This window comes from Acinetobacter sp. NS-4 (genome assembly GCF_037402435.1).
Taxonomy (GTDB): domain Bacteria; phylum Pseudomonadota; class Gammaproteobacteria; order Pseudomonadales; family Moraxellaceae; genus Acinetobacter.
Map to the genome: position 1 here is coordinate 1 of NZ_JBBEUE010000003.1, position 57,671 is coordinate 57,671.

Annotated in this window: 57 protein-coding genes (1 of these 57 running past the window's edge); 25 read left to right on the plus strand and 32 right to left on the minus strand. The window is 43.4% G+C overall.

Translation table 11 applies throughout. From position 1 onward, the window contains the following. Positions 1-198 precede the first annotated feature (198 nt). Positions 199-522: an ankyrin repeat domain-containing protein gene (locus tag WAE57_RS02860; protein ID WP_337708056.1), complete on the plus strand. Its 324-nt coding sequence runs from the start codon at positions 199-201 to the stop codon at positions 520-522. A 335-nt stretch (positions 523-857) separates the two neighbouring features. Next, positions 858-2,045 carry a PQQ-dependent sugar dehydrogenase gene (locus WAE57_RS02865; RefSeq protein WP_337708058.1) on the plus strand — a complete coding sequence of 396 codons (1,188 nt, stop codon included), beginning with the start codon at positions 858-860 and terminating at the stop codon, positions 2,043-2,045. A gap of 447 nt (positions 2,046-2,492) precedes the next feature. On the opposite strand, the gene WAE57_RS02870 is transcribed toward WAE57_RS02865, so the two are convergent. The 5 genes from WAE57_RS02870 to ribF form a co-directional block, all read right to left on the minus strand. After that, on the minus strand, positions 2,493-3,035 hold the full coding sequence (locus tag WAE57_RS02870; RefSeq protein WP_337708060.1) for an NAD(P)H-dependent oxidoreductase: 543 nt from the start codon (positions 3,033-3,035) through the stop codon (positions 2,493-2,495). A gap of 150 nt (positions 3,036-3,185) precedes the next feature. Further along, a complete protein-coding gene (locus WAE57_RS02875) occupies positions 3,186-3,668 on the minus strand; it encodes a peptidylprolyl isomerase (RefSeq protein WP_337708062.1) in 483 nt (160 codons plus the stop codon). Beyond that, positions 3,661-4,203, minus strand: a complete 543-nt coding sequence (gene lspA, locus WAE57_RS02880; RefSeq protein WP_237786995.1) for a signal peptidase II — start codon at positions 4,201-4,203, stop codon at positions 3,661-3,663. Before lspA ends, WAE57_RS02875 begins: the two co-directional genes overlap by 8 nt. Further along, the gene (gene ileS / locus WAE57_RS02885) at positions 4,196-7,042 is read right to left on the minus strand and encodes an isoleucine--tRNA ligase (RefSeq protein ID WP_337708065.1); all 2,847 of its coding nucleotides are present in this window, start codon (positions 7,040-7,042) and stop codon (positions 4,196-4,198) included. Before ileS ends, lspA begins: the two co-directional genes overlap by 8 nt. A 65-nt stretch (positions 7,043-7,107) precedes the next feature. Further along, complete coding sequence (gene ribF / locus WAE57_RS02890) at positions 7,108-8,109, minus strand: bifunctional riboflavin kinase/FAD synthetase (protein ID WP_237786993.1); 1,002 nt, start codon at positions 8,107-8,109, stop codon at positions 7,108-7,110. Positions 8,110-8,413: 304 nt separating this feature from the next. Here ribF and WAE57_RS02895 point away from each other — a divergent pair, with 304 nt between their 5' ends. Beyond that, the gene (locus tag WAE57_RS02895) at positions 8,414-8,977 is read left to right on the plus strand and encodes a 5'-nucleosidase (RefSeq protein ID WP_237786992.1); all 564 of its coding nucleotides are present in this window, start codon (positions 8,414-8,416) and stop codon (positions 8,975-8,977) included. Positions 8,978-9,056: 79 nt separating this feature from the next. Here WAE57_RS02895 and WAE57_RS02900 read toward each other — a convergent pair whose 3' ends face one another. The 13 genes from WAE57_RS02900 to ubiG all read right to left on the minus strand — a co-directional run bounded on the left by WAE57_RS02900 (position 9,057) and on the right by ubiG (position 20,519). Next, positions 9,057-9,671: a TetR/AcrR family transcriptional regulator gene (locus WAE57_RS02900; RefSeq protein ID WP_086176453.1), complete on the minus strand. Its 615-nt coding sequence runs from the start codon at positions 9,669-9,671 to the stop codon at positions 9,057-9,059. Positions 9,672-10,016: 345 nt separating this feature from the next. Continuing rightward, the gene (locus WAE57_RS02905) at positions 10,017-10,826 is read right to left on the minus strand and encodes an ABC transporter ATP-binding protein (protein WP_180043995.1); all 810 of its coding nucleotides are present in this window, start codon (positions 10,824-10,826) and stop codon (positions 10,017-10,019) included. A gap of 10 nt (positions 10,827-10,836) precedes the next feature. Further along, entirely contained in the window at positions 10,837-11,652 is an 816-nt protein-coding gene (gene ssuC / locus WAE57_RS02910) for an aliphatic sulfonate ABC transporter permease SsuC (protein ID WP_180043997.1), read from the minus strand. Continuing rightward, positions 11,652-12,827 (minus strand): FMNH2-dependent alkanesulfonate monooxygenase, encoded by a 1,176-nt coding sequence (gene ssuD, locus WAE57_RS02915; RefSeq protein WP_180043999.1) that lies wholly within the window; start codon positions 12,825-12,827, stop codon positions 11,652-11,654. The genes ssuC and ssuD overlap by 1 nt, the downstream gene beginning before the upstream one ends. Before the next feature lie 16 nt (positions 12,828-12,843). After that, positions 12,844-13,776, minus strand: a complete 933-nt coding sequence (locus tag WAE57_RS02920) for a sulfonate ABC transporter substrate-binding protein (protein WP_228146617.1) — start codon at positions 13,774-13,776, stop codon at positions 12,844-12,846. A 90-nt stretch (positions 13,777-13,866) separates the two neighbouring features. Then, a complete protein-coding gene (locus WAE57_RS02925) occupies positions 13,867-14,829 on the minus strand; it encodes a sulfonate ABC transporter substrate-binding protein (protein ID WP_337708074.1) in 963 nt (320 codons plus the stop codon). 329 nt (positions 14,830-15,158) lie between these two features. After that, entirely contained in the window at positions 15,159-16,511 is a 1,353-nt protein-coding gene (gene argA, locus WAE57_RS02930; protein WP_337708077.1) for an amino-acid N-acetyltransferase, read from the minus strand. 129 nt (positions 16,512-16,640) lie between these two features. After that, positions 16,641-17,024 (minus strand): RcnB family protein, encoded by a 384-nt coding sequence (locus WAE57_RS02935; RefSeq protein ID WP_337708079.1) that lies wholly within the window; start codon positions 17,022-17,024, stop codon positions 16,641-16,643. Positions 17,025-17,255: 231 nt separating this feature from the next. After that, entirely contained in the window at positions 17,256-17,660 is a 405-nt protein-coding gene (locus WAE57_RS02940; protein ID WP_086176431.1) for an RcnB family protein, read from the minus strand. A 304-nt stretch (positions 17,661-17,964) separates the two neighbouring features. Next, positions 17,965-18,120: a hypothetical protein gene (locus tag WAE57_RS02945; RefSeq protein WP_337708081.1), complete on the minus strand. Its 156-nt coding sequence runs from the start codon at positions 18,118-18,120 to the stop codon at positions 17,965-17,967. Between the two features lie 206 nt (positions 18,121-18,326). Next, a complete protein-coding gene (locus tag WAE57_RS02950; RefSeq protein ID WP_337708083.1) occupies positions 18,327-19,073 on the minus strand; it encodes a YciK family oxidoreductase in 747 nt (248 codons plus the stop codon). Positions 19,074-19,107: 34 nt separating this feature from the next. Continuing rightward, on the minus strand, positions 19,108-19,806 hold the full coding sequence (locus tag WAE57_RS02955) for an HAD-IA family hydrolase (RefSeq protein WP_337708085.1): 699 nt from the start codon (positions 19,804-19,806) through the stop codon (positions 19,108-19,110). After that, complete coding sequence (ubiG, locus tag WAE57_RS02960; protein ID WP_337708087.1) at positions 19,803-20,519, minus strand: bifunctional 2-polyprenyl-6-hydroxyphenol methylase/3-demethylubiquinol 3-O-methyltransferase UbiG; 717 nt, start codon at positions 20,517-20,519, stop codon at positions 19,803-19,805. The genes WAE57_RS02955 and ubiG overlap by 4 nt, the downstream gene beginning before the upstream one ends. A 180-nt stretch (positions 20,520-20,699) precedes the next feature. Here ubiG and WAE57_RS02965 point away from each other — a divergent pair, with 180 nt between their 5' ends. Continuing rightward, a complete protein-coding gene (locus tag WAE57_RS02965) occupies positions 20,700-21,317 on the plus strand; it encodes a thiol:disulfide interchange protein DsbA/DsbL (RefSeq protein ID WP_337708089.1) in 618 nt (205 codons plus the stop codon). 82 nt (positions 21,318-21,399) lie between these two features. On the opposite strand, the gene WAE57_RS02970 is transcribed toward WAE57_RS02965, so the two are convergent. Continuing rightward, positions 21,400-22,047: a TetR family transcriptional regulator gene (locus WAE57_RS02970; RefSeq protein ID WP_237786980.1), complete on the minus strand. Its 648-nt coding sequence runs from the start codon at positions 22,045-22,047 to the stop codon at positions 21,400-21,402. Between the two features lie 173 nt (positions 22,048-22,220). Here WAE57_RS02970 and WAE57_RS02975 point away from each other — a divergent pair, with 173 nt between their 5' ends. From WAE57_RS02975 to rph, 3 genes are all read left to right on the plus strand, one after another. Then, complete coding sequence (locus WAE57_RS02975; protein WP_337708092.1) at positions 22,221-23,243, plus strand: ferredoxin reductase; 1,023 nt, start codon at positions 22,221-22,223, stop codon at positions 23,241-23,243. An 88-nt stretch (positions 23,244-23,331) separates the two neighbouring features. Beyond that, complete coding sequence (locus WAE57_RS02980; RefSeq protein ID WP_337708480.1) at positions 23,332-24,471, plus strand: acyl-CoA desaturase; 1,140 nt, start codon at positions 23,332-23,334, stop codon at positions 24,469-24,471. Between the two features lie 162 nt (positions 24,472-24,633). Continuing rightward, positions 24,634-25,350, plus strand: a complete 717-nt coding sequence (gene rph, locus WAE57_RS02985; RefSeq protein ID WP_237786978.1) for a ribonuclease PH — start codon at positions 24,634-24,636, stop codon at positions 25,348-25,350. A 90-nt stretch (positions 25,351-25,440) separates the two neighbouring features. Here rph and nadC read toward each other — a convergent pair whose 3' ends face one another. Further along, positions 25,441-26,286: a carboxylating nicotinate-nucleotide diphosphorylase gene (nadC, locus tag WAE57_RS02990; RefSeq protein ID WP_337708094.1), complete on the minus strand. Its 846-nt coding sequence runs from the start codon at positions 26,284-26,286 to the stop codon at positions 25,441-25,443. Between the two features lie 175 nt (positions 26,287-26,461). Between nadC and ampD the strand changes: the two genes are divergently transcribed. Together ampD and murJ are read left to right on the plus strand one after the other, a co-directional pair. Continuing rightward, positions 26,462-27,037, plus strand: a complete 576-nt coding sequence (gene ampD, locus WAE57_RS02995; RefSeq protein ID WP_337708096.1) for a 1,6-anhydro-N-acetylmuramyl-L-alanine amidase AmpD — start codon at positions 26,462-26,464, stop codon at positions 27,035-27,037. Between the two features lie 74 nt (positions 27,038-27,111). Continuing rightward, positions 27,112-28,662, plus strand: a complete 1,551-nt coding sequence (gene murJ, locus WAE57_RS03000) for a murein biosynthesis integral membrane protein MurJ (protein WP_337708098.1) — start codon at positions 27,112-27,114, stop codon at positions 28,660-28,662. Positions 28,663-28,810: 148 nt separating this feature from the next. On the opposite strand, the gene WAE57_RS03005 is transcribed toward murJ, so the two are convergent. Next, complete coding sequence (locus WAE57_RS03005) at positions 28,811-28,969, minus strand: DUF1328 domain-containing protein (protein ID WP_086176419.1); 159 nt, start codon at positions 28,967-28,969, stop codon at positions 28,811-28,813. A 193-nt stretch (positions 28,970-29,162) separates the two neighbouring features. Here WAE57_RS03005 and WAE57_RS03010 point away from each other — a divergent pair, with 193 nt between their 5' ends. Then, complete coding sequence (locus tag WAE57_RS03010; protein WP_337708101.1) at positions 29,163-29,615, plus strand: YcgN family cysteine cluster protein; 453 nt, start codon at positions 29,163-29,165, stop codon at positions 29,613-29,615. Positions 29,616-29,776: 161 nt separating this feature from the next. Beyond that, positions 29,777-31,051: a replication-associated recombination protein A gene (locus WAE57_RS03015; RefSeq protein WP_337708103.1), complete on the plus strand. Its 1,275-nt coding sequence runs from the start codon at positions 29,777-29,779 to the stop codon at positions 31,049-31,051. Positions 31,052-31,328: 277 nt separating this feature from the next. Here WAE57_RS03015 and purC read toward each other — a convergent pair whose 3' ends face one another. The 3 genes from purC to dapA are packed head-to-tail and all read right to left on the minus strand — an operon-like array spanning position 31,329 to position 33,604. Next, positions 31,329-32,048 carry a phosphoribosylaminoimidazolesuccinocarboxamide synthase gene (purC, locus tag WAE57_RS03020; protein WP_086176415.1) on the minus strand — a complete coding sequence of 240 codons (720 nt, stop codon included), beginning with the start codon at positions 32,046-32,048 and terminating at the stop codon, positions 31,329-31,331. A gap of 37 nt (positions 32,049-32,085) precedes the next feature. Continuing rightward, a complete protein-coding gene (locus tag WAE57_RS03025; protein ID WP_337708106.1) occupies positions 32,086-32,691 on the minus strand; it encodes a lipoprotein-34 precursor (NlpB) in 606 nt (201 codons plus the stop codon). A 13-nt stretch (positions 32,692-32,704) separates the two neighbouring features. Continuing rightward, positions 32,705-33,604 (minus strand): 4-hydroxy-tetrahydrodipicolinate synthase, encoded by a 900-nt coding sequence (gene dapA / locus WAE57_RS03030; protein ID WP_237786970.1) that lies wholly within the window; start codon positions 33,602-33,604, stop codon positions 32,705-32,707. 726 nt (positions 33,605-34,330) lie between these two features. Between dapA and mhpT the strand changes: the two genes are divergently transcribed. The 3 genes from mhpT to WAE57_RS03045 all read left to right on the plus strand — a co-directional run bounded on the left by mhpT (position 34,331) and on the right by WAE57_RS03045 (position 37,504). Further along, positions 34,331-35,536 carry a 3-(3-hydroxy-phenyl)propionate transporter MhpT gene (gene mhpT / locus WAE57_RS03035; protein WP_086176412.1) on the plus strand — a complete coding sequence of 402 codons (1,206 nt, stop codon included), beginning with the start codon at positions 34,331-34,333 and terminating at the stop codon, positions 35,534-35,536. Positions 35,537-35,825: 289 nt separating this feature from the next. Continuing rightward, positions 35,826-36,461, plus strand: coding sequence for a bifunctional nicotinamidase/pyrazinamidase (gene pncA, locus WAE57_RS03040; RefSeq protein ID WP_337708109.1), 636 nt, complete (start codon positions 35,826-35,828; stop codon positions 36,459-36,461). Between the two features lie 101 nt (positions 36,462-36,562). Continuing rightward, on the plus strand, positions 36,563-37,504 hold the full coding sequence (locus tag WAE57_RS03045; RefSeq protein ID WP_337708111.1) for a bile acid:sodium symporter family protein: 942 nt from the start codon (positions 36,563-36,565) through the stop codon (positions 37,502-37,504). Positions 37,505-37,603: 99 nt separating this feature from the next. Here the strand turns inward: WAE57_RS03045 and WAE57_RS03050 are convergent, their stop codons facing one another. Beyond that, positions 37,604-38,857 carry a hypothetical protein gene (locus tag WAE57_RS03050; protein ID WP_337708482.1) on the minus strand — a complete coding sequence of 418 codons (1,254 nt, stop codon included), beginning with the start codon at positions 38,855-38,857 and terminating at the stop codon, positions 37,604-37,606. Between the two features lie 77 nt (positions 38,858-38,934). Here WAE57_RS03050 and serB point away from each other — a divergent pair, with 77 nt between their 5' ends. The 3 genes from serB to WAE57_RS03065 all read left to right on the plus strand — a co-directional run bounded on the left by serB (position 38,935) and on the right by WAE57_RS03065 (position 41,537). Further along, positions 38,935-40,155, plus strand: coding sequence for a phosphoserine phosphatase SerB (gene serB, locus WAE57_RS03055; protein WP_237786966.1), 1,221 nt, complete (start codon positions 38,935-38,937; stop codon positions 40,153-40,155). 409 nt (positions 40,156-40,564) lie between these two features. After that, positions 40,565-40,900 (plus strand): ciprofloxacin tolerance protein AciT, encoded by a 336-nt coding sequence (aciT, locus tag WAE57_RS03060; RefSeq protein WP_237786965.1) that lies wholly within the window; start codon positions 40,565-40,567, stop codon positions 40,898-40,900. A 157-nt stretch (positions 40,901-41,057) separates the two neighbouring features. Continuing rightward, a complete protein-coding gene (locus WAE57_RS03065; RefSeq protein ID WP_237786964.1) occupies positions 41,058-41,537 on the plus strand; it encodes an SCP-2 sterol transfer family protein in 480 nt (159 codons plus the stop codon). Positions 41,538-41,609: 72 nt separating this feature from the next. Here the strand turns inward: WAE57_RS03065 and dtd are convergent, their stop codons facing one another. Then, positions 41,610-42,050, minus strand: coding sequence for a D-aminoacyl-tRNA deacylase (gene dtd, locus WAE57_RS03070; protein ID WP_131288431.1), 441 nt, complete (start codon positions 42,048-42,050; stop codon positions 41,610-41,612). A 343-nt stretch (positions 42,051-42,393) separates the two neighbouring features. Here dtd and pncB point away from each other — a divergent pair, with 343 nt between their 5' ends. From pncB to asd, 3 genes are all read left to right on the plus strand, one after another. Then, positions 42,394-43,599 (plus strand): nicotinate phosphoribosyltransferase, encoded by a 1,206-nt coding sequence (pncB, locus tag WAE57_RS03075; protein WP_337708116.1) that lies wholly within the window; start codon positions 42,394-42,396, stop codon positions 43,597-43,599. A 112-nt stretch (positions 43,600-43,711) separates the two neighbouring features. Next, the gene (locus WAE57_RS03080) at positions 43,712-44,560 is read left to right on the plus strand and encodes a rhodanese-like domain-containing protein (protein ID WP_337708118.1); all 849 of its coding nucleotides are present in this window, start codon (positions 43,712-43,714) and stop codon (positions 44,558-44,560) included. After that, complete coding sequence (gene asd / locus WAE57_RS03085; protein WP_337708120.1) at positions 44,557-45,408, plus strand: archaetidylserine decarboxylase; 852 nt, start codon at positions 44,557-44,559, stop codon at positions 45,406-45,408. Before WAE57_RS03080 ends, asd begins: the two co-directional genes overlap by 4 nt. Before the next feature lie 141 nt (positions 45,409-45,549). Here the strand turns inward: asd and WAE57_RS03090 are convergent, their stop codons facing one another. From WAE57_RS03090 to WAE57_RS03110, 5 genes are all read right to left on the minus strand, one after another. After that, a complete protein-coding gene (locus tag WAE57_RS03090; protein ID WP_337708122.1) occupies positions 45,550-46,161 on the minus strand; it encodes an SPOR domain-containing protein in 612 nt (203 codons plus the stop codon). Positions 46,162-46,388: 227 nt separating this feature from the next. Further along, positions 46,389-48,179: an arginine--tRNA ligase gene (argS, locus tag WAE57_RS03095; protein ID WP_337708124.1), complete on the minus strand. Its 1,791-nt coding sequence runs from the start codon at positions 48,177-48,179 to the stop codon at positions 46,389-46,391. A 212-nt stretch (positions 48,180-48,391) separates the two neighbouring features. Continuing rightward, complete coding sequence (locus WAE57_RS03100; protein WP_337708127.1) at positions 48,392-49,699, minus strand: DUF445 domain-containing protein; 1,308 nt, start codon at positions 49,697-49,699, stop codon at positions 48,392-48,394. A gap of 30 nt (positions 49,700-49,729) precedes the next feature. Continuing rightward, positions 49,730-50,284 (minus strand): hypothetical protein, encoded by a 555-nt coding sequence (locus WAE57_RS03105; RefSeq protein ID WP_337708129.1) that lies wholly within the window; start codon positions 50,282-50,284, stop codon positions 49,730-49,732. Positions 50,285-50,334: 50 nt separating this feature from the next. After that, positions 50,335-50,874: a DUF924 family protein gene (locus WAE57_RS03110; RefSeq protein WP_237786956.1), complete on the minus strand. Its 540-nt coding sequence runs from the start codon at positions 50,872-50,874 to the stop codon at positions 50,335-50,337. Between the two features lie 212 nt (positions 50,875-51,086). Here WAE57_RS03110 and gshA point away from each other — a divergent pair, with 212 nt between their 5' ends. Next, positions 51,087-52,664, plus strand: coding sequence for a glutamate--cysteine ligase (gene gshA, locus WAE57_RS03115; protein ID WP_337708134.1), 1,578 nt, complete (start codon positions 51,087-51,089; stop codon positions 52,662-52,664). A 17-nt stretch (positions 52,665-52,681) separates the two neighbouring features. Then, positions 52,682-53,206, plus strand: coding sequence for a disulfide bond formation protein B (locus WAE57_RS03120; RefSeq protein WP_337708136.1), 525 nt, complete (start codon positions 52,682-52,684; stop codon positions 53,204-53,206). 61 nt (positions 53,207-53,267) lie between these two features. Here WAE57_RS03120 and WAE57_RS03125 read toward each other — a convergent pair whose 3' ends face one another. Further along, the gene (locus WAE57_RS03125; RefSeq protein WP_337708138.1) at positions 53,268-54,599 is read right to left on the minus strand and encodes a hypothetical protein; all 1,332 of its coding nucleotides are present in this window, start codon (positions 54,597-54,599) and stop codon (positions 53,268-53,270) included. A 248-nt stretch (positions 54,600-54,847) separates the two neighbouring features. Here WAE57_RS03125 and WAE57_RS03130 point away from each other — a divergent pair, with 248 nt between their 5' ends. The 3 genes from WAE57_RS03130 to WAE57_RS03140 all read left to right on the plus strand — a co-directional run. Continuing rightward, positions 54,848-55,432 carry a YqiA/YcfP family alpha/beta fold hydrolase gene (locus WAE57_RS03130; RefSeq protein ID WP_337708140.1) on the plus strand — a complete coding sequence of 195 codons (585 nt, stop codon included), beginning with the start codon at positions 54,848-54,850 and terminating at the stop codon, positions 55,430-55,432. Positions 55,433-55,446: 14 nt separating this feature from the next. Beyond that, entirely contained in the window at positions 55,447-57,327 is a 1,881-nt protein-coding gene (gene parE, locus WAE57_RS03135; RefSeq protein WP_337708142.1) for a DNA topoisomerase IV subunit B, read from the plus strand. A 96-nt stretch (positions 57,328-57,423) separates the two neighbouring features. Further along, positions 57,424-57,671, plus strand: the 5' end (the start) of a protein-coding gene (locus WAE57_RS03140) for an IS5 family transposase (RefSeq protein ID WP_337708144.1). 499 nt of this gene lie beyond the right edge of the window; 248 of the gene's 747 nt are visible here — the first part of the coding sequence; its start codon is at positions 57,424-57,426; the stop codon falls past the right edge of the window.

Below are 57,671 nucleotides of genomic sequence, written 5' to 3' on the forward strand. Positions count from 1 at the left end.
CTATTATCTAAACATTTTGAGTGTCAACATAACTGGCTTTTATCAGAATTTATTAAATGTTCAGTTTCCCAGTTCATTGATGAAATTTCTTCAGAAATAACAGGATATGAATTTATGTTACCTAAAAGAAATTGATTAAAAGACTGATTTGTTTTTTAGTTTAGCTATATATTATTGAAAGGATTTTAGTAAATAACTATGAATATCAACTCATTCTCCCCAATCCCTGAAGATGATGAAGAACTGCATCTTCCTGAACTGGTTTATTGGGCCTCTTTAGGCGACATCGACCAAGTCGAGCAGGCCTTACAGGAAGGTCTAGACGTCAATTCTGCCGATGAAGAAGGCTATAGCGCTTTACACGCGGCGGCTGAAAATGATCATTTAGAAGTCGTGAAACTATTGATCAGTAAAGGTGCAGATATTAATCATCGCAGTACCTATACGGCATTAGAACTTGCTGAAATGGCAGGAAATAAAGACGTTGCAGCTTATCTCAAAAGCTTAAAAGGCATAGCTTAAATCACTTTAATAAAAAAGAAGCCCCATCATCCTGATAGGGCTTCTTTGTATGCGTTGCTTAGATAGAACAGTTGTTCTACCTAACTTCCTGATGCTCAAACCTTATTATTGTTGTTTTCTGTTTGGGAAACGTCCTGTCTCCTGATGAATTTAGAATAAGAAATTTATCTTGAAGGAGATAGAAGCCAATAGAACCATTTTATGTACGTTATGTCTTACACAACTCCCACCAGACCAATCGAAATGAAAGTTTGTTACCAATAAAAAATAGTGATTTTCAATATTTTATTTAGAATAAAAGTGCTGAGCTATTTGAATAGCAAAGGATAATAAGGATGAAAATATTCCGACACTGTATGCTGACCACAACTATATTAATCAGTACATCGAGTTTAACCGCGTGTAATGCACAGACTGACTCTTCAAAAAATTTAGAATCTAAACAAGCCACTGAAACTTCATCTTCTACAGCCGTTTCAAGTTCAGTTAATCAAACTTATAAACTGGCGACCATGACCCAGTTTAATGAACCTTGGGCTATGACCGCATTAGAAGATGGCCGTTTATTGGTGACGGAAAGAAAGGGAAAGTTACAGCTATTTGATTCTCAAACCAAACACAAGACCGAAGTTAAAGGCATGCCTAAAGTGGCCTATGGTGGACAAGGAGGCTTGGGCGATATCGCCTTGCACCCTCAATTTGCTCAGAACCATATCATTTACTTAAGTTATGCAGAAGCAGGACAGGAAGGCTACGGGGCTGTGGTGGCACGTGGTGAATTAGACTTGTCCAATAGCCAAAAACCACAAGTTAAAAACTTAACCACCATTTGGCAACAAGTGTCCAAGGTTCAAGGGCAGGGGCATTATGCTCATCGGCTCCTGTTTGGTCAGGATGGAAAACTTTGGCTGAGTTCGGGTGAACGTCAGAAATTTACTCCTGCCCAAGATATGCAATCCAATTTAGGCAAAATATTGCGTTTAAATGCAGATGGTACAGCCGCCGCAGCTAATCCGTTTAGCGGTCAGGGTGAGGTTGCAAAACAGGTCTGGTCATTGGGACATCGTAATCCATTAGGCATTGCATTTGATGCGCAAGGAAAACTTTGGGTTGCCGAAATGGGTCCCAAAGGTGGGGATGAACTGAACCTGATTCTAAAAGGTGAAAATTACGGTTATCCCGTGGTTTCAAATGGAGATCATTATGATGGTCGAGATATTCCTGATCATGATACCCATCCTGAATTTAAAGCGCCTGAGATCAGCTGGACACCCGTCATCTCACCATCCAGCCTGATTTTTTATAGCGGTTCTCAATTTCCTGCATGGAAAAATAAAGCCCTGATAGGTGGTTTATCTTCCAAAGCCATTATTGTCGTAGATACAGCCATGAAACCTGTGACTGAAGTTCAGCGCGTGGATATGAAGCAACGTATCCGTGATTTGCTGCAAGCCCCAGACGGTTCAATTTGGGTACTGGAAGATGGTAACAATGCCAGACTGCTGAAAATGACTGCGAAATAAGACGGCTTATACAATTCAAAAGCCCTAGGTGGGGGCTTTTACAATGATCGTTCCATTTTATTATTTGGTTGAGGATGGCTGGAATAATTCCGAGTTTTATTCCAGTGATTCATCATTTTTGAATGGTGATGATTATAGGGTTTGAAATTTCAGTCGCATGTAAATTTTAGTGGTTTGGGTTCAAGTTTTAGATAAATGGTCAGTCAGATTAACATCTTGGGCAAAAAAAAGCCCCGACATCCTGTCGAGGCTTTTTCATATTCATTTTAAGGTATAACTCCTGTCGTACCTTGCAGCATCCTGCTGTTATATCACTTATCTTTTTAATTTTAAGCTTAGAGACTTCCTGTCTCGGTATGAGTTAAATATATCGTGAAAGGTAATGTGTGAAAAGTGGATATATTCGGCAACCCTTGTAAGCTTAAGCGTACAACGATCTTCCACGTATCAAGCGCTTACGTATTGAATCAGTTTATCCAGCACACCTTTTAAGGTCTTCTGGTCAAATTCATTGGGTTCAAATTCTTCGGTTTTATTACGTGAAAAAATATCGCGAATTTCAATAATCGCATTACTGTCGATTAAACCAAGTTGGGTGCCGACCTGGCGAATCTGGTCTATGGAACGGGAGCCATTGGTGGCACCGTAGCCAATATAGGCAGCCGGTTTACCTTGCCATTCTTTACCGACGTAATCGAATGCATTTTTAAGTGCCGGACTGTAGCCATGATTATATTCAGGGCTGATAAAAATAAAGGCATCGCCCGAAGCAACTTTGTCGGCCCAGTCCTGTTGTTTGGGTTGATCATAAATACCGGTAATAGGCGGATGACTACCGGCAAAAATTGGCAGATTCCATTCTTTTAAATCGACCAGTTCGGCCTGAACGGTACTAAAATTGGCTTGATCGATGCTGCGTTTTACCCAGCGTGCCACTTTGATTGCAGTCCGGCCTTCACGCACGCTACCCACGACAATATATATTTTCATGTATTGAGCCTAAATTTTTAAGATTTTCATCTCTAACTTATTATGAATGTTATTCATTGAATATTATGGATTTGTATCTTCAAATCTTGTGATAAAAACAGAAAATAAAAAAGCTCCCGAGGGAGCTTTTAAATGTACAAGGCTGAAACCTTACATAATTTTAATGCCTTGCTGGCCTGCAGGAGTCACTTTAAAGATTTCGACTTCAAAGGTAATATCTTTGCCGGCAAGCGGGTGATTAAAATCAATTTCAGTAATGTCTTCACCGACCGATTTCACCACGCCAAATAAGCTTTGCTTGGCTTTATCTTCAAATTCAATCATATGGCCTACAACAGGTATCTGCTCGAATTTAACGGTATCAAATTTTTGTACGTTTTCAGGGTTCCAGGGACCAAAAGCTTCTTCCGGAGGAAGGCTCACGGTACGACGGTCACCAGCACGTAAACCAAACAGGGCTTTTTCAAAGCCCGGCAACAAGCTGCCATCACCCATCACGAGGCTGACAGGTTCTTCACGGCTACGGGTGTTGTCAATTTCCACGCCATTTTCAATGGCCACCGAAAAATGCAGCTCTACTTTAGAGCCATCTTCAATACGAGTTTCCTCGTTTGGATTAATAAAATCAGTCATTGTGTTGCGCTTCCGCACGTTGAATACGTTGTTTTTCTAGGAAAAACGTATCGATCAGGAGCAAGATAGTACCCACGGTAATGGCACTATCAGCAATATTAAAAGCAGGAAAGTGGTGGTTCTGATAATACACGTGAATAAAATCGACCACATAACCCAAGCTTACACGGTCAATCAGGTTACCGATGGCACCCCCCAGAATCAGGGCAATCGCCATAGGCAAAATCACGGTTTTTTTCGGCATACGCATCAGCCAAAACACAAAAATCACAGACACTAACGCTGCCAGCGAAGTAAAGAAATAGCGTTGCCATCCACCGGCATCGGACAAGAAACTAAAGGCTGCGCCATAGTTATGTAGCAATGTCCAGTTTAAAAAGGGCAGTACAGGCACAGGATCTGCATAATTCAGATGGGTCGTTGCAAACCATTTGGTCCATTGATCCAGAATAATCGCAACAATGGATAATCCCACCCACAGCAAATTGTGTGGGTAGAACTGAAATAAGCCCTTTTTATTTTGCGGATTAGGCATACTTTCTCTCTTCGCCTTGACCTGTAGGAAGGTTAATAATACAACGAGAACAAAGACCTGGATGTTCGTGATGTGTATTTACATCAGGCAGAACATGCCAGCAGCGTGCACATTTTTCGCCATCTGCTGCTGAAACTTTAACGCGTAAACCTTCAAGATCGGTCGCTTCACCTTGGGCTTCATCCAAGTTATTCACCAGCACTTGTGAAGTAATCAGTACGAAACGAAGTTCATCACCAAGTTGATCCAATACCGCTTTTAATGCCGCATTGGCCCAAAGTTCAACTTTGGCTGAAAGGTTAGAACCAATCAGTTTGGCATTACGTGCCGCTTCAATTTGCTTGTTTACCGCAGATTTAACGCTAATTAAAGTCTGCCAGTCGGCTTCTGAAACTAGGTTTGCAGTTGAAGCCACTGGAATGTCATACCACTCAGCTGTGAACACGTATTTCTCGCTTTGACCTGGAATCAGTGGCCAAGCTTCTTGAGCAGTAAAGGTCAAGATTGGTGCCATCCAGCGAACGAAAGCTTGTACCAGATGATATAGTGCAGTTTGTGCAGAATGACGTGCCTGAGAGTCCGCTTTGGTGGTGTATTGACGGTCTTTGATGATGTCGAGGTAGAAACCACCCAAGTCATTGATACAGAAGTTGGTCAACGCGTTAGTAACGATATGGAAGTTCATATCTTCATAAGCTTGCTGAATAGTTTTTTGTACATCGCTTGCGCGTTGCAGGATGTATTGATCCAAGGCAATCAACTGATCCACTGGCAATGCATCAGTTGCTGGCTGGAAACCGTTCAAGTTGGCAAGCAAGAAACGCAATGTGTTACGGATACGGCGGTAACCGTCCGAGGCACGGCTAAAGATTTCTTTACCGGCAGTCATTTCATAACGGTAATCCGCAGAGGCGATCCAGAAACGTAAGCCGTCTGCACCCATATCTTTAATGATGTCTTGCGGAGTGATCACGTTACCGATCGACTTCGACATCTTACGGCCTTTTTCATCTACCACGAAGCCATGAGTCAATAGGCCTTTGTAAGGCGCACGTTCATTGATGGCAATTGAAGTCAACAATGAAGACTGGAACCAGCCACGGTGCTGGTCTGAACCTTCAAGATACAAATCAGCAGGGTCAGTCAATTCTTCACGTTCACGAAGCACGGCAAAGTGGGTTGTTCCAGAGTCGAACCATACGTCTAGGGTATCGCGTACTGCATTGTACTGTTCAGCATCGGCACCGATGAACTCAGAAGCATCACGGTTATACCAGCCATCAATGCCTTCCTGTTCGATCAGTTTCGCAACTTCTTCGGTCAATTCCGGGGTACGTGGGTGCAATTCATTGGTATCTTTATGCACGAAGAATGGGATTGGTACACCCCAGGTACGTTGACGTGAAATACACCAGTCCGGACGACCTTCGATCATTGATTGGATACGGTTTTTACCCCAATCCGGTACAAAGCTGATGTCATTTTCAATCGCGTTCAATGCGCCTTGACGTAAACCTTTGGCATCCATGCTAATGAACCATTGTGGTGTCGCACGGAAGATAATCGGGGTTTTATGGCGCCAGCAGTGCGGGTAGCTGTGCTTGATTGGGTGATGTGCCCAAAGTTTGCCCGCTTCACTTAATGCTTCAATAATTTTAGGGTTGGCTTTATAAATGTGCTCACCGGCAAAAATTGGTGAAGTAGGCAAATACACACCATTACCACCGACCGGGTTATCGACTTTCAAGTTATACAGTAGGCCAACTTTATAATCGTCCACACCATGGCCAGGCGCAGTATGTACTGCACCAGTACCGCTGGTTGCAATCACGTGTTCACCTAAAATTACGGGTACTTGACGATCGCTAATTAAAGGATGTTGAAGAACAAGATTTTCAAGTTTGCTACCGGCAAAATCTGCAATCACTTCAACAGTGTTAAAACCATAACGTTCAGTGGCAGATTCAACCAAATCTTTGGCTAAGATAAAGTTTTGTGCAGCTTTATCTTCACCACGTGCTTTGACCAACTGGTATTCAATTTCTGCGTGCAGGGCAACCGCCTGGTTAGCAGGAAGCGTCCAAGGGGTAGTGGTCCAGATCACGATGTCTGTTGAATCGGCAACGGTTACACCTAGGCGTGCAGATAAGTCAGCAAGATCAACAACTGTGAAGCCGACATCAATCGCGTCCGATTTTTTATCTTCATATTCAACTTCTGCTTCAGCCAATGCCGAACCACAGTCCAGACACCAGTTCACAGGTTTTAAGCCCGGTTCAATATGACCGGCTTTGGCAATGGCACCCAGCGAGCGAACAATGTCGGCTTCCTGTTTGAAGTTCATTGTGAGGTAAGGATTGTCCCAGTCACCAAACACGCCCATACGTATGAAGTCTTTCTTTTGTAGTTCGACTTGAGTATAGGCATATTCACGGCAGGCTTTACGGAAGGTAGACGCATCAACTTTAACGCCCACTTTACCGACTTTTTCTTCTACTTTGAGTTCGATTGGCAGACCGTGACAGTCCCAGCCCGGCACATAGGGTGCATCAAAACCGTCCATGATACGGCTTTTAATAATGATGTCTTTTAAGACTTTATTGACCGCGTGGCCTAAGTGGATTTGACCGTTAGCATAGGGAGGGCCGTCATGAAGCACATATTTTTTCTTGCCAATACGCGATGCACGAATCTGCTGATAAATGTTGTCGGCATACCACTCTTCTAACCATTTCGCTTCACGTACTGCCAAATTTGCTTTCATTGCAAATTCAGTACCTGGGAGGTTTAGCGTGGCTTTATAATCCACTGCATTTTCAGGAGTTTGCTTATCGCTCATGCAAGTTGTCTTCCAATTTAATCAGTCTTAGGCTGACGCGTTTTACAATAAAAAAATATGGGGATTTAAAAGGGAAAATTGGGGGTGTTGTGTCTAAACTCAAGCAGTTTTTCTACATCATCGTCAATTCCCGCTTTCAATGCTTCAAGCGAAGGGTAGTCCTTTTCACCATGTAAATAGTTCAAGAATGTCACCCGCATTAACAGGCCATACAGATTAGCAGAAACATCAGGAAAATGTACTTCTAATCGCCATTCGGGATGGACTTGTTTGATGGCCGGTCGTGTACCCACATGTCCTGCACCAAACAGGGCAGTGGATTCATAGCCTGCAATCCCCAGTTTTTCAGGATTGTCGGCTTTCACTTTATCTTTTAAAGATTCGGTTTCACATATCACTTCTACGCCGTAAATCCCGTTCAAGCAGGGTTTATGACGTTTCAACGCTACATTAATGGTTGGAAAATCAATGGTGCGTCCAATTTGATCACCATATTGTACCCGACCAGTGATGCTATAGGGACGTCCCAGCAATTTGGCAGCCAAGGCTAAGTCACCCGCTTGTAGCGTCTGGCGGATTCGGGTGGAACTGATACGTTCACCCGCTAAGGCCACGGTGCTTAAATTGGTCACCTGAAAACCATAATTTTTTAAAAATTCACTATTGCCTTGGCGGTTTTTACCGAAATGAAAGTCGTCGCCTAAAACCAGGGAATCGGCATTGAGTTTGTGTTTTAAAATGTCGGCAAATTCTTCAGCACTTAAGCTGCGGAAATGATTATCAAATTTGGCGACTGCAATATAGTCGACACCCAGCTCGGTGAGATATTCGACTTTTTCACGTAAAGAAGTGATCCGTGGCGGCGCCTCATAAGCTTTAAAAAATTCCAGAGGTTGCGGCTCAAAAATCATCACCAGGGTTTTTAGATTCTGGGCTGCTGCCTGTTCTTGAAGCTGTTTGATCATTGCCTGATGACCCAAATGTACGCCGTCGAAATTACCAAGGGTCACGGCAGTTTTTGGCAATTGAAAATCTGGCGCTAAAGCATTCAGGCGGAGCAGCTTCATGGGCGAATCAATAAGTGAAAAGTTATCAGGGCTATATATTGCCATAATCTTAGGCTTTCGTCTTGTTGTTGTGTTTTCATACAAAAAAATATTGGATTTTTGTCAAAAAAATAGTGTTTGAAAATGATCGGATGCAGAAGATCAATAGAGTTGAAGAACAGATCAGTCAGTTCAAATATTCAAGTGAATCAGGATGTATTAAATGCTTAGCTAGAAGGATGATCACGATTTTAAATTTGCACTCATTCGCTAATTCTTTTCTAATGTGCACACTTTAAAATTTACACATACATAAGGTTTCGCTATGTCTGACTTGGCTTTAATTATGGCATTGCCGAATGAATCTAAAGGTCTGTTTGAACAGGCAGGCATAGAGGTGCATTACAGTGGCATTGGTAAAGTCAATGCGGCATTTAAAGCCTTTGAAGTGATTTACAAGACCGGTTGCAAGACCTTGCTCAACCTGGGCACTGCCGGAAGTTCACATTTTAATGCGCATGAACTGGTGGAAGTCACCACCTTTGTGCAACGCGATATGGATGTATCGCCCCTCGGTTTTGCAGTCGGTGTGACGCCGATGGATGAGGAGCATCCGGCAGAAATTCATTTGCAGTCCTATTTTCAGCATTTGCCTCAAGGCATTTGCGGAACGGGCGATAGCTTTGAAATAGGATTGCCCAAAGTGCCGTGCAATTTGGTGGACATGGAGGGCTATGCGATGGCCAAAGTCTGCAAGAAATTGGGTGTACGATTTATTTCAGTGAAATATATTACCGATGGGGCCAATGAAACTGCGCATTTGGATTGGGAAGAAAATTTATTATTGGGTGCGCAAAAACTGTCAAAATTATATCAAACGATAAGATAAAACTGCGAAGAGTGGTAATTCGGCGACCATAGTGGGCTATGGTCGTATGCCAAAACTATCATCAATGATAATTTAAGGTTTATGAACGGGGAATCACGCCATATAACATCATATGTACAGTATGCTGGATGCAACGTTGCTGCATTGAACGGTTACGCAAGGTTTTACCCGTGACCATTTCCATTTGGGTAGCAAAATCTGCATAGTTTTGCGTCAATGCCCAAATATTCAAAATCAGCAGTTCAGGATCAATTTCTTTGGCAATTTTCCCCTGTTCCTGCCACACGCTAATCACTTTAGCCTTGCGCTTAAACAGTTTCTTTAAAGGACCTTTTAGAATTGGCAAAATATGTGGGGCACCTTGAATCACTTCCAATGCAAACAGTCGGGATGCTTTCGGTTGAGTGCGAGAAACCTCAATTTTTTGCATTAAATAGTTGCTAATGGCTTCTTCTGGTTCCAGCTCTGATTCCAGCATTTGCAGTGGCGCAAGCCATTTCTGTAGAACGGTGGTGAGCACTTCTACATATAAAGCTTCTTTATTTTCATAATAATAGAAAATATTCGATTTATGCATTTCAGCAATCTGAGCAATCTCGTCTAAGCTTGCCCCATTAAAACCGTAAAGGGAAAATACATCGAGTGCAGCATTTAGCAATTGATGTCTTTTTTGTGTACTCTTTTTTTGTTCCATTGGCAAATTTAAAAAATTAAAGGGGAAAGGCAAATTGTACGGCAAATCGGCAGATTTGTGCATTACTAAAAATTGCATTTTTATCATAATTGATAGTTTATTCTGTAGGTTAGCTATTTAATGAGTTAAAAATCCTATAGAACCTACCGATAGGCAATGATTGCATTTCTTATATAAATGATTAAATGGGATTGATTTTTTTGGTAAATGATACGACTGGTTTTTTGTGTTTAGATTTGGTGCAGTTTTAAAAAAACTAAAGAGTATGTTTAAGCTGGACTAAAAGATGCATAAACCGAGGAAGGATAACGGATCGTTTAGATTCGTTATCGCCGTGTTGCATGCTCAGGTTGCCAATACAGCCTTTAATACTTGCTGTTCCAGCTCGGTAAATGAGTAATCTTTTTTACGTGGTCGAGGCAAATCCACTTTAAACTGCTGGGCAATGTGCCCCTTATCTAACAGGATAATCCGGTCGGCCAGTTGTACGGCTTCACTGACATCATGAGTGACTAAAATGGCGGTAAAGCCCTGTTCAGTCCAGAGTTTTTCAATCAGGTTCTGCATGTCCAAACGGGTGAGTGCATCCAGCGCACCTAAAGGCTCATCAAGCAGCAAAATGCGAGGTTTATGCGATAAGGCTCGGGCCAGTGCAGTACGCTGACGCTGACCGCCTGAAAGTTGTGATGGCCAGAGTCCGGCCTTTTCTTTCAAGCCGACTTTTTCCAGTAGTGCAGAAGCGTTGGCTTGCTGTTCTTTGGCTAAACCCAATTGTACATTTTGCTCAATGCTGCGCCACGGCAACAGTCGTGGGTCCTGGAACATGACCCGAATGTCATCGCTGGTGATGCCTTCGCGAATATGACGTGCTGATTTAAACTTGATTTCGCCATAGCTCGGTTGTTCCAGATCGGCAATCAGACGCAGCAGGGTACTTTTACCACAGCCACTGCGTCCGACAATGGCCAGGAATTCACCCGGTTGAATATGCAGGTCCAGATCTTCCAGAACTTTCACTTCGCCATAGAATTTGTGCAGCTGTTCAATCAGAATTTCTGCACCCACCACTGCGTTAGGATTGATATCTGTAGGGTCAGGTTGTTGCGATATTGAGCGTTCTTCAGATACATGACGCCCGATGCTTAAATCAGTCATGTCTTATTCCTTATTTTTGATAGCCAGCGTGCCAACGCAGCAGGTATTTTTCTAAAGCGACGGCCAATACATCGGCCAGTTTGCCCAGCAGGGCATACAGTAAAATCCCTACCAAGACCACGTCAGTTTGTAAAAACTCACGCGCATTCATGGTCATATAACCAATACCGGATTGTGCTGAAATAGTTTCGGCCACAATCAGCAGTACCCAGACCAGACCAAGGGCAAAGCGTAAACCGACCAGAATCGAAGGCATCGCACCCGGTAAAATAATTTCTTTGTATAACTCCCAGCGCGTTAAGCCATAACTTTTACCCATCTCGATCAGCTGCGGATCTACTGAACGAATGCCGTGATAGGTATTGATATAGAGTGGGAAAAATACCCCTACCGCCACCAGAAACAGCTTGGCAGATTCATCAATCCCGAACCATAAAATCACCAAAGGAATTAAGGCTAAAGCCGGAATATTACGGATCATCTGTAACGTGGTATCCAGCAGGGTAGAGGCTGTCTTCGAAGAACCATTCAGCAGGCCGAGTAATAAACCCAAACCGCCGCCGACCAATAAACCGAGCAGGGCACGTCCGGCACTCACCTTGACGTGTTGCCAAAGTTCACCACTGATCAGCAGCTGCCAGAATGCAGCTACGACCGCCGTCGGTGCAGGCAGAATACGGCTTTCCAACAGCCCGGTACTGGAGGCAATTTGCCAGATGACAATCAGTGCAATCGGGAACAACCAGGGCAGCAAACGCTGCCCAAATTGTGTTCCACGTGAAACCTTGGGTTTCGCCAAGGCTCCCGCAGAAATGCTTGTGCTCATTAAGCCGGCTCCTGATGTTTCACTTCCTTCTTGGCCTCATCAGCAACATAGTTATTTGCTACGATTTCACCAAAAGGACCGGTCAAGTTCGGTTGAGCCAGTTTCTTGCGGGTTTCTAAAGGCAACAGCGGGAACACCAGTTCGGCAAAACGAATAGACTCTTCCAGATGCGGGTAGCCTGAGAAAATAAAAGTATCAATACCCAAGTCCGCATATTCCTGAATGCGTGCAGCAACCGTTTCAGGGTCACCCACCAATGCTGTACCTGCACCGCCACGAACCAGGCCTACACCAGCCCAAAGGTTTGGAGATACTTCAAGTTTAGTACGGTCACCGTTGTGCAGTTCAGCCATACGGCGTTGGCCGACTGAATCCATCTGCTTGAATTTTTGTTGTGCAGCAGCAATGGTTGCATCATCCACATACTGAATCAGCTCTTCAGCAGCAGCCCATGCCTGTTCATTGGTTTCACGCACAATCACGTGTAAACGGATACCGTAACTTAAACTACGGCCTTTGGCGGCAGCTTTGGCTCTGACATTTTCAATTTTTTCTTTTACTGCTGCCGGTGGTTCGCCCCAAGTCAGGTAAGTATCGACCTGGTCGGTGGCCAATTCCACGGCTGCATCGGAAGAACCGCCAAACCAAAGTGGCGGGTAAGGTTGTTGTATTGGCGGATAAAGCAGTTTTGCGTCATCGACACTTAAGTGTTCACCGTGGAAAGTGAAACTTTCACCAGTATGTGAATGTTTTAAAATTTCACGCCAGATGGTGGTGTATTCAGCCGCCGTTTTATAGCGCGTCGCGTGATCTTCATACACGCCGTCACCTTTAAGCTCTTGCTCATCACCACCGGTGACCAGGTTCAGCCGAACGCGACCGCCAGACAAACGGTCAAAAGTTGCTGCCATACGTGCAGCCAGTGCCGGTGTGGTAACGCCTGGACGTAATGCCACCAGGAATTTCAAATTTTTAGTGGCATCAATCAGGCTGGCAGCGGTAATCCATGGATCTTCACATGAACGGCCGGTTGGAATGAGTACGCCTTCATAACCCAGGTTATCTACCGCGACGGCAATCTGTTTCATATAAGCATGATCGACCTGACGGGCGCCTTTGCTTGTGCCTAAATAACGACTGTCACCATGCGTAGGAATAAACCAGAAAATTTTCATTGCATTGATCCTTAGATTATTTGCCTGCCCAAACGGCTTGCTGAATATTGATAGATTTCGGAATGATCTTGAGTTCGCTAAAACGGTTGGCGAGCTCTTGCTGATCGGCAATCACTTTTTTGCTGAGCAGAGCAGCACCAGACGGGTTAGGACGGCGCTGGATAAAAGTCTGGCTGACAATCGGTTTCAGACCTGTGCTTTGAGCAAACAGGCTTGCAGTCGCAGCCTTGTTGCTTTGTACCCATTTATCGGCAACATTAAGCTGCTTGATAATGCCTTTGAGTGCCTGAGGATGATTTTTAACCAAATCATTTGAAGCCAGATAGAATGTGTAATTTGGACTTAAGCCTTTACCTGTGGTCAGTACCTTGGCCTTATCTTCCAGTTGTGCCGCAGCATAGTACGGATCCCAAATGGCCCAAGCATCAATCGCACCTTTCTGGAAAGCCGCACGGGCATCAGCCGGACTTAACCAGATCGGTTGAACATCTGTCCATTGCAAACCGGCCTTACGTACTGCCTGTACCAATAGATAATGTGAGCTTGAACCGCGGTGAACCCCAATACGTTTACCCTTCAATTGACTGAGCTGGGTAATTTTCGAGTTACTTGGCACCAAAATGGCAGAAGCCAAAGGTTTTGCCGTTTCATAAGCAAAATAATATAGTGGCTTGTTGCCTGCCTGCGCATAGACAGGCGGTGTATCGCCAGTTGAACCGATATCCACAGAACCGACGGCTAGGGCTTCTAAAATTTGTGGACCGCCCGGAAATTCATTCCAGCTAATTTTCGCGTTGGGAAATTCCTGTTCAAATAACTTTTGCTGTTGTGCAATCACCAGATTGACAGAAGATTTTTGATAACCCACACGTAGCTGTTTCACCGAAGGATCCACAGCCCAAGCGGCACTTGAACCCAACATCGCACAAGCAACTAACATGGCATTCATGCCATGACTGGAGGTCTTTAACCATGTGATTGCTTTGTTGTGTAGCTGATGCTGAGTCATTGTTAAATCCCCTGAGTTTTGTTCTATGGCTTACTTCGCTAAAATCGCGGATTGAATATTGAGTTTGTTTGGAATCAGTTTCTGCTGATAAAAGGCATCGGCAACATATTGCTGCTTTTGCACCACCTCATTAGAAATTGGTTGCACGCCAAAGCCCATGCGGGAAATGGAGGTTTTCAGGATGTCTTTAGATAGGCCTGTTGGTTTTTCCAGTAGCTTGGCGGCTTCGTCCTGATGCTGGGATACCCATTGGGTGGTGGTGTTTAATTCATTCACGACCGCTTTCAGTACATCCGGATGTTGCTCGGAAAATTTACGGTCTGCCAGATAGAACTGATGGTTACTGACAAGGTTTTCGCCGTTTGCGATTACGCGTGCGCCAATCTGCTTTTCAGCGGCAGCAAAGAACGGGTCCCAAATCACCCAGGCATCGACTGCACCTTTCTCAAAGGCTGCGCGTGCATCCGAAGGCGGCAAGTACACCACCTGGATGTCATTCAGGGTGAGCTTGTTGGCTTCTAATACTTTTAACAGTAGATAATGAACATTTGAGCCTTTATTGAGTGCAACACGTTTACCTTTTAAATCCTGAATGCTGTGAATGGCTGAATCTTTTTGCACAATTAATGCTTCAGCTTTAGGCGCTTCCGGCTGGTTGGCGATATAAACCAGATTTGAATTGGCGGCCTGTGCGAAAATAGGCGGTGCTTCACCTGCCTCACCTAATACAACACTGCCGACATTTAAGCCTTCAAGCAATTGAGGACCGGCAGGGAATTCTACCCATTTCACATTGACGCCTTGCTCTTTCAATGCTGTTTCTAAAATGCCGCGTTCTTTAATAATCGGTAACAAGCCATATTTTTGGAAGCCAATATTTAAAGTGACCGTTTCAGCTTCTTTTTTTCCACAACCTGACATCATCATTGCGCCAGCAACTACTGAAGAAAGGACCAGTGATTTCGCCCAGAATTTTGTTTGAATGGCGCTCATGTATGTGTGCTCCGCAACAATGAAGTGTTGAATATTGAACACATACGCTAAAGCTTTTTCTTTTTCGAAAAAAATAAAAAAATTGAAATTCTTAATGAGGAAAAAAGATAAATAAAAAAAAGAAAAACTTATGTAGAAAAGTGATTTATAAGAACCACAAAATATATAGTTTTAATAAAATAAGTTATTGATATTTAAATTATTAAATTCTAAATCTTGAGCCAGTATAAGGTTATGCAAAAACCACCTAAATAAATCATTATAAATTTCAGGACATTCAGAATAAAGATATAAAAAATAAAGCTATAGCGGTGATAAAAAAAGCCACTTTAAAGTGACTTTTTAAACACCAGGGAATTACGTTGATAATTATAGAGGGCCTGACGGGCATTCGGCAGGTCATCGACACTGGCGGGTTCAAAACCATGCTCGACAAACCAGTGTGCAGTCCGGGTGGTTAAAACAAACAGTTGCTGAATGCCCAGGCTTTTGGCCTTGTCTTCCAGATAATACAGAATCTGGCTACCGCGGTTGGATTTTCGATAAGTCGGATCGACCGCGACACAGGCAATCTCGGCCGATTTGATTTCATTGGCTGAAGCTGGAATCGGGTACAGGGCAGCACAGGCCAAAATCATGCCATCGCGTTCAATCACCGAAAACTGTTCAATTTCACTTTCTAATCTTTCACGTGAACGATAGACCAGAATGCCTTCTGCTTCCAGTGGGCGAAGCAAGTTCATTAAGCCGCCAACATCCTGAATATTGGCAGTACGCACATCTTCATAATGGGCATCGGTCATCATGGTGCCCGCACCATCGCGAGTGAACAGTTCTTCCAGCAAGGCCCCATCGTAAGTATAAGAAATCAGATGCACACGATGTACCCCTTGCAGTGAGGCATTTTTGGCCCCACGTAATTGCAGGGCAATATCGGGGTTGGAATCCTGATATTGCAAGATCTGCTGATCCAGCTGATGCGGGGCAATTTCACGTTGCAATTGTCCAAACTCGTTCACCAAGCCTTGTTGCTTACCCAAAAATATCAGCTTGTCGGCTTTAAGCAGAATGGCGGTATTGGTGGCAACTTCTTCCGCGACCAGGTTAAACACCTCACCAGTATTGGAATAACCGGTTGGTCCAAGCAAGACAATATTATGATTTTTCAGATGTCTTTGGATGGCATCGGTATCTACGGTACGTACTTCACCCGTCAGCTGGAAATCAACACCATCGCGAATGCCATAAGGTTTGGCGGTGACGAAATTGCCCGAGATCACATCAATTCGTGCGCCGTACATGGGTGAGTTGGCCAGTCCCATGGAAAGCAGTGCTTCAATTTGTAAACGAATCGAACCTACAGCATTCATGACGCAACTTAAGGATTCACGTGTGGTAATCCGGCGGTGATTATGAAAAGGGGTTTGAATGCCGCTGGCTTTCAGGTTCTGGTTGATTTGCGAACGGGCGCCATGCACCAGAATCAGACGAATGCCTAAAGAATGCAGCAGGGCAATGTCATGAATAATATGCTGGAAATTTTCATGTTGTACCGCTTCACCATCAAACATGATGACAAAAGTTTTGTTGCGGTGGGCATTAATATAAGGCGCAGAATGTCGAAACCAATGCACATATTGTAAATTTGTGCTTTGTGATGTTTCAGATGAATTCGTTTGCATGCCTATCTCAAAATAAAAATTTCCTGCTTTGATTCTAATCAAAAAACGGCATAGGGGAAGGGTCAAAATAAAAAACACCTGAACAAATTCAGGTGCTTCTTAAGGGAACAGGAGACTTAAACGAAGTTTTTAGTTAATGATGCGCACAATGCGGTCAGTACGTTCATTCACTAACACATAGTCACCGTTGACTTTGTACCATTGCTGATAACGGCCGGTATCCGGTAAGCGGCGTGCTTCACGGTCGCTGACTTTATAGCCGGATGAGCTAAATACGCGCGGGAAGTTTTGGCCTGAACGCCAGTCACGGCTTGGGTTTACTCGTTTGTTGTCATAGTGATTATTGTCATAACGGTTGTGGTCGTAACGATTGTTATTGTCCCAGCGCTGGTCATGTTGTGAATGTGCCTGCTGATAACGATGATCATCATAGCGATGGTCTGGTGCTGCCATCGCTGAAGTCGCCATCAATGCAGATAAAGAAAGTGCAATTGTAGTCAGAACTTTTTTCATTACTTTCACCCTGGATCATTTCGGTATATGTTTTCGATGATTCAAAATTAGCGGAAAAGTAGAGATAAACGATGTTGGAATCTTAGTTGAATTGTGAAATTGATGGAGAAAAAAAGAAGATTGTAAAAGTGCTGAAAGTCATACAGTTAAATGGTGATATTGAAAAAAATCACAGCGCAAAAATAAAAAAACCCAAACTGGAGTTTGGGCGTGGAGAAGTTAAAATAGTGTTTAAAAACCTTGAATACGCACAATGTTATTGCTATCCGTATCGACTAAAATGTAGTCATTGTTGATTTTGTACCACTGCTGATTGCGTGACGGCTTAGGCAGGTCATGGCTTTTATAATCGACTTTATAACCATCGCCACGATAATGCTGGGGCATCACATAACCGGGTTGCCATTTATGTTGTTGTAGACGCTTAAATCCGCGTTCTTCACGCATACGGCGTTTGTCCTGCATGTCATCATCATTATCATCTTCACGAAAATCGCGACTGCGGTTAAATTTTGGCTGATCGGATTGATCCCAGCCACGATGATTATTGTTTTTTTCATGAGGTCCGGCAATGCTGGCACTGTTTGCCATCAATGCACTGAAAGAAATTGCCAAAACTGTCAAAATCTTTTTCATGTTGAACCCTCATAGAAAAGTTATTAATTTCATGGCTGCTAATGTACGAAAAAATTGCAGAGAAACTGTGAAGATAGATCACACATTTCTTAAAAAATGCAGAGATAATAAGGATATTCTTGCAACATCTCTCATCATTCAAAAATCTTGAGCAATTTTATAGAGCTATAAAATACTCGAAAACTTTCTGCGGATGAAAATTTTGTATCAAAGTTCTGCAAATTATTGTAGGGAGTAAAAAATTTTCTTTTTTAAAAAATAAGCAGCCAGACAGACTGTTCATGAGTGAGTCATAAGTAAGAGACTAGTTCCATTGTTTTGTGAGCTCTTGTAAGGAATTGATGGCTTCCACAATGGTCTCTGCCTGTTGGACATCATCCAGACCACGGATCAAGACATTCGAAAGTTGTAAATTTTCAATGCTGCGAATCGTTTCAAGCTTACGCTTCTGATCAGCCATGTTGAGCTTCCTCATTTTGTATGTTTTTCAATGAAGATCAGCATAGGCTGATTTTATTGATTTATAAAACCGAATATTTTTATTAAATTTATTTAAAAATACGATTTATGATTTGAGGATTAAAATCAGGCTGAATGTTTGGAAGCGGCTTGAGGATAAAAAGGGAGTACTATCTGCTCCCTTTAGTTAAACGTATTGCCCAGGGATTAATCCTGCGCATCAATACTTTGTCCATTCATATGCAGGCTGTCATCCCCCATTAAATACAGGTAAGCCGGCATAATCATTTCAGGCGTCGCTAAGGTTTTTGGATCTTCATCTGGATAGGCCTTGGCACGCATGGCAGTACGGGTAGCACCCGGATTAATGCAGTTAAAACGTACATTGGGATAGACATTTTCTTTGGCAAAAATTTGGTTCACCGCTTCAATGGCAATTTTGGATACCGAATAGGCTCCCCAACGTTCGCGTGCTTCACGGCCGACACCCGAACTGGCAAATACCACCGAAGCATGCTCGGATTTTGCCAGTAAGGGCAGCAGTTCCTGGGTCAAAATAAAGGGAGCACGCAAATTCACCGCCATCACATCATCCCAGACATCCACCGGGTAATGCGCCAGTTCGGTACGTTCTCCCAATATGCCGGCATTGTGCAAAATGCCATCCAGGCGACCGAACTGTTGCGTTAAAGTATCGACCAGTAATTCATAGTCACGAGGAGAGGCGCTGGACAGTTGCAAAGGTAGAATCGCCGGTTGTGGCGCACCCAGACTTTCAATTTCATCATAGATGACTTCCAGTTTGTTTAAGGTACGTCCATGCAGCACTACAGTGGCACCATGCAGGGCATAGCTAATCGCAGCAGCACGACCAATACCATCGCCCGCACCTGTAATCAGGATAATGCGATCTTTTAACAGATCGGGGCGAGGTTGATATTCTGAATATTTCATTGTCTACCTCCTCGTTTATCGTATTTTTATGTCGTTATGAAATAAGTGAATGATGATCTTGTTTTACGCCGACTAATTGATTAATCACTTGATGTAATTCTGTAACTGTCTTCACTATACAATCCGCTTGCCAGGCTGTTAAGTCATCTTTGTGTTGCAATGGTAAATAACCATAGCCGGCCAGGATGGTGTACATATGGGCATTCCGGCCCGCATCAATGTCACGGGGATGATCACCGACATAAATGCAGTCTTCCGGTCTGACATCAATCTGCTTGGCTGCCAGATACATCGGCTCCGGATCCGGCTTGGTTTTGCTGACATCTTCAGGGCAAACCAGAACCGAACAGCGCTCGGTCAAATTCAGGGCTTTTAATAAAGATTCGCTTAACCAACGTGGCTTGTTGGTGACAATGCCCCAAGGAATATCATGGCTTTCCAGCTGTTCCAGCAAGGGATACATGTCTTCAAACAGGTCAGTCTCTACTGCAATATCTTCACTATACAAATCCAGAAAACGCTGGCGATGAGCGAGAAAAACCGGATCGTCAACTTCCAGTTCCGGATAGACCAGTTTCACCATGGCCCGCGCACCTTCAGAAACCTGGGTGCGAATCAAATCGGCAGCCACGATTTCACATTGCTTGTCACGGCACATGTCCTGAATAATACGAATGAAGTCAGCCGCGGTGTCAATCAGGGTGCCATCCAGGTCAAACAGTACCGCTTTCATTCAGCACCTTCTTTTACCGTATACACCATGTAGTTCACATCGACATTCGGTGCCAGCCAGTAACGTTTGGTTAGCGGGTTATAATGCAGACCGGTCATGTCTTTCAGTTCTAGATTGGCAGCACGGATATCATGTGCCAGCTCGGAAGGCTTGATAAACTTGCTGTAATCATGTGTGCCTTTGGCCAGCATACGCAGTACGTATTCCGCACCGATAATTGCAAATAAATACGATTTCGGATTACGGTTAATGGTCGAGAAGAACACATGACCACCCGGTTTGACCAGTGCATGGCAGGCCTGAATAATCGATGCCGGATCGGGTACGTGTTCTAGCATTTCCATGCAGGTCACTACGTCATATTGTCCAGCTTGTTCTTGTGCCAACTGTTCTACCGGAACCTGGCGATATTGAATGTTCTGCACGCCTTCCTGTTCGGCATGAATGCGTGCCACATTTAAAGGCGCTTCACCCATGTCGATACCCAAAACATTGGCACCACGACGCGCCATGCTTTCCGACAGAATACCGCCACCGCACCCGATATCGAGCACTTTTTTACCGCTGAGACCGCCAGCATGCTCATCAATCCAGTTTAAACGCAGAGGATTGATCATATGCAAGGGGCGGAACTCAGAATGCTGATCCCACCATATGGCAGCGAATGCTTCAAATTTGGCAATTTCTTGTGGATCAACATTCAATTGCGACATCGGTATCACCTCAATCAAGTCGTTATAATTTAAAAAAGTTACAGAAGCTTAGTGTAGCGTTAATTCTAAAAAAAGCGATAAATGCCGTAAAAAAGTTCACAGAATGAAAACGAATTCGGCATAATTGATTTATAGTGATCGCATAAATTAAGCATAATGATTTAGAGGACAATAAGGTCAATGAAAAAATTTCTTTTAGGTAGCGTAGCAACGGCTATTTTTGCCTTATCCGGTACTGCAATGGCAGCAAATTTTGTTGCAGGTAAAGATTACACCGTGGTGGCCAATCCGGTTAAGGTTGAAGTTCCTGGAAAGATTGAAGTGCGTGAATTCTTCTGGTATGGCTGCCCGCACTGCTACCGTTTAGAGCCGCATATGCAGACCTGGCTGAAAAAATTACCTAAAGATGTGCGTTTCGTGCGTACTCCTGCGGCAATGAATCCGGTGTGGGAACAGGGCGCGCGTGGCTATTATGTGTCTGAAGCATTAGGGGTACGCAAGAAAACTCACTTGCCTTTATTCCATGCCATTCATGCAGGTGGCCAGCAGATTTTTGATCAAAACTCACAGGCCAAATTTTTTGTGAAATATGGCGTACCTGAAGCCAAGTTCAACGGCCTGTTTAATTCATTCGCCATTACCTCAAAAGTTGCACAAGCCAAGCAATTGGCACAGCAATATCAATTGAGCGGTGTGCCTGCTGTAGTGGTCAATGGTAAATATGTGGTCCAAGGCGAAGATGCCAAAGTCACTCAAGTGATCAGCTATCTGGTTGAAAAAGAGCGTAAAGCCAAATAAATCTGATGCAGTGAAAAAACCCGCAATGCTTGCGGGTTTTTTTATGTCTATTGTTTTTTATGAAGTCTGAGTGACTAAACGCTTATTGCTTGACAGGATCCCAGTTTGAAATCCCCCGGAAAATGAGATGAACCTGGGTAATGGTTTGCAGCTTAAACTGGTTTTGCTGAACTGATCGTTCTGGACCCTGATATTGGCGGTTAATGTCCATCCAGGTCATGGCCCAGGTAAAAGACAAGTTAATTAAAATATTAGAAAGCACCTGCAAGTCTTGGAGATTACGAATGTGCTGCACGGTTTCAACCTGGCCCAAATCATTGGCCAGGTCTTCAATTAAAAAAGTAATTTCCCGTGTAATGGCATGACGAATCACTTCTGAACCACCCCAGCGCTCGGCAATCATAAATACCCACGGTTCAGGATGATGTTCAACTGCCTGGAAAAACAGGTTCAGGCTGATTTGGGTTTTGGTGTTCGGCTGATAAATATAGGCCTGCCCCAGCTGATGCAAAATGCCTTTTAAATGCATGGCAACCTGATCGACCAGTTCCAGTCCCAGCTCATTCATGTCTTGAAAATGACGATAGAATGCCGTCGGAACCAAACCGACATGGCGTGCGATTTCACGCAAACTGATGCTGCTGAACGAACGCCCAGACGTGCTTAAAGCCAACGCTGCATCTAAAAGTGCTTGGCGGCTCTGCTGTTTACGCTCATCCCGTATCGACATGCGACTACCCTAAAAAAATTCTGCATGAAGTCTATCAAAAAAAAACAAAATAAACGACGAATGTCAGTGAACATGTGTTGACTGAATTAAAAAACCATTATAGTGTACAAGTGTTCACTATAAGAACACCTGTTCACTCAAATAAATAGCCAGCAATAAAAGAGGAACGTCATATGAGTCATGTGATCCAATATCAGCCGCAATGGATTCGAGAAGATTTCGTCGATTTTATTGCTGAAAAAATAAATCCAGTTTGGGCATGGAAAAAAGTCAAAGCCAGCATTGTCGATGTACAGACACTGAGTGCAGATTTTTATCAAATTCAGCTACAACCGAATCATAACTTCCGTGCTTGTCTTTTCTCTGCCGGGCAAAGTGTTTTAGTGACTGTGGTGATTGCTGGTGTGCGTGAGCAACGTAGTTATTCGATTGTGAAAATCACCGAACACGGCAACGTGGTGATTGCAGTAAAACGTCAGGGCAAAGTATCCAATGCTTTAACTCGCTTGGCTGTCGGCAGTGTGGTGGAAATTTCCCAGGTTCAAGGCGATTTCACCTTGGATTCATCTGTAGAACCTGTTTTATTATTGGCTTCGGGGAGTGGCATCACTGCAACTTATTCATTATTGCAGCAGGCGATTCGTCAAAAAGTCAGTCAGATTGATCTGATCTATTTTACCCGAGATGACGCTTTTCATACCGAATTACAGCAATTATCAGAACAAAATTCACAGTTCCATTATCACAATTTCAATACACTTGTACAGAAACAATATCTCGATTTGGATTTGTTGCAAAACACAGTTGCTGATTTCCAACAACGTCAGAGTTATGCTTGTGGTGCCAAGGGCATGATGCAAAGCCTGAACCAGATCTATCAACAGCTGGGAATTGCCGACAGACTTAAACAGGAATATTTTCAGGTGGTGGTCGATGAAAATGCCGCAGTACAACCGGTGCTATTTTTACGTGCCCAACAGGAATTTGAAGCCAGAACCAATTTGCTGGAAAGTGCTGAACATGCGGGGTTAAGACCCGCACATGGCTGCCGTATGGGGATTTGTAATACCTGTACTTGTACCAAAGTCAGTGGCTCGACCAAAAACCTGCTCACCGGTGAAATCGACCACGATATCAATACCCAGATTAAATTGTGTATTAGCCAGGCCGTGAGTCCGGTAGTGATTAACCTTTAAAAAATAAAACGCTTGAATAGCGCCGTTCAGTGAGTGATCGCACTTTTAACACAGGGTTCGATGCTTACTCAGGAGAAAAACAATGAATATGTCAGTTAAATTTCCAGAAAATAGTAAATCAAAATATTTAAGTCCTGAACAAATCGCCGAATTTGGTGAAAAAGTCGATGCAATTCGCCGTGAAATCATGGACAGCATTGGCGAAAAAGATGCTGAATACATTTATAAAATCCGTGATTTTGTGCGTTATAGCGAAATTGCTTCACGTGGCATGTTGATGTTTGGTGGCTGGATTCCGCCAGTCTGGTTATTGGGCACCGGCTTGTTGGGTATTTCCAAAATTGTGGAAAATATGGAACTGGGCCATAACGTGATGCACGGTCAGTTTGACTGGCTGAATGACCCGAATCTGAACGGTGCCAATTATGACTGGGATACTATGGCGACCGGTGATGACTGGAAACATACCCATAACTATATCCACCATACTTATACCAATATTGTCGGTAAGGACCATGATGTCGGTTATGGCTTGATTCGTGTCAGTGAAGCCCAAAAATGGGAACCACGCTTTTTATTCAACATTCCTTTAGCCATTCAGCTCATGGTGTTTTTCGAATGGTATGTCGGTATACAAGGCTTACTTCTAGAAGAAGTATTGGTCTATAAAACCAAAACCTGGAAAGACGTGTGGAAAGAGTCGGCAAAATTCCGCAAGAAAGCCACCCGTCAGATTGCTAAAGATTATGTATTTTTTCCATTAATTGCTGGCCCGAATGCACTGCCGGTATTTGCTGGTAACGCAGTGGCAAACGTAATTCGTAGCCTCTGGGCATCCGCGGTGATTTTTAATGGACATTTCACTGAAGATGCGGAAACTTTTGAACCAGATAATACTGACACCGAAACCCGTGCTGAATGGTATTTACGCCAGATTCGTGGGTCAAGCAATTTTAGTGGCACAGAATGGCTGCATATTTTAAGTGGTAATTTGAGCCATCAAGTTGAGCACCATTTATTCCCGGATATGCCGGCGAATCGTTATGCCGAAGCTGCACCGAAAATCCGTGCCTTATGCACCGAATATGGCATTCACTATAATGAAGCCAGTTTCGTTAAACAGTTTGGTAGTGTCTGGGTGCGCTTAGCCAAATGTTCATTGCCAAATTCATGGACTTCAAGCCTTGAACAATCGACGCAAAAATTAAAAAAATTATTTAGCTTTTAATTCAAATGACGAAATACGCGTGATGGGTAGAGTAGTCATTCAAGGCTGAATTGCAGTAAAAGGGCTTAATGGTTTTTGCCAATGGAGAATCTGCTGGCAAAACCTTGCGGCTTGCTTCTGTTATACTAGGCCGCAATGAATTTTAGCCAAAGAGAACCGATTATGCGTATCGACCAACGTACATTAGATCAATTACGTGAAGTAAAAATTACCCGTAACTATACGCGTTATGCGGAAGGTTCAGTATTGATTGAATTTGGTCATACTAAAGTTCTTTGTACTGCAAGTATTGATAATTCAGTGCCGCGTTTCTTGAAAGGTAAAGGACAAGGTTGGGTAACTGCAGAATACGGTATGTTGCCACGTTCAACCCATACTCGTAGTGACCGTGAAGCGGCGCGTGGTAAACAAAGTGGCCGTACTCAGGAAATTCAGCGTTTGATTGGCCGTAGCTTGCGTGCCATGGTGGATTTGAAAAAACTCGGTGAAAACACGATTACCATCGACTGTGATGTAATTCAGGCCGATGGCGGTACGCGTACTGCATCTATTACCGGTGCAGCAGTGGCTTTAATTGATGCCATGAATGTATTGCTTGAAAACAAGAAAATTAAGCAAGATCCGCTTAAAGGCTTGGTTGCTGCAATTTCTGTTGGGATGTATCAAGACAAAGCTTTACTGGATCTTTGCTATGAAGAAGATTCAAATTGCCAAACAGACTTAAACGTAGTGATGACTCAAGCGGGCGAGTTTATTGAGCTGCAGGGTACTGCTGAAGACAAGCCATTTACCCGTGCGCAATGTAACGAAATGCTGGAATTGGCGGAAAAAGGCATCCAGGAACTCATTAAAAAACAGCAAGAAGCTTTAGGCTGGTAAGTTGTTGGTTTAAGCATCTCAGCAATAAAAAATGCACCATCTGGTGCGTTTTTTATTAACTTAGTTTTTTATTGAGTAGGTTAAGGAAAATTAACCATTAAAACGCATGGATAAATCTACCGCTTTTACGTCTTTGGTTAAAACACCCATCGAAATATAATCCACACCTGACGTTGCCACTTCACGTAAGTTTGCAATAGTAATATTGCCTGATGCTTCCAGCTTGCAACGACCGGCAACATGCTTCACCGCATCAATCATTTGCTGCTGGCTGAAGTTATCCAGCATCACGATATCCGCTTTTGCTTCTAAAGCCTGGTTCAGTTCATCCCAAGTTTCCACTTCGACTTCCACTGGCTTACCCGGTGCGATGTTATGTGCCTTGCTAATCGCCTGAGCAATACCGCCCGCTGCCATAATATGATTTTCTTTAATCAAAAAGGCATCAAATAAACCGAGACGATGGTTCTGACCACCACCAATTGCCACGGCATATTTTTGTGCAATACGTAAACCCGGCAAGGTTTTACGGGTATCTAACAATTTGGTATTTAAGCCTTCAAGTTCTTTGACGTATAAAGCGGTTTTGGTCGCAACCGCAGAAAGTGTTTGCACAAAGTTGAGGGCAGGGCGTTCCACCGTCAGCAGGCTGCGTGCAGAACCGGCCAGTTTTAAAAAGGCTTCATTGGCTTGTACGTGGTCGCCATCATTTTTTAGCCAGGTGACCTGTACCTTTGGATCATAAGCCTGAATCAGGGCATTGACCCAAGGCTGACCGGCCAGCACCATGTCTTCACGGCTAATGATGGTTGCTGTAGCCTGTTCATCTTCAGGGGTTAATAAAGCAGTGATATCACCTTCGCCAATATCTTCTTGTAATGCTTGTTGAATGTTGATTTGGATCGATTGTTCAAGCAAGGATTGAGATATGCTCATAAGGATTCCCGTATCTTTTTTAACCCATGAAAATTGCGCGTTATATTAGCATTGTTCATTTAAAAGAAACGTTTTTTCAAGCGATTTTTATCTGCAGAATTTGAGATTTTAAGTTTAAAGTTTTAGGATTGCGCTAAAATCATCAGCTTATGCGAACAGGACTTAGGATCGGAATATGCAACAGGCACCCTTTTTTCAGGTCATCGATGGTCAGTTAATCGGTGCAAGGCAAGTACCTTCTCCAAATTATAATCAACGTCCCGAGCAAACTGAAATTCAACTGGTCGTGGTGCATAACATCAGTCTACCGCCATCACAGTTTGGTGGCAGCTATATCGAACAGTTCTTTCAAAACCAGCTAGATTGGTCACAGCATCCTTATTTTCAAACCATAAAAGGCATGCAGGTCTCTGCACATCTGCTGATTTTACGTAGCGGTGAAGTGCTGCAATTCGTCAATTTTAATGATCGTGCCTGGCATGCCGGGCGTTCAAGTTATTTGGCCAAAAAAGAATGTAATGACTATTCCATTGGCATTGAGCTGGAGGGCAGTGATGATTTGCCTTTTGACGAGACACAGTATACGGTGCTGGCACAAGTGACGGCTGCATTGCAGGCGGCTTATCCAAAAATTTTACAACATTTGGCTGGTCACTCCGATATTGCACCTGGACGTAAAACCGATCCGGGGCCATTTTTTGACTGGGTCAAATTCAGAACTTTATTACAACAGCATAAAACTCCTCAATAATGCATGGGCTTTATGATTAAACAACGAAATTCCATATTGAGTTTCATTACAATAGCGGCTTAATTTTTCACTGGGTGGTTACGATGGCGCTTTGGCGATCGACCTTTATTGTTAGTGCAATGACCATGTTGTCTCGGGTTTTGGGTTTAGTCCGAGATGTGGTATTGCTGAATGTGTTTGGTGCGGGTAAAGATTTCGATACCTTTGTGGTGGCCTTTCGTATTCCAAACTTCTTTCGGCGGCTATTTGCCGAAGGGGCATTTTCGCAAGCCTTTATTCCAGTTTTAACTGAATATAAAACCACGCGAACCCATGCAGAAGTACAAATTCTAATTAGTCGGGTCTTTGGTTGTCTTGCGACATTTATGACCGCCCTGACTTTTATTGCCATGATTGCGGCACCTGCGGTGCTGTACATCTATGCGCCCGGCTTCCATGACGACCCAGAGAAATTCGCCTTGGCGACAGACATGTTCCGTCTGACCATACCGTATTTGCTATTTATGTCACTGACCGCTTTTGCCAGCAGTATCTTGAACAGTTATGGGTCTTTTTCAACCCCGGCTTTTTCACCTGTGTTGCTGAATATCACCATGATTGCAGCAGCATGGTGGTTAACGCCCTATATGGCCGAACCGATTATGGCCTTGGGCTGGGCAGTAGTAATTGCCGGTATTTTGCAGCTGGTGATTCAAATTCCAGAGCTGTGGCGTAAAAAATTGCTGATTCCGCCTAAAGTGGATTTCAAACACGAAGGTGTGGATCGCATCATGAAATTGATGCTCCCGGCACTGTTTGGTGTTTCGGTCACGCAAATTAACCTGTTGTTGAATACCATTTGGGCATCGTTCATGCAGGATGGTTCGGTATCCTGGTTATACAGTGCAGAACGTATGACCGAATTGCCTTTGGGTTTAATTGGGGTAGCCATTGGTACGGTGATTTTACCGTCATTGTCTGCACGCCATGCCGAGCAAGATCTGCACAAGTTCCGTGGCATGATTGATTGGGCGGCCAAAGTCATTATGTTGGTTGGCATTCCAGCCAGTATCGCCTTATTTATGCTGTCGACACCTATTATTCAAGCCTTGTTCCAGCGTGGGCAATTTACTCTTGAAGATACGAAAATGACCGCATTGGCCTTGCAATGTATGAGTGCCGGGGTGATTTCCTTTATGCTGATTAAAGTCTTTGCCCCAGGTTTTTATGCGCAGCAAGATACCCGCACACCGGTACGCGTTGGCTTGATGGCGGTGGCAGCCAATGCCATTTTAAATATAATCTTTATTGGTTTTTTTAAGTTAATTGACTGGCATGCCGAGCATATGGCTTTGGCCTTGGCTTCATCAGGTTCAGCCTTGGTCAATGCCGGCATGCTGTATTTCTATCTGCATAAACGCAATATTTTCCGCTTTGCCGGGCACTGGAAAAAACTTTTCCTTCAATATGCAGTTGCCAATGCTGCCATGATTGCTGCCCTATGGTATGGCTTAAGCTGGTACAACGGAGATGTATCACAGTGGATGCGTATACTTGAAGTAATCGGTTTGTGTGTAGTGGGTGTGGTGGCTTATGCGATTGGTTTATTGGTAACAGGCTTTAGACCACGCCACTTACGACCTTAATCTTTAGATCAAAACTTTAGAGCGTTAGATAAGTTGTATAAAGAGTGATCTAATGCTTGAGATTGAGACTGAATGAATCAACTATGAAAAAGAGCCTGTATAGGCTCTTTTTTTGATCAAGTGAGATATTTTTAAGGAGGTCATTCAACTAAACTCTTCCCCGGGAGAGGAAGCCGACGATTGCCAGAATAACGGCAACGACGAGTAAAATAACCGCAAAATCTTTAGATAATCCTGCGACACCAGCAAAACCTAGTAGACTGGCAATCAGTGCAATCACAGCAAAAATAATCGCCCAACGGAACATAAGCTTTCTCCATGTGTTGTTATTTTCAGGGTTGTTTCAGTATAGGGGCGGAAAATTTCCAACAGTGTTATGCTTGTGTTTAAAAAATGTTCACTTTGACGGCAAATCTATGATTTGAAGTAAAAATCATGTTTATTCCCTGTAAACTTGTACCCCTTATCATCGTTATCACTTTTCTGGTTTTCTCACTGCTATGACTGAACAATTACGTCCACAATTCTGGAAAAAATATGCTTTGGCTGAACTGACAACAGCTGAATGGGAAGCATTGTGTGATGGTTGTGGCTTATGCTGTTTAATCAAATTGGAAGATGAAGAGCTGCAAGAAGTCGCTTATACCAAGGTGGCCTGCAAACTTTTAGATTGCAAAACTGCACGTTGTAGTAATTATGAGCAGCGACTTGAATATGTACCGGATTGTATTCAGCTGACCCCAGAAAAATTAGATACTATTCACTGGCTCCCGCCGAGCTGTGCTTACCGCCGTTTAAAAGAAGGCAAGAATTTACCGACCTGGCATTATTTAAATACAGGAACACGTGACAGTGTGATCAAAGCCAGAAAATCGGCAGCAGGCCGTTGTATTTCCGAAACGGAAGTTAATGAAGATGATCTTGAGGAATATATTGTGCGCTGGGTGCGTTAACCGCCTGTTCATCATCATGTAATCTCTGGCTGAAAGCATTTGGAAATCTCATCCTCACCCCGACCTGACACAGCGATTTTTTTGTAAAACCGCTCATTTGAAATACGCGATATTAAAATTACATAGTAGACTTGCTTTAAGTACAGTCAAGAAATAACAAGATGTCTGAGAGCCATATACCACTTCCTGAACGACTTCGCCCGCGTGACTTGTCCGAAATTATTGGTCAAGATCATCTATTAGGGGCTGGTGCGCCATTACGTCAAATGATTGATCAAGGACATTTACCTTCGATTATTTTTTGGGGGCCACCCGGGGTAGGAAAAACCACGATTGCTTTGCTTTTGGCACAGGCGGTGGATCGGCCATTTGTGAGTTTATCGGCACTCAATACCGGGGTAAAAGAACTACGTGAAGTGATTGCCGAAAGTGGTGATTTACTGACACCTGTAGTTTTTATTGATGAAATTCATCGTTTTAACAAGTCACAGCAAGATGCCTTATTGAATGCAGTCGAGAAGGGCAAAATCACTTTAATTGGAGCGACCACAGAAAATCCTTCTTTTGAAGTGAACAATGCCTTGTTATCGCGCTGTCAGGTTTATACCTTAAATGTCTTGGATGAAGAGGCGATTAAGACCTTGGTAAATAAGGCAATCCAGCAAGATGCTTTTTTAAAAGAACGCTATATTCAAATTGAAGAATACGAAGCCTTGTTGCAATTTGCTGCTGGAGATGCGCGTAAAGCACTCAACCTGCTGGATTTAATTGCCAGCACTTTTGAGCCGGAACTGGAAAATATCATTACCAATGCCATTGTGGTGAAAGTGGCACAGCAGAATATTGCCCGTTATGACAAATCGGGCGAGCAGCATTATGATCTGGTTTCTGCGTTTATTAAGTCGATTCGCGGCAGTGACCCGGATGCCGCTTTGTACTGGATGGCACGCATGCTGAAAGGTGGGGAAGATCCGGTGTTTATTGCCCGCCGTATGCTTATTGCCGCTTCGGAAGATATTGGTAACTCAAATCCGAATGCCTTGCTGCTGGCAGGAGAATGCTTCCGTTCGGTACAGGCGGTGGGCATGCCGGAATGCCGGATTATTTTGGGTCAATGTGCCGTGTATTTGGCCACCAGTGCCAAAAGTAACAGTACTTATCTGGCCATTAACAAGGCGCTCGACTTAGCTGAAAAAACCTCGAATTTACCTGTGCCGTTACATTTACGCAATGCACCGACCAAGCTGATGAAAGAACAGGGCTATGGGGTGGATTACTTATATCCGCACAATTATCCAGAGCATTTTGTCTTGCAAGAGTATATGCCGCCTGAATTAAAGGGCATCAAGCTGTATGAGTCGGCACGTAATAAACGTGAAGTGGAAGGGGAGCGTTTACAGCAACGCCGTTGGCAACAGCAACAACAGCAGCAATAAGCCAAAAAAAAAGCCCAATCCATAGGAGGGATTGGGCTGAAAATAGGATGTCTTTGGGGAGATACATCCTAGAGGGTAAACTCAAATTCTGGCCGGCAAGAAAAATGCTATAAAGCCACCTACTCCAACATCTTGCTGCCTGGTATGTGAGATATATTAAGTAAAAAACAGAATATTGTAAAAACGATCATTTTTATTATTAATATCTGTTTTTTCGATTTATAGAGCATAAAAAAACCGAGCTAAACAGCCCGGTTTTTTTGAATCAGATGACTGATTAGATATCAGTAAGATCGATACCTAAACGTGCAGCAACTTCTTCATAAGCTTCAACAACACCGCCTAAACCTTGACGGAAACGGTCTTTGTCGAGTTTTTTCTTGGTGTCTTTGTCCCATAGACGGCAACCATCTGGAGAGAATTCATCACCCAGCACGATACGGTCGTGGAATACACCAAATTCAAGTTTGAAGTCCACAAGTAACATGTTACCTGCATCGAACAAGCCTTTCAGCACTTCGTTAACTTTGTAAGTTAACTCTTTCATTTGTGCAAGTTGTTCAGCAGTCGCCCAACCTAAAGCAATCGCTTGAGATTCGTTCACCATTGGATCGCCAAGCGCATCATCTTTGAAGAACAATTCGAAAGTAGGTGGAACAAGTTCTTTACCTTCTTCTACACCTAAGCGACGGCATAATGAACCGGCAGCATAGTTACGCACTACACATTCAACCGGAATCATTTTTAATTTTTTCACTAAAACTTCAGTTGGAGAAAGAAGTTTTTCGAAGTGAGTTTCAATGCCAGCAGCAGCCAATTTTTCCATGATGAAGGCGTTAAAACGGTTGTTCACCTTGCCTTTACGATCCAGCTGTTCGATTTTTTCGCCGTTAAATGCAGATGCATCGTCACGGAAGACTAGGATAAGGTGATCTGCGCTGTCTGTTTCATAAACAGATTTCGCTTTACCAGTATAGAGCAAGGTTTGTTTCAACATGGGGGGAACCTTTTTCAAAAAAAAATGCCTAGTACGACTAGGCTGGCCAATTTTGGTAAATCTGGGTTAACAGTTCTGCAGCTTTTTCTTTGTCTGCAAAGCTGTTATCGGCATTGAACACAGCGATGTTATTACTTGCACCTACAGATGTCAGTCTTAATACATAGATCTGTTGATCGACCTTAATGGTGACTTCGTAACGATTTTTACTTTGACCCACAATGGTATGGTTCAGGCTGCTGAGGGTAGCAAGTGTGTACTGCCAAATTGTAGCAGAATTTCCGTCTATTTTGAGCAACGGATTTTGGTTTCCATCACGAACCAGCTGCGGACGACCGACATTTGTACTGTCGTCCTGGGCATTTGCTACTGCATTGGTCTGTGCCTTATCGGGGCGGGGAAGAGCAAAACGGTTGCCACGCTTATTTTCAAGCTTAGGTGCATGCTCAATGGCAAGCGGGTCAACCGTTGGAGATGGATACAATGGCGTTGCTGGTCGAACCATTGAACCTTCCGGATATTTCAGGGGTTCAAGGGTTGCTGTATTTTTATAGTCCAGCGAACCATTACTGATTCCCATGGAACTACAACCCACCAAACTGAATGCCGAAAGTGCAAGGGTTAAACCAAAACGTAATTGCATAATATTGTGCTCTTTATTTAATGACACCCGAAGCGTTCAGTGCTTCACGCAATGGGGTACGATATTGTTCTGCAAGAGGAGTTAATGGTAAGCGAATACCGGTACCAATTAAGCCCATTTCATGGAGTGCCCATTTCACAGGAATTGGGTTAGATTCACAAAATAAAATATTGTGTAAATTTGCAACTTTATTATTTAATGCTTCAGCACCTTCTGCATCACCTGCGAGTGCAGCAGCACAGATCAGGCTCATTTCATTAGGTGCCACATTGGCAGTAACCGATATGTTGCCTTTAGCGCCCAGACCCATAAGCTGGTATGCCGTAGCATCATCGCCAGAATAAACAGTCATGTCTTTGCCGTTTAATCCTTCAATGAGTTCCTTACCACGGGCGACGTCGCCGGTTGCATCTTTAATGCCGACAATTTGTGGAATATCTGCTAGACGAATCACGGTTTCATTTAACATGTCTACGCCAGTACGGCCTGGAACGTTATACAGAATTTGAGGTAAGTCTACCGCTTCAGCAATCGCTTTATAATGCTGATATAAACCTTCTTGGGTTGGCTTATTGTAGTAAGGGGTGACCAAGAGTGCAGCATCTGCGCCTAGTTCTTTGGCTTCTTTGGTCAGTTCAATCGCTTCATGGGTAGAGTTAGCACCCGTACCTGCAATTACAGGAATACGTTTGTTGGCCACACGAATGATTTCTTTAATCACCTGGGTATGTTCAGCCATGCTTAAAGTTGATGCTTCACCTGTAGTACCCACAGCAACAATACTGTTGGTGCCTTGCGCTACATGCCACTCAACGAGCTTTTCTAGACCCTTCCAATCTACGCTGCCATCTTCAAACATTGGGGTGACGATTGCGACAATTGAGCCTTGAATGATCTGTGCTTGCTGAGTCATTTTAAAAAAATATCCTATTTGCCCATCCGGTGAGGTAGAAAAACATAAATTTGGATGGTTACGTATTTTGATTTATAGCCAATTCAACTCAATTGAATGAAATTGAATAATGCTTATGCAAATTATGAACGAACAAGCGGTGAAGAACAATATGCTTTAGTCAAACCATCTAAAAACTTTATGAAAAGCAAGTGAAAAGTCTAGCCAACACCAGCAAATTAATTTTTTAAATTGAACACAGCTGAAAGGTTTCTTAGGGCTGATCTTAAAAATGAGGTTTTTTAACTGGAGAAATGAATGGTCGATATCACAAGAAATGTAGGTTTAAGTCAATAGAATCAATAATTCCGGGTAAAAACATCAGAATTTAAGATTTAATTATGATTAGCATAGACGTTAAATCAATATAAATCGGTCATTTAATTTATCCAAATGATCATTAAAAACTTAAGAAATAATCAGTTAAAACTATTAATCTATTTTAACCCTTTTTGCATAAGATGATTTTCAGAATTGAAATAATAAGGGTCATGTTGATTTTTTGTGTGTTGATTAAACTTGATTAAGTGCTTTTGCGACTATGTGTTTTGGTATCGAAAAGTTTTAAATATCCCGTATTTTTGTCAATAAAGTGTAGATTCTTCCACTTATTGGTAGTTATTTGAATTTCCAGACTCATAGATGATGGCTTTCTTTTTGTAATGCTGATTGAACAAGGATAATCCAATGGAAAAATCAGATAATAAGCATGCCATCGTCACGGTAGCGATCTGTTTTCTGATTGCTGTGATTGAAGGTCTGGATATTCAGGCAGCCGGCATCGCCGCTGCAGGTATTCGTGAGTATTTTGGTCTCGACAGCTCTCAGTTGGGTGTGTTTTTTAGTGCAGGTATTCTGGGTTTATTACCAGGTGCACTGATCGGTGGCCGACTTGCTGACCGGATTGGTCGTAAAAAAGTGTTGGTCTGGTCGACAGCAACATTTGCTGTATTTACCTTATGTACAGTTTGGGTCAACAGCTTCAATAGTCTGCTGGCAGTACGTTTTCTGGCAGGTGCGGGTCTTGGTGGTGCAATGCCGATTTTGATCACGCTGGCATCAGAAGCAGTATCTCCAAAAAATCGTGGTCGTGCAGTGGGCTTGATGTACTGTGGTATGCCAGTCGGTGCTGCGATTTTATCTTTAATTGCTGCCACTGAATTTGGTGCCAACTGGAAGAATGTTTTCTACTTGGGTGGTTTATTACCTGTCTTCGTGATTCCACTCATGATGTGGTTCTTGCCTGAGTCAAAGGAATACCTGAAGGCCAAGAACAAAACCGCAGCAGAACTTGCCGTTTCACCACAAGGTTCATTTAAGGACCTGTTTAATTCCAATAACCTGTTACGCACGATCTGTATCTGGGTGAGCTACTTCTTTACCCTGATGGTGGTTTACATCATGCTGAGCTGGCTACCATCATTGTTTATGGAACTGGGCTTTACCCGTCAAAACGGTTCAACCGCACAGTTCTACTTCATGGTGACTGCGACCATCGGTACGATTATTCTGGGTATGTTGACCGATCGCTGGAAGAAAGCTTACGTCATCCTGTTGATGTACGGTGGTATCCTCGCGGGTTTACTGGCACTAAATGGTGCAAGCTCGCTTAACCAGATGTATATGGCAGCAGCATTGGCAGGTGCATTTGTGATCGGCTGTCAGGGCGTACTGTATGCCTTTGGTAGTATCGTGTATCCGACCGAAGTACGTGGTACTGGTGTAGGTGTTGCTTCTGCAGTAGGCCGTATCGGCGCAATGCTTGGCCCTGTGATTGCAGGTCAGTTACTGACTGCAGGCTTTGGTGCAGCAGGGGTTATTACCGCAGCGATTCCATGTATTATTATCTCTGCAGTATGTATGCTGATCCTGGTGAACCGCACCAAGGTGTAATACTGAAAAGATTAAAAAAAGCCTGCATTTGCAGGCTTTTTTTATGCTCAGAATTTAAAAAAATCATCATGCTATTGATAGGGAAAATTTTCTGTTTTTCTTATCGTTTGCGATGAAATAAAAACAACTCTTTAATTTATTATTCATTGCAAAATGATGCAGATATTGAACTGATTCCAATATTGATCCGAATGAACAGTCATTCTATTTTTATCGGTAGTGCTAAAAATACTCTACTATATTTGCTCTATGCTTGGGCATAAATCGAGATTTCAGGGGATGAAAACGGATGCAAAATAATGTCGTATTACTGGTGGTGGACGTACAACGAGGATTTACCCCAGGCGGTAATCTGGCCGTAGCGAATGCCGATCAGATCATTCCAAATATCAATGTATTGGGGCAGTATTTTAACAATATTGTCCTGACTCAAGACTGGCATCCTGAAAATCATATCTCTTTTGCAGACAATCATTCTGGTAAGGCGGTTTATGACAGTATTCAGCTCGACTATGGCAGTCAGGTCTTATGGCCAAGCCATTGTGTACAAGGCACTACTGATGCAGAACTTCATCCAGAGCTCAATTTACCGACGGCACAATTGATTATCCGCAAGGGCACTCATGTCCATATCGACAGCTATTCAGCCTTTTTGGAAGCAGATCAAAAAACCACAACCGGTTTGGCCGGCTATTTAAAAGAACGTGGTATTGATACCGTTTTTATTGCAGGAATTGCCACTGATTTTTGTGTGGCATGGACAGCAATAGATGCCTGCAAACTGGGCTTTAAAACCTATGTGATTTCCGATGCCACTAAGGGCATCGATTTACACGGTTCATTGCAACATGCCTGGCAAGATATGCTGGCAGCTGGAGTAAAACGTATTCTGGTCAAAGATATTGTTCAGCAACAGGCCTCATAAACAGTTTAATCCAGTCTGGGAAAAGTCTAATTTTTTGTTGCTTAATGTTGTAAAGGTTACTTCCTGGACGAGATACTAGAATAAATATCGGATTGATTTTTATGTCTTATTTCTTGCGCTTTACGCAATTTATTCAGAAAACCTTTGCCCTGTGGGTAGTACTATTTGCCGCTATTGCTTTAATTTTCCCGGAAGCCTTTGTCTGGCTGAAAGCCTATATCGCCTGGATGCTGGGAATCATCATGTTCGGTATGGGCATGACCATGACTGTCGATGACTTTAAAGGCGTATTGCAAAGTCCTAAAGCGGTTGGGATTGGCGTAGCGGCACAATTTATTGTCATGCCAGGATTGGCCTATGGCTTATGTCAACTGTTTCAATTGCCGCCTGAAATTGCCATAGGCGTGATTCTGGTCGGCTGTTGCCCCGGTGGGACAGCCTCCAATGTGATTACCTATATGGCCAAAGGTAATACGGCTTTGTCTGTGGCCTGTACTTCGGTTTCGACTCTTTTGGCGCCTGTATTAACCCCGGCCATTTTTTATCTTCTGGCCAGCCAGTGGATTGAAATTAATGCCCTGTCGATGCTGGGTTCTATTCTTCAGGTGATATTGTTCCCGATTATTCTGGGCTTGATTGTGCGCTCGATATTCAAGCAAAAAGTTGATGCCTATATTCAAGTGATGCCGCTGATTTCAGTATTTGCCATTGTGGCGATTGTGGCTGCGATTATTGCAGGCAGTAAGACTCAAATTTTGCAATCCGGTTTATTGATTTTGGGCGTGGTCGCGCTGCACAATGGTCTGGGCTATTTACTGGGTTTTTGGGCAAGCCGTTTCTTTAAACTGCCTTATGCAGACAGTAAAGCTATTGCCATTGAAGTGGGGATGCAAAACTCGGGTCTAGGCGTGGCTTTGGCTGCAGTGCATTTTGCTGCATCCCCAATAACCGCAGTGCCAAGTGCAATTTTCAGTTTATGGCATAACATTTCAGGACCTGCATTAGCCAGTTATTGGGCAAGCAGGACAGATAAAATAGAATAATGCTTAAAAGATCTCTGCTGACTTCAGTGGTACTTCAGCACAGAATTTTAGCAATAAAAAGCCGAGTTCATGAACCCGGCTTTTTTTATTGAGCTGTTTTTAAGATGCTTTGGATTGCTTGGCTTTTAAAATTTCAGTTCTAAAGGTTTGTGCCAATTCGGCCACTTTGCTGTCCATCCCGTTCATCATAAAGGCATGACGGGTGAGCACATTGGTTGGATTCGGTATGCTGACCAACTGGTAACAATCTGAAATACCTTTAAGTAATTCATTCGGTAAATGAATGGCACTTTCTTTGGCTGCCAGTTGTTGTACCAGACGTTCTGCCGCTTGCACAGGGCTGAGGTGCATCGCCTCAACATGGTTGGAAATGGCACTGCGTGTTTGCAACACGAAACGCTTTTCTTCACGATAGCGTTTGTATAGCACATCAGATAATAACTGGAATACGGTACTGATCATCACCAGACATTGCACCGCATTCGGTGTTTCGACCGACATGCTAATGGTTGCCCCATGTTCATCAAATTTATGTACAGTGGAGATATCTGAACTATTCAATTTGTAGTGCTGAACACAGAGTTCAGCGGCTTTATTCAGGAAAATCTGACATAAATTAAAATAAGGAACAGAAACGGTTTTATTGACCGAATCCATCAGCTGTTTTGGATCATAAAACTGAATATTTAATGCAATACAATTGTCATCCAGCACCACAGGCTTGGATTCTTTGGTTTTAGCTTTAGCCTGAGCGTTGTTCTGCGCCTGAGCAATCGCGACTGCGGCATTGTGCTGTTCTTGTTCCAAAGCCTGAGTCAGGGTTTGAATTTCATGTTTGAGGCGTGATTCATTATTGATACGCGCCAGATATTCGGTACGGCTTGGACGGGCAATGGCACGATAAGCTAACCATAATAAGCCATGAATCAGCAACGATAATAAAATCGCCAGCCATTGGGTACGTAAAATCTCCCCTATACTTGGCTGAATCAGGGTAATTTCAATACTGCCGACTTTCTTTTCATTTTGCAGTGCTTCACGAACAAAAACTTCGCCTTGGCGTGTCTTGGTTAAACCACCTGTTGCCAGTACCTGATTATTCGCATCTAAAATACGGATAGAAGCCACACTCGGGTTGGTGGCATAACGGTCGGCCAGTAAAGCCAATGACACCGTATTGGCCGGTTCCAGCTCGGACAGGCTGTCTGTGACCAGTTGCGAGGTCATCAGCTGTCCCTGACTGGCGCGGTTAGCATTCAACTGATGCGTCGTCGCAAGTACCAGTAAAAAGGTGTGAAAAGCAAAACTTACAATCAGTAGGCTAGCAAATAGCCCTTGTCTAGGCGCATTCAACGTAAACTTCCAAGGCATTTATGTTCAAATTCGATTATGATTCTAGCAATAGTTGTAGCTCAGATCCGAGTCAATTCATGCGAGAAATCATTCTTATATCATTTTTGGGACCCGACCAGCCTAATCAATTTACACGATTAATGCAGGTATTGTCCGTCCATTCGTTACAAATTTTGGACGTTGGACAAGCCGTCATCCACAACCAACTGACTTTAGGTATTGTTGTTTCGTCAGATGACCAAACTGCTACAGCATTAGCCATGAAGGAGATTCTGATTCTAGCACATGATATTGGCTTAACAGTGCGCTTTAAACCAATCTCTACATCAGAATATGATCAATGGGTGAGTGAAGGGGGACAGACCCGTTATATCGTGACGGCACTGGCACCGGAATTAACAGCATCACACCTGCAGGCAGTGACTCAGATTGTCTCCAACCAGGGCTTTAATATTGAAACCGTGACCCGTTTGTCGGGTCGTCCGGAGCTGGATATTCAAGCCGATGGACCTAAACGCTCTTGCGTGCAATTTGGCTTGAAAGGACAAATGCTGGATGCCACTGCCATGCGTGCGGCATGCTTGCGTTTATCGACTGAATTAAGCGTCGATGTTGCGGTGCAAGAAGATAATGCTTACCGTCGCAATCGTCGTCTGGTCTGCTTTGACATGGACTCGACCTTGATTGAGCAGGAAGTGATTGATGAGTTGGCGATTGAGGCCGGTGTCGGTGAGCAAGTTGCTGAAATTACTGAACGCGCCATGCAAGGGGAACTTGATTTCCAGCAAAGCTTCCGTGCCCGTGTCGCCTTATTAAAAGGTATGGATGCTTCTGTTTTACCTCAAATTGCCGAGCGCTTAACCGTGACGGAAGGGGCAGAGCGCCTGATTTCAACCTTGAAAGCCTTGGGTTACAAGACCGCCATTCTTTCCGGTGGTTTCCAGTATTTTGCCGAATACCTGCAAGAAAAACTGGGGATTGATGAAGTCCATGCCAACATTTTGGATGTACAAGATGGTGTGGTTACCGGTGAAGTCAAAGGACATATTGTAGATGGTGCCCGTAAAGCCTTATTGCTGCGTGAACTGGCTGCGAAAATGGGTATTTCACTGGAACAGGCCATTGCCGTAGGGGATGGTGCCAATGACTTGCCAATGCTGTCTATTGCCGGTTTAGGTGTGGCTTTCCGTGCCAAACCTTTGGTTCGTCAAAATGCCAATCAGGCGATTTCAAGTGTCGGCCTTGATGGAGTACTCTATCTGCTCGGCGTACATGATAAAGATCTGAGTCGTGCCTAAAGATTGAAATTTATTGACTAAACGCGACATTGATGTCGCGTTTTTTGTTTAAAAACAGGCAAAATACGATGAACGGTAGCCAGGCATTGCCGATAAAAACAGCATTCAAGCCATTCAGGAAAAAAGTTTTTTTATTGATTAAAATGAGTTGTTTTTTTGTAATGACACGGCAAGTCCGAGCCCATCTCGTTTCCAGAAAAAGTTAAAAATAAAAAAATGTAATGACAAAATAATATTGCGACAAGGTATGTCGCTTACTGAAAATACAAGACTTTTTTTCTTAAAAAAACTCCGCATAATGCTTGCATAGAGATTGATATAAATATATTTCATCATTTATTCACGCTATCGGGGATTTGATTTAGACCCATATAAAAGTGTCAAAATCCTATATAGGACGGAGGTTTTTATGGTTACAGCGAATTTAGCAACCATTGTTGGCTTAAGCTTGATTGCGGCTGCTTTGATAGCTGTTTTCTTCTCGCCTTATCGTCGTTTGTTAAGCTATATGTTTGCAGGTATGCTGTTTTGGGGAGTGATTGAAGCCATTCGCTTCAGCACACAAATCGTTTTTGATTTACCCATGGCATACAGCTATCTGACTGCGTTAATGTCGGTGATGGTTATTGTAACTATGCTGCTATTACGTGAAGATCGTCGTGCAGAACGAGCTTTAGCCAAACGTCAGTATATTGAACATACACCAGTTTATGACGATGAACAGCAACAGTGTTCAAGCCGTTAATTTGTAAGATCTATAAATTAAATTAAAAAAATAAAAAGATGTGCTCAGGCACATCTTTTTTTGTTCATTATTGTTATACAAAGCCTTACTTCAAAAAACACAAGTTATGGTAGGATAAGTCGTCAATTTTCCAACAATTACAATAGGCTTAAATGTCATGAAACTATCTTCGATTCCTGTCGTAAAATTACCACTGGTCGATGTAAGCACGGATCCGCTTGATTTGTTAGTTGCGGGCTTGGCTTTGCGTATGAAGCAATTGGCTCGTACCAGTCCAAAATTTATTGAGCTGGTTCATGAACGTCAATTCCGCATTCAAATTGGTACTGACCTGGGTGTTGCACGTCAAATTATTGTAAACAATGGACAAATTGACACAGTAGCAGGTGATGTGGAAAAAGCGGACTTCATTTTGCAGTTTGCAGACAGTGAACAAGGTGTAAAAACTTTAATAAAAGGTGATCCAAGCGCTTTCATGACTGGCATGCAAAATGGAACCATTAAAATGGAAGGAGATTTTGGTCTTTTGGTCTGGTTTAACAAAGTTGCCAAACTGATTCCACCAAAATTACCTAAGCCAGTACAAGAAAAAGTGAAATTGGTGCGTTCATTTATCCGTGAAAAAACCGGTAAATAATTTCAGATCTGCATTTAAAAATAAAAAAGCCCTCGAATGAGGGCTTTTTTAATGGTTAATATCTTGTGTCGTTTATTCAACTTCCAGGTTAAAAGTCACCGGTCCATCATTGACCAGATGCACTTTCATATCGGCTGCAAAAATGCCAGTTTGCACATTCTCAAATTGTGATTTTGCATATTCAACCAATTGTTCATAAAGTGCTTTGGCTTCACTTGGCGGCATCGCTGGACCAAAGTCAGGACGTAAGCCTTTTTGCGTTTGCGCCATTAAGGTAAATTGTGAAACCAATAATAATCCGCCACCCGCTTGACTGACATTCCAGCCCATCTTGCCTTGTTCATCATCAAAAAAACGATATTTCAAGATCTTGTCGATCAGCTTTTTGCCTTTTTCAAGATTGTCTTCTTTACCTAGACCTAGAAACACCAAAATGCCATGTTGAATTTCACCAGTCGTTTCACCATCGACTACGACTTTGGCTTCTAAAACTCGTTGTAATAAGGCACGCATAATTTAACCAAATCAGTTATTTCAAATTTGCGGTGAATTGTAGCAAATACGTGCTTAAAGGCTTTAAAAACTCGTGATTTGTATAGGTGAATTTAAAAAATCTAAATGAATCGATAAAGATGAAAGTCTCTTTTGCCCTCTGTACTTTAGACAGACCCTTTTTAAAAGGGTTGAGCTTGTGTTTTAAGATGGATTGGAGTGATTTGAAAGAATGAAATGTTATTTTGGTGATGGATAAATGAGACATAACTTATTCAATAGTTTCCTGTATTTACGAAAACATTGGTTTTATAGTGAAAAAAATATGCTTTAATGCGGATAGTTGATAAAAACTGAAAGTGATATGTCCGCAATCATCCATTCATTATTAGATACCGACCTGTATAAATTCACCATGTTACAGGTGGTTCTGCATAAATTTCCTCAAACCCATAGCGTCTACCATTTTCGTTGTCGTAATTTAGAAGATACCGTTTATCCACTGACGGATATTTTGGATGATTTGAATCAGCAGCTCGATTATTTATGTCAGCTCAAGTTTAAAGAAGATGAGTTGCAATATTTACGTAGCTTGCGTTTTATCAAAAGTGACTTTGTTGATTATCTGGAATTATTCCAGCTGAAACGTCGTTTTATTAAAGTCAGTATTGATGAACAAGGTCGTTTGGATATTTGGGTTGAGGGCCCCATGGTTCAGGCGATGATGTTTGAAATCTTTGTGCTGGCCATTGTCAATGAACTGTATTTCACGCGCATTCGTAGTGATGAAGTCTTGGCAGAAGGCGAGCGTCGCTTACAGGCGAAAATTGCCCTGACTCAAAAATATCAATCAGAACAAAATCCGGAAGATCCACCATTCTTGGTGTCCGATTTTGGTACTCGCCGTCGTTATAGCTTTGCATGGCAAAAACATGTGATTGAACAATTTCATGCGGCAGTACCGAATATCTTCCGTGGTACCAGCAATGTCCTGATTGCCAAACAATTAGACATTACCCCGATTGGTACCATGGCACATGAATTTTTACAGGCTTTTCAGGCTTTGGATGTGCGTTTACGCGATTTCCAGAAAGCGGCACTGGAAACCTGGGTGCAGGAATATCGTGGCGATTTAGGTATTGCCCTGACCGACGTGGTCGGTATGGATGCTTTCTTACGTGACTTTGATTTGTATTTTGCCAAACTGTTTGATGGTTTGCGTCATGACAGCGGCGATCCCTACGAATGGGGGGATAAAGCCTATGTCCACTACAAAAAACTTAAAATTGACAGCAAAACCAAGATGCTGACTTTTAGTGATGGCTTGAATATTGAAAAAGCCTGGAATTTACATCAATACTTTAAAGACCGTTTCCAGGTCAGCTTTGGGATTGGCACCAATTTAACCAATGACATGGGACAAACCCCATTGAATATTGTGTTGAAACTGGTGGAATGTAATGGTCAATCGGTGGCAAAAATTTCCGATAGCCCAGGAAAAACCATGACCGATAACGACACCTTTTTGGCTTATTTACGTCAGGTATTTAATCTCGCTGAAACGGCATAATCATGCATGCTATATCTGATTTTTTGCTAAACCAAAGCAAAAAATCAGCATAATAGTGAAAATGAGTTATGCTAAGATCGGCAATGTTGATCTAAATAAAACATGAAAAAGTATGACTGTATCTGCATTTAATTTTGGTCTGCTGATAGAAGCAGAAGAGCTGGTTCCGTTTTTAGGCAATGAAAAATTACGCATTGTCGATTTAAGCCGTCGTTCTGTTTATGATCAATTGCATATTCCACATGCTATTCATGTTCAACCGAAGCAGCTGGTACGTCAAGAAGAACAAGCCTCAGGTTTATTGCCCGATGTAGAGGGTTTAAAAGCGCTGATTGAATATTTGAATATTTCTCCTGAACATCATGTGGTTGCCTATGATGATGAAGGTGGTGCATGGGCAGGGCGTTTGATCTGGAACCTGCATTGTATGGGTTTTGAAAATACCAGTTTATTGAATGGCGGTATTCATGCCTGGTTGGCCGCGAGTTTGCCGACTTCCTCAGCAGCTGAAACTTTTACACCTGTAGACAAGCTGGTGGAAATCAATCAGGCGCATATTGATCAATACCGTATTGAATATGCAGATCTTTTAGAGCAAGTCCAAAACCATGACATTCAATTGTGGGATTGCCGTACCGAAGATGAATATACCGGTCTTCGACTCGCAGCGCGACGCGGCGGTCACATTCCAAATGCCCGACATTTTGAATGGAGTACTGCCCTAAATCGTGAAAATCATTTAAAATTACATTCCTTAGAACGCACTCAGCAACGCTTGGAACAATTGGGTTTCAATTTAAAACAACCTGTGGTGGTGTATTGTCAGTCGCATCACCGTTCAGGTTTGGCCTATATTTTGGGCCGGTTACTCGGTTGGAAAATTCAGGCTTATGATGGTGCGTGGAGTGAATGGGGCAACCGTCCCGACAGTCCGATTATTACCGGAGAGTTACCATCTTGAGCTTCGCATCACGTTTAAAAAAACAAATTTTTATTCAAGCACAACGTGTTGTGCCACAACACCAATTATCTCGTGTCGTGGGTAAACTGGCTGCCAGTGAACATCCGATTATCAAAAATACCGTGATTCAGGCTTTTAAAGCCCAGTATGGAATTGATATGTCGATTGCTGAACAAAGCAATGCATTGAAATTCAAATCATTTAACGAATTTTTTACCCGCTCTTTAAAACAAGGCGTACGTAAAATCGATAGTGATACCCGTAGTATTGTGTCACCTGCAGATGGCGCAATTTCACAGCTGGGTAAAATCGAAGATGGCGATATTTTTCAGGCCAAAGGGCAAAGCTTTTCGGTGGAAAAACTGATTGCCGATCCGCAACTGGCGGAACCCTTTAAAAATGGTCATTTTGCTACAGTGTATTTATCACCTAAAGATTACCACCGTGTGCATATGCCTTTTGCCGGGACTTTGACTGAAACCCTGTATGTTCCAGGTGAATTGTTCTCGGTGAATCAAACCACAGCGGAAAACATTCCGGGACTGTTTGCCCGTAATGAACGTATGGTCTGCCTGTTTGATACTGAACTGGGCCGTATGGCGGTGGTTTTAGTGGGTGCCATGATTGTTGCAGGCATTGAAACTGTAGCTACCGGTAAGGTGAAACCGACTGGACATCTGGAATTGAACCAGCACAACCTGTTCCTTGAGAAAGGCGCAGAGTTGGGACGTTTCTACTTGGGTTCAACTGCGGTAATTTTATTTGAAAAAGATAAAATGCAGTGGGACGCGATGTTTAAAGCCAACTCTGTTGTAGAGATGGGTGAGGCTTTGGGGCATACGGTTTAATAATAATCCTTCTCCCTATGGGAGGAGGTTAGGTGGAGGGGCTTTTAAGTATTACCTCTCCCTAACCCTCTCCTAGCAGGAGAGGGAATTTAAGCTATTAAAAAGCGCCTAATTTAGGCGCTTCTTTTTAATGTCTAAAAACTAGCGTTTTACCACAATAGAATCAATGCCACTGCGTTGCAAGGTTTGCTGGGCAATAATCGCAGCTTCAGAAGAATCATAAGGCCCAGAAATCACCCGATACCAGGTTTGACCACCTTCCACTGTTTTCACCACATCGGCAGATAAACCATTCAAGATAATTTCAGCACGGCGGGCATCGGCACTATCCGGATCGGGATAGCTACGAACCTGCAGAATATAACTCGGCTGGTGGGCAACTGGTGCTTCAGAAGTTTCCAGTCTTGGTTCGGCTGTCTCAGCCGGGGGAGCCGTTTCAGCTTCCGGTGCTTCAACAATCACTACGGTTCCAGAGTTCTTGGTTTCAGGCACTGCCTGATCTGGAATAGGCGTCACTTGCTGCTGTGGCAATAAGTCGTAGAAACGATAATCTTTGTTGGTATCTTCCTGATAGTGTTCAGAACTGATCTGATTTTTCGGTTTAACCGGTGCCCACGGTTTCCATAGCATCAAAGCTACAGCAAAACTCAACACGATTAAAATAACGACAAGCGTTCCCAGCCATGCAGGAATTAATGGCTTTTTCGGCTTATTCGGTCGCTCAGAGACACCGCGCTGCGTTTTTCCAAACACGTGGGATTCCTCGTGTGTTATTTGTGATTTAAATCTATTTAAAAACAAGATTTTATTTTAAAAATAATACCTTGTTTACCCTATTGTCTATAAATCATTAGCTAAGTTTAGATGATCACAAACATGACTTTCGGTGTAAATAACATCGCTGCGCAAGGGTATTAATTATTACATTGCCACCTCAAGCATAGCTTTCGGTCTTGCGGCGATGCAAAACCTTGTTTTGCTTACATCGCCTCAGGAGCAGATACACCTAATAATTCTAAACCATTACGTAAAACCTGCTGTACGTTTACTGAAAGCAATAAACGGGCTTGCGTAAATTCAGCATCATCATTGAGTACTTTATGCTCATTATACCAACCGTGGAATAATGCTGCCAATTCTTTCAGATAGTTACCGACTTGATGCGGTTCATAACTGTTGGCTGCACGAATCACAATTTCAGGGTAAGCCGCAAGTTTAGCTAAAATTTCAGTTTCAGCATCAAGATCAAGTTTCGCAGCAAATTGACGTGCATTCACGGCATCAAAATTCACATTGCTGGATGCTGCTTTTTCAAGCATACGGCAAATACGTGCATGTGCATATTGAATGTAATACACCGCATTGTCTTTACTTTGCGACACAGCAAGATCCAAGTCGAAGTCGATGTGCTGTTCAGACTTGCGCATCACGTAGTAGAAACGCGCAGCATCGTTGCCGACTTCTTTACGCAGGTCACGTAAAGTCACGAACTGACCTGAACGAGATGACATTTGAACCATCTCGCCACCACGCCATAAGCTCACGAACTGGACTAAAAGAACGGTCAATTTTTTCGAGTCATAACCCATGGCATCAATGGCAGCTTTAACACGCGCGATATAACCATGGTGGTCTGAACCCCAGATATCGACGATATCGGTATAGCCACGTTGTAATTTATTCAGGTGGTAAGCAATGTCGGATGCGAAGTAAGTGGTTTGACCATTACGGCGTTTCACGACACGGTCTTTTTCATCGCCAAATTCAGTCGATTTAAACCAGATGTTACCGTCTTGTTCATACAAGAAACCACGTTGATCAAGAGTTTGAAGCGCTTCTTTAATTTTATCCGTCAATGATTCTTCACTGAACCACTGGTTGAAGGTCACACCAAATTCGCCAAGGTCATCTTTAATATCATCAAGAATGGCTTTTAATGCAGCTTGCAAGAAAACGCGGTAGCCTTGACCAATTAATTGTTGTGAATTGAAAATCAAGCCATCGATGTGCTTTTCTTTGTCACCTGAAAGCACGACTTTATTGCCATCTGCATCGAGTTCAGCCGCAAACTGTACATCCTCAGGAACATCTTTATAAACATCAGCGACTGGACGTACATAAGCATCGCCATCTTGGTCGATAATGCTTTGTGCGATTTCTTTTACATAGTCGCCTTGATAGGCATTTTTAGGGAAAACCAGTTGCTGACCGGTTAATTCCAGGTAACGTAAGTATGTAGACGTTGCCAGGATGTCCATTTGACGGCCGGCATCATTGACATAATATTCACGGTCAACTTTGGCACCGGTTGCTTCAAGCAGGTTGGCTACGGTCATACCGTATGCTGCGCCACGACCATGACCTACGTGCAGGCTAGAAGTCGGGTTTGCTGAAACAAATTCGACTTGAATGCGTTTTTCGGCATTGGCTTGGGTACGGCCAAACTGATCTTGTTGCGCTTGAATTTGGTCTAAAACAGCGAAGCGTTGGTCGGCATTTAAAAAGAAGTTAATAAAGCCGGGACCCGCAATTTCTGCTTTGCTGATGTCTGCTACTTCAGGAAGGCTTGCAAGAATTTTTTCTGCAAGATCACGAGGTTTCATACCCGCAGCTTTAGAACCAATCATTGCAATATTTGAAGCGAAGTCACCGTGGCTTCGGTCTTTGGTTCGCGTTAAATGACCGCTGTTATTCCAGTCGGATGGAAGTACACCTTCAGCTTGAAGAGATTGCACTGCATGATCGAGAGCTGCTTGTATTGCCGTATTCATAGTCAGTCGAAAAATAAATGTCGCAGAAAAACAGCAAATATAACAAATTTCACAGTCTTTAGGTGAACCCATTTGTATTGAATGAATCTTGTCCGACAACGAGCGCAGAATTGAGGCCAGATAAATTCTGCAAAAGATTCAAAAAAGCATGATTTATGGCATACATGCTGCTTTTTAGTTTAGCAAGATTATATGTTGAGACCTTAAATTCGTTAAAGCGCCCAGTCAATCAGCGCGCGAATAATGCCCAGAATGAGGCCAATAAAGCCACCGACCACCACACCATTGACCCGAATCATGTGCAAATCACCACCGACTTCATTTTCAATTTTGTCGATCATTTCCCGTGAATCCCATTCATGAATGCGTTCGCTAATAAAACGGATCACTTTTTCACTGTATTGATCACTTAAATTGACAGCAAGTCCACTCATCCGTTCATTCAGCAATTGACGTACTACCGGATTGGAAATGATATTTTCCCCGAGCTGTTGAATCGCAACACGCAGATTGTGCGCAATACCTGAATCTGCCTTGAGTAAATCGGCCTTGATGGCATCACAGAGAATCACTACGGCACCACTGATGAAATTCAGTACCTGGGGACTATCGAGCAGGGCATCTTTACTACGGTTTAGCCGTTCACTGGCCTCACTTTCATTATCGGCCAGTTCCAGCATCAGCTGCTGGCCCATCTGTTCAATTTTTTGCCGCCAGGGATGCTGCGGATCGGCCAGCATGGATTCCACCCGTTCAATTAGTGAATCAATGGTACGTTGCTGCACATCAATCCCAATCCAGCTGGCACCTTTGGCCAGTTTCCATACCCCTAACTCCTTGAACAGTTGGCGGCTCAGCTCCCGTGCCTGCTCAGGGTGCGACACCATCCAGCCATGGGCCAAATCGAGTCCGCGTTGCAATACATCCTGATGAAAGTCATTTTCCAGGACCGCACGCAACATTTCACTGGCCAGCGTATTGACCCGCGTGTTGCGAACCCATTGCACGCTGTTGTTTTGAATAAAATTTCCAATCTGTTCCTGACCAACAAATTCAAAAATCTTGGGTACGGTTTGCTGAATGACTTGCGTGACCTGGGTGTTATTTTCCGGCTTTGCCAACCATTGCCCGATGGCCAGACTCAGATCGGTACTTTTTAGGCTTCTTTCCACCACTTGCGGAGATAAAAAGTTTTCCTGTACAAAACGTCCCATGGATTCGGCAATCCGGGCTTTGTTGCGCGGAATAATTTCAGTGTGATCGAGCAGGAACTTGGGAATCGGCATTTTCCCAAACGGATTGCGGAACAGCACGGTAATGGCATACCAGTCTGCCAGTCCGCCGACCACACCCGCTTCGGCGGAAAGCATCAAAATATGAATGAACCAGGCATATTCAGGAATCAGCTTGGCCACCAGCATGAGTATTAACCAGATAACAATGGCGCTGATTAAGGCAATGGTGGCAAAGCGTTTACTGCGTTGCAAACTCGGTGTGGTGATTGCTTCCGCTGTGGTCATGCAAGATTCCTGTGAGTGGCTAGGCTATTGTTATTTTGCTGTTTTCGGTACGGGTGGCGGTAGTACCTGGCCGCTCGGGCTTAGGCCATACTTTTGTCCTAACGATTTTAAAATCAAATAGGCATCAAAGGCATCATCCGGTGCTTTTTTCTGATCTTTATAACATTCAATGGTATAGGAAACTTGTACCGGGTCAATAGTCACCACGCGCGGCATGTCATAAAACGGGTCAGGCCAGAAGCCGGGATAACGGTGATAATAACCATAGGGATAGTACATCGGGCTGGAATAGACCACTGCCTGACGTGGTGGCTGGTTACGGTTACTCGGATCATTCAGTACCTTGAAATAGCGGAATCCGTTTTGTATCGTGGTCTGGGCGGCTTTCACTAAGGTGATTTCTTCGGCAGTTCCAAAACTCATATTGGGACGCGCCTGAAAGCTGATGCGATAGGTTTGCGCATTCAGGGGCGTATTGCTGAATTGCCCCAGCTGGTCAAAAGTCAGCGGTTTGGAAGGTGTGGTTGCACAGCCTGACAGGGTCATTGCCAAGACCATGCTCAAACCTATAATGCTATTCTTCATGTTAAACCTCCATACAATTTACTGTGCGAGGGAGAAGACACAATAAATGGTTAGAAACGACTGTTCGGTTGGGTTAAAAATTCGAGCTCTTCTGCAGTTGAAGTACGCGCCAGGATGTCATTGCGATGCGGATAGCGCCCGAAACGGTCAATAATTGCCTTATGCATTTTTTCATAATCCAGATTCATCGGATTATTTAAGCGTTGAAATAATTTTAACGCGAATTCATGAATCAGTTTCGATTCACTGTGCATAAAGGGCATGTATAAAAACGCACGTTGTTCTGGACTTAATTGTTTATCCAAATCCAGACTAATGGCTTCTTGTGCCAATACCAATGCCAGGGAATCCTGGGCAAAGGCTTGGGCTTGATCCCGAAACAGGTTACGTGAGAATTGATCCAGAACAATAATTTCTGCCAGCCGGCCTTCAGCGGTTTTACGCCATGACCACAGTTCGGCATGTGCAGCTTTTTGGTGAATGTCCTGAAATTTTTGCTTGATCAGTGCATCAAAATCATCACTTTTAGCAAACCACAGTGGCTGGGTTTCAGGATTAAACCAAAAGTCCAAAATATCTGGATAATTCATAATATTTACAATTCCTTAGCACTTATTATTCAATACAAACACAAAATTCAGATGTCTTATAGAGTAACTTTGTGATAAAAATTTGCCAGAAAATAAGTTGTTGTTTTGGTTGAAAACTAGACAGGGCATGATTTGACTGCCCCAATTCACGTTATACTTATATAAACTGATGATTTTATTTTAGTAGTTATCTTCCGGTAAGCGAGATTGTAATGAGTCAACCCGAATCGACCTCTCAAGTTGTGGTACCAACTTGGGTGGATTCTTCGCTGTTTAATGGCATGCTGCGTGGTATTGAACGAGAAAGCCTGCGTATGCAAAGCAATGGCTTTTTATCACAAGCAGGGCATCCAAAGGCATTGGGGTCGGCATTAACACATCCGCACATTACCACTGACTATTCCGAAGCCTTGATGGAGTTTATTACCCCTCCACAAGACAGCATTAAAAAAGCACTCGATTATTTAGCCGATATTCATGCCGTTGCGCATCGCCATTTAGAAAATGATGAAAAATTGTGGCCCTTGTCGATGCCGTGTATGCTGAATGATGACGAAGAAAGCATTCGTTTAGCCCAATATGGCAGCTCCAATATTGGACGCTTCAAGACTCTATATCGCCGTGGTTTAGGGGTGCGTTATGGTCGCCGTATGCAAACCATTTCCGGGGTGCATTATAATTTATCTTTTCCAGATCAAGTGTTTGAAGCACTGCAACACCATGAAAACGATGAAGCCCTAAAAAGCCTCAGTTTGCAGGATTATCGCAGTCACCGTTACTTTGGCTTAATCCGTAACTTTATCCGTTTAACCCCCTTGGTGATGTTTCTGGTTGGGGCCAGTCCTTCAGTGTGTAAATGCTTTATGACCGGACGCGATCATCACCTGTTGCCTTTATTAAAAGGCACCTTGTTCTTGCCGTATGCGACTGCATTGCGTATGGGCAATTTTGGTTATCAAAATTCCGCACAGAAACAATTGGGAATTCACTACAACAACCTGTCAGGTTATCTGGAGGGCTTGCAGAAAGCGGTGAAAACGCCTTATGCGCCTTTTAGCCGTTTAGGCTTAAATGATGAACACGGTGAACCGATTCAGATCAATGATCATGTACTGCAAATTGAAAATGAGTACTACAGCCTAGTCCGTCCGAAACAGGTGCCTCAAGCAGGAGAAACTCCGTCGCAAGCGCTGCAAAATCGCGGGGTCGGTTATGTCGAACTGCGTGCAGTCGATGTCAATCCGTATAGTCCGATCGGGATTGATGAAAACACGGCAGCATTTTTGGAAGTGTTGGCCCTGCATTGCCTGGTACAAGATAGTCCAGATTTGCTCGACCCGGAACAGGAACAGATTGAGCATAATCAAGCCGAAGTGGTCAATCGTGGTCGTGCGCCAAATGCCACTATTGTGGATGCAGCTGGGAAGCACCCGATTGAAGATTGGGCGCGTGCGCAGGTCATCAAAATGCAGCCTTGGGCTGATTTACTGGATATCAGCTATAACACCAAGATGTATTCAGCAGCCTTGGCAGTTATGCTCGGTCGTATTGATGAGGTGGATGAAACCCTGTCTGCTCAAGTGATTGCCGATACTTTAGAAAATGGCGGCACATGGAGTTTTGGTAGTTTCATGGCACAACAACATGCAACGACCTATGAGCAGCATAAATTAAGCCCGGATACATTGTCTTATTTTGATGATTTAGCGGGGCAGTCATTGCAACAGCAACAGCAACTCGAGCAAGATAGCAGTCTCAGTTTTGAGCAATATCTTGCCGATTATCGATAAAATTAAGAGGATTCACCATGCAATGGAGTTATCGCTTCGTGAGTGGTTTTTTATTTTTAGCCAGCGTCATTGGAATGGCGTTTGCGTTATATCTAGAACATGTACAAGGGCTTGAACCTTGTCCGCTGTGTGTATTTCAACGCATTGGTTTAATTGGGTTGGGGATTGTTTCTCTGGTCGCTTTTTTGCATAACCCGAGTTCAAATGCGGTTAAACGCTTTTACGCCTTGCTGGGTCTGCTCAGTATACTCTGGTCAGCAGGCGTGGCAGCACGTCATGTCTGGCTGCAAAATTTGCCACCCGATCAGGTACCGAGTTGTGGTCCAGGCTTAGATTACTGGGTAGAAACGTTGCCATTAAAGTCGGTGTTTGAACAAGTGCTGACTGGTTCTGGCGAATGTGCCAAAGTGGATTGGACTTTGTTGGGGCAATCCCTTCCGGTGTGGTCATTGGCTTTCTTTGCTGTACTAGCCTTGATTAGCCTGTGGCAACTGTTGCGTCGCTATCCATTAGTGAATAATAAAACAGCCAAGAAAAAATAAAGATGTGTAGAAAAAAGCCAACTTAATGTTGGCTTTTTTATGGTTTGCTTAAGTTGTTTGCCTAAGTCAGCGCAATCCTAGACCAGTCTTCCAGCTGCATATGGTATTCATGCACCTGTTCTTTGATTTCTTCATTCTGAGGAGGATAGAACCATTTCACGATCTGTTCCGCCACACTGGAATGATAGTTAATTTCAAAATGACTCAAGCCATAAAAGATGGCTTTATGCGATTCCGGCACTTTCAGTTGAAAACGTGGATTTGGATGTTCGCCTAAAGCACTTTCCACACTCACCAGATAATCACCCAGGACCTTTAAGGTCCGGTTCTTTTTATTTTCATATTCAATGGTGCCTGCCACAAAGTAGGTATTGATATGTTTCGGTAAGGGTGCTGGTTTGCGATTGTCATCCATGCCGCCAATCCGGGCATGGTTATGTTCCCAGTCATCATCACGGACACTGCCATAGCGCAAATCCAGAATGCCATTGCTGCGAATATTGACGATATGCCGGATAATTTTTACAAAAGGGAAATGTCCCAGTTTATCTTGCAGAATAAAACCAAAGCGCTCCAATACTGCACCATGATGGGGTGAACCCAAGCAAACCAGATTTTCTGTCAGATGCATCCATTGATACATGTTTTGTTTGCCGTAGAACAGGGCACTGCGCGAAACCAGGCCGCCCATACTGTGGCCAATTAAATCAATGCTGGTGATGCGTGGATTACGACGAATCAAATCTTCCAGCGTGTTGGCCAGACTGCGACCATTGGCCGAGATACGACGCCCGGTGTTGTAATTCAGGTACAGCATGGTGTTATTGTCACGTTGCGCCAGCAACTTCTCGCCAATACCGCCATATTGACGGTTAGACCATTCTAAATGGGACATACATAAACCATGCACAAAGATCACCACACGACCGGACAAGTCCCCTTTTTGCAGTCCGCCATAGTGGTCATAGAGCACCATCGGCAGGGCCATCGGGTTCTGGTATTTTAATAAATAATCACCCAGCACCCCGTTGAGCACCCCGACGAGAAAGTGCAGCGCAGGTGTCAGCGGCTTGTCATGTAATTTTGGATATTTTTCAATAATCTGACGTAAACCGGGTGCCAGTAAATAGTTGCCGTAGTTGAGCAGGGTGTCGAAGGACAGCTGGTAAAGTTTGTCGATATAAGGAATTTTTTGTATTTTTTTCGAGCGTTGCTCACTCATGCCAAACACGCTAATTAAAATTTCGCGTTGAATCGCCTGAACCAGCTCCTGCATCACGTCGTTTAGACGTGTAGTCACCAATTGTGCGAGACCTTCCAATACATCAGCTTGACTGGGCGGTGTACGGTCCCATCTACAATAGGTTTCATGTAATGGGGTTAAACTCGGCATTTGATCCTGTCCTTTCTGTGACCATGTTTCCCATACCCTTTATTTTTTCTTGGGATCACGGTATAAACTCTTAGCTTTTCATTTTATATCGTTCATCTCGAACAGCTTTTACAATAACGATGATTGAGCCTTGGTGTTAATTTTTTTGTCTGACAATCCTGCCTATATCTACATAAAAACAGACGGATAGTGGCGGTTTATGTATAAAATAAATCTAGTTTAAATTTAACAATGATGCAATAAAAACGATGAACATCATCTATTTACATGGATTTAAAAGCAGTGCTTTATCCATAAAAGGGCAGCAAATTAAAAGCTACTGTCAGCAGCTGAATCATGTTCAGGTTCATCTGCCAGATCTCAATTTTCCTCCAGAGCAGACATTGGCATATGTGGCTGCCATGATTGAGAATCTGGATCAGGTCGTGCTGGTAGGGAGCAGTCTAGGCGGCTTTTATGCGACACAGCTGGTCGCAAAGTATGGCGTGCCGGCTGTTTTAATTAATCCTGCTATGCGACCATGGCAACTATTTCGTGACTTATTTGGCAGTGATCAGATTCCCTATGTGGTCAATGCAGAATGGACGCTGGATCATACCCATCTGGATCAGCTTGAGCAGATGGCAGTGCCATTTGTGCAAGATGCGGACAAAATTTTAGTGTTATTACAACAAGGGGACGAAGTTTTGGATTATCGTGAAGCACAGCGCTATTATAGCAATGCTTCACATCAGTCCATGCTGATTACCGAAGCAAATGGCAATCATGCGATGGAAAATTTCGCAGACAAAATACCGATGGCCTTACAGTTTTTATCGGATTGTATAAATTAAGGAAACAGTACAACGTGTCTCAATATACGGCTCAATCACTTGAAGTTTTATCTGGTTTAGATCCGGTACGGCGTCGTCCCGGCATGTATACCGATACCACTCGCCCCAACCATTTGGCGCAGGAAGTTATTGATAACGCTGTGGATGAGGCACTTGCCGGACATGCCAATAAAATTACCGTCACGGTGTATAAAGACGGTTCCCTGTCGGTTGAAGACAATGGCCGGGGGATGCCGGTGGATATCCATCCGGAATATGGCCAGAGCGGGATTGAAATCATTCTGACCAAACTGCATGCCGGCGGTAAATTCAGCACCGATAACTACCAGTTTTCCGGCGGTTTGCATGGTGTAGGCATTTCAGTGGTGAATGCGTTATCAACCCGTGTTGAGGTTGAGGTACAGCGTCAGGGCAATCTGTATAAAATGGCCTTTGAACACGGCGAACCTGTTGCGCCGCTTGAAGTGCTGCAAGGTAAAGCACCGAAACGGGCGACAGGGACTACGGTACACTTCTGGCCGGAAGCCAAATATTTTGATTCGCCCAAGTTTGCCCTCAAAGCGTTAAAACATAATTTAAAAGCCAAAGCTGTTTTAGCGGCGGGCTTGGAAATCAATTATGTTGACCAGATCAATGATGAAAAGATCAGCTGGCAATTTGAAAATGGTCTGGTTGACTATTTAATGGATGAGCTTGAAGATCGTGAAATCATTCCGAGTCCTGCTTTCGTGGCCAGTGGCGAAGCTGAACGTGCCAGTGCCGAATTTGCGATTTGCTGGAATGCTGAAGGCGGCGAACAGATTCAGGAAAGCTACGTCAACCTGATTCCAACCGCGCAAGGTGGTACCCACGTCAACGGTTTACGTTCAGGTGTGACCGATGCCATGCGCGAGTTCTGTGAACTGCGTAACCTGTTGCCGCGTAATTTAAAATTGTCTGCCGAAGATGTCTGGGATGGGGTGAACTACATTCTGTCTTTAAAATTTCAGGAGCCACAATTTTCCGGTCAAACCAAAGAACGTCTGTCGAGCCGTGAAGCATCCGGCATTGTGCTGAATATCGCCAAAGATGCCTTTGCACTGTGGCTCAACCAGAATTCCGACATTGCCATGCAGCTGGCCGAATTGGCAATTGCCAAAGCCGGTCGCCGTTTAAAAGCGGCAAAAAAAGTTGAACGTAAGAAGATCGTTTCCGGACCTGCACTCCCGGGTAAACTGGCCGACTGTGTAGGACATACCTTGGAAGAATCGGAACTGTTTATTGTGGAAGGTGATTCTGCAGGCGGTTCTGCCAAGCAGGCACGTGATAAGAATTTCCAGGCAATCATGCCGATTCGCGGGAAAATCTTAAATACCTGGGAAGTATCTTCCGATGAGGTCTTGGGCTCTCAGGAAGTGCATGACATTGCCATTGCCATTGGGGTAGACCCAGGCAGTGATGACTTGTCTGAACTGCGCTATGGTAAAATCTGTATTCTGGCCGATGCCGATTCTGATGGTCTGCATATCGCGACCCTGCTCTGTGCCCTGTTTGTGAAACACTTTCCGACCATGGTGGAAGAAGGGCATCTGTTTGTAGCCATGCCGCCCTTATTCCGTATTGATGATGGTAAGGATGTGCACTATGCGCTGGATGAAGACGAGCTGGAAAGCATTCTGAAAAAATGCAAAAGTAAGAATCCGCAAATCACCCGATTCAAAGGTCTGGGTGAGATGAATGCCAGTCAGTTACGTGAAACCACAATGGACCCGAATACCCGTCGTTTGGTGCAGCTTGATTTAGATGATGCGCATTTTACTGCCAGTCTACTGGATAAATTACTTGCGAAAAAACGCTCATCGGACCGTAAACACTGGTTAGAACAGAAAGGTAATCTGGCGGATCTGGCAGTTTAATTTTTTTATTAAGTTATTAGGGTGTGTTGACACTTTTAGCTTAAAAAATAGCGAAGTAGTAAAATCAAATCGCCAAACCCAATTTTACTATTCGCTATGCCTCGTACCATGCTGACAGATCAACACTGGCAAAAGTTGAAAGTTATTCTGCGTAATTTATCTATTCATCACAACTCAAATTTACGTAATTTTATTGAAGCTATTCTCTATAGAATTAGAACAGGCTGTCCGTGGCGAGATATTCCTTCCTATTTCGGTCAATCAAACTCTATTTTCAAACGCTTTAATCGTTGGTCAAAAAGTGGTAAGTTACTAAGATTATTTAAGTTATTAGCATCATACCC

Excerpts from the sequence above, each read along its gene's own strand:
- WAE57_RS02860 (WP_337708056.1), top strand. The coding sequence starts at position 199 with ATGAATATCAACTCATTCTCCCCAATCCCTGAAGATGATGAAGAACTG.
- WAE57_RS02865 (WP_337708058.1), top strand. The coding sequence starts at position 858 with ATGAAAATATTCCGACACTGTATGCTGACCACAACTATATTAATCAGT.
- WAE57_RS02870 (WP_337708060.1), bottom strand. The coding sequence starts at position 3,035 with ATGAAAATATATATTGTCGTGGGTAGCGTGCGTGAAGGCCGGACTGCA.
- WAE57_RS02875 (WP_337708062.1), bottom strand. The coding sequence starts at position 3,668 with ATGACTGATTTTATTAATCCAAACGAGGAAACTCGTATTGAAGATGGC.
- lspA (WP_237786995.1), bottom strand. The coding sequence starts at position 4,203 with ATGCCTAATCCGCAAAATAAAAAGGGCTTATTTCAGTTCTACCCACAC.
- ileS (WP_337708065.1), bottom strand. The coding sequence starts at position 7,042 with ATGAGCGATAAGCAAACTCCTGAAAATGCAGTGGATTATAAAGCCACG.
- ribF (WP_237786993.1), bottom strand. The coding sequence starts at position 8,109 with ATGAAGCTGCTCCGCCTGAATGCTTTAGCGCCAGATTTTCAATTGCCA.
- WAE57_RS02895 (WP_237786992.1), top strand. The coding sequence starts at position 8,414 with ATGTCTGACTTGGCTTTAATTATGGCATTGCCGAATGAATCTAAAGGT.
- WAE57_RS02900 (WP_086176453.1), bottom strand. The coding sequence starts at position 9,671 with ATGGAACAAAAAAAGAGTACACAAAAAAGACATCAATTGCTAAATGCT.
- WAE57_RS02905 (WP_180043995.1), bottom strand. The coding sequence starts at position 10,826 with ATGACTGATTTAAGCATCGGGCGTCATGTATCTGAAGAACGCTCAATA.
- ssuC (WP_180043997.1), bottom strand. The coding sequence starts at position 11,652 with ATGAGCACAAGCATTTCTGCGGGAGCCTTGGCGAAACCCAAGGTTTCA.
- ssuD (WP_180043999.1), bottom strand. The coding sequence starts at position 12,827 with ATGAAAATTTTCTGGTTTATTCCTACGCATGGTGACAGTCGTTATTTA.
- WAE57_RS02920 (WP_228146617.1), bottom strand. The coding sequence starts at position 13,776 with ATGAATGCCATGTTAGTTGCTTGTGCGATGTTGGGTTCAAGTGCCGCT.
- WAE57_RS02925 (WP_337708074.1), bottom strand. The coding sequence starts at position 14,829 with ATGAGCGCCATTCAAACAAAATTCTGGGCGAAATCACTGGTCCTTTCT.
- argA (WP_337708077.1), bottom strand. The coding sequence starts at position 16,511 with ATGCAAACGAATTCATCTGAAACATCACAAAGCACAAATTTACAATAT.
- WAE57_RS02935 (WP_337708079.1), bottom strand. The coding sequence starts at position 17,024 with ATGAAAAAAGTTCTGACTACAATTGCACTTTCTTTATCTGCATTGATG.
- WAE57_RS02940 (WP_086176431.1), bottom strand. The coding sequence starts at position 17,660 with ATGAAAAAGATTTTGACAGTTTTGGCAATTTCTTTCAGTGCATTGATG.
- WAE57_RS02945 (WP_337708081.1), bottom strand. The coding sequence starts at position 18,120 with ATGGCTGATCAGAAGCGTAAGCTTGAAACGATTCGCAGCATTGAAAAT.
- WAE57_RS02950 (WP_337708083.1), bottom strand. The coding sequence starts at position 19,073 with ATGAAATATTCAGAATATCAACCTCGCCCCGATCTGTTAAAAGATCGC.
- WAE57_RS02955 (WP_337708085.1), bottom strand. The coding sequence starts at position 19,806 with ATGAAAGCGGTACTGTTTGACCTGGATGGCACCCTGATTGACACCGCG.
- ubiG (WP_337708087.1), bottom strand. The coding sequence starts at position 20,519 with ATGTCGCAATTGAATGTTGATCCACAAGAAATTGCCAAATTTGAAGCA.
- WAE57_RS02965 (WP_337708089.1), top strand. The coding sequence starts at position 20,700 with ATGAAAAAATTTCTTTTAGGTAGCGTAGCAACGGCTATTTTTGCCTTA.
- WAE57_RS02970 (WP_237786980.1), bottom strand. The coding sequence starts at position 22,047 with ATGTCGATACGGGATGAGCGTAAACAGCAGAGCCGCCAAGCACTTTTA.
- WAE57_RS02975 (WP_337708092.1), top strand. The coding sequence starts at position 22,221 with ATGAGTCATGTGATCCAATATCAGCCGCAATGGATTCGAGAAGATTTC.
- WAE57_RS02980 (WP_337708480.1), top strand. The coding sequence starts at position 23,332 with ATGTCAGTTAAATTTCCAGAAAATAGTAAATCAAAATATTTAAGTCCT.
- rph (WP_237786978.1), top strand. The coding sequence starts at position 24,634 with ATGCGTATCGACCAACGTACATTAGATCAATTACGTGAAGTAAAAATT.
- nadC (WP_337708094.1), bottom strand. The coding sequence starts at position 26,286 with ATGAGCATATCTCAATCCTTGCTTGAACAATCGATCCAAATCAACATT.
- ampD (WP_337708096.1), top strand. The coding sequence starts at position 26,462 with ATGCAACAGGCACCCTTTTTTCAGGTCATCGATGGTCAGTTAATCGGT.
- WAE57_RS03005 (WP_086176419.1), bottom strand. The coding sequence starts at position 28,969 with ATGTTCCGTTGGGCGATTATTTTTGCTGTGATTGCACTGATTGCCAGT.
- WAE57_RS03010 (WP_337708101.1), top strand. The coding sequence starts at position 29,163 with ATGACTGAACAATTACGTCCACAATTCTGGAAAAAATATGCTTTGGCT.
- WAE57_RS03015 (WP_337708103.1), top strand. The coding sequence starts at position 29,777 with ATGTCTGAGAGCCATATACCACTTCCTGAACGACTTCGCCCGCGTGAC.
- purC (WP_086176415.1), bottom strand. The coding sequence starts at position 32,048 with ATGTTGAAACAAACCTTGCTCTATACTGGTAAAGCGAAATCTGTTTAT.
- WAE57_RS03025 (WP_337708106.1), bottom strand. The coding sequence starts at position 32,691 with ATGCAATTACGTTTTGGTTTAACCCTTGCACTTTCGGCATTCAGTTTG.
- dapA (WP_237786970.1), bottom strand. The coding sequence starts at position 33,604 with ATGACTCAGCAAGCACAGATCATTCAAGGCTCAATTGTCGCAATCGTC.
- mhpT (WP_086176412.1), top strand. The coding sequence starts at position 34,331 with ATGGAAAAATCAGATAATAAGCATGCCATCGTCACGGTAGCGATCTGT.
- pncA (WP_337708109.1), top strand. The coding sequence starts at position 35,826 with ATGCAAAATAATGTCGTATTACTGGTGGTGGACGTACAACGAGGATTT.
- WAE57_RS03045 (WP_337708111.1), top strand. The coding sequence starts at position 36,563 with ATGTCTTATTTCTTGCGCTTTACGCAATTTATTCAGAAAACCTTTGCC.
- serB (WP_237786966.1), top strand. The coding sequence starts at position 38,935 with ATGCGAGAAATCATTCTTATATCATTTTTGGGACCCGACCAGCCTAAT.
- aciT (WP_237786965.1), top strand. The coding sequence starts at position 40,565 with ATGGTTACAGCGAATTTAGCAACCATTGTTGGCTTAAGCTTGATTGCG.
- WAE57_RS03065 (WP_237786964.1), top strand. The coding sequence starts at position 41,058 with ATGAAACTATCTTCGATTCCTGTCGTAAAATTACCACTGGTCGATGTA.
- dtd (WP_131288431.1), bottom strand. The coding sequence starts at position 42,050 with ATGCGTGCCTTATTACAACGAGTTTTAGAAGCCAAAGTCGTAGTCGAT.
- pncB (WP_337708116.1), top strand. The coding sequence starts at position 42,394 with ATGTCCGCAATCATCCATTCATTATTAGATACCGACCTGTATAAATTC.
- WAE57_RS03080 (WP_337708118.1), top strand. The coding sequence starts at position 43,712 with ATGACTGTATCTGCATTTAATTTTGGTCTGCTGATAGAAGCAGAAGAG.
- argS (WP_337708124.1), bottom strand. The coding sequence starts at position 48,179 with ATGAATACGGCAATACAAGCAGCTCTCGATCATGCAGTGCAATCTCTT.
- WAE57_RS03100 (WP_337708127.1), bottom strand. The coding sequence starts at position 49,699 with ATGACCACAGCGGAAGCAATCACCACACCGAGTTTGCAACGCAGTAAA.
- WAE57_RS03105 (WP_337708129.1), bottom strand. The coding sequence starts at position 50,284 with ATGAAGAATAGCATTATAGGTTTGAGCATGGTCTTGGCAATGACCCTG.
- WAE57_RS03110 (WP_237786956.1), bottom strand. The coding sequence starts at position 50,874 with ATGAATTATCCAGATATTTTGGACTTTTGGTTTAATCCTGAAACCCAG.
- gshA (WP_337708134.1), top strand. The coding sequence starts at position 51,087 with ATGAGTCAACCCGAATCGACCTCTCAAGTTGTGGTACCAACTTGGGTG.
- WAE57_RS03120 (WP_337708136.1), top strand. The coding sequence starts at position 52,682 with ATGCAATGGAGTTATCGCTTCGTGAGTGGTTTTTTATTTTTAGCCAGC.
- WAE57_RS03125 (WP_337708138.1), bottom strand. The coding sequence starts at position 54,599 with ATGCCGAGTTTAACCCCATTACATGAAACCTATTGTAGATGGGACCGT.
- WAE57_RS03130 (WP_337708140.1), top strand. The coding sequence starts at position 54,848 with ATGAACATCATCTATTTACATGGATTTAAAAGCAGTGCTTTATCCATA.